General features: G+C 40.3%; 48 protein-coding genes and 4 pseudogenes (1 of these 52 cut by a window edge). 34 read left to right on the top strand and 18 right to left on the bottom strand.

All coding sequences use genetic code 11. From position 1 onward, the window contains the following. Positions 1–348 precede the first annotated feature (348 nt). The 9 genes from CDG76_RS32915 (at position 349) to CDG76_RS32880 (ending at position 8,394) form a co-directional block, all read left to right on the top strand. Positions 349–648, top strand: a complete 300-nt coding sequence (locus CDG76_RS32915) for a hypothetical protein (RefSeq protein WP_094353043.1) — start codon at positions 349–351, stop codon at positions 646–648. A 216-nt stretch (positions 649–864) separates the two neighbouring features. Continuing rightward, positions 865–1,470, top strand: coding sequence for a transcriptional repressor LexA (gene lexA, locus CDG76_RS32910; protein WP_094353042.1), 606 nt, complete (start codon positions 865–867; stop codon positions 1,468–1,470). Between the two features lie 124 nt (positions 1,471–1,594). Then, on the top strand, positions 1,595–3,076 hold the full coding sequence (locus CDG76_RS32905; RefSeq protein WP_094353041.1) for a DNA phosphorothioation system restriction enzyme: 1,482 nt from the start codon (positions 1,595–1,597) through the stop codon (positions 3,074–3,076). 309 nt (positions 3,077–3,385) lie between these two features. Then, positions 3,386–3,559 carry a hypothetical protein gene (locus CDG76_RS37930; protein WP_190241056.1) on the top strand — a complete coding sequence of 58 codons (174 nt, stop codon included), beginning with the start codon at positions 3,386–3,388 and terminating at the stop codon, positions 3,557–3,559. Next, on the top strand, positions 3,556–5,628 hold the full coding sequence (locus CDG76_RS32900; RefSeq protein WP_094353040.1) for an AAA family ATPase: 2,073 nt from the start codon (positions 3,556–3,558) through the stop codon (positions 5,626–5,628). Before CDG76_RS37930 ends, CDG76_RS32900 begins: the two co-directional genes overlap by 4 nt. 11 nt (positions 5,629–5,639) lie before the next feature. Next, a complete protein-coding gene (locus CDG76_RS32895; protein ID WP_094353039.1) occupies positions 5,640–6,209 on the top strand; it encodes a Uma2 family endonuclease in 570 nt (189 codons plus the stop codon). 93 nt (positions 6,210–6,302) lie between these two features. Next, positions 6,303–6,854: a Uma2 family endonuclease gene (locus CDG76_RS32890; RefSeq protein ID WP_094353038.1), complete on the top strand. Its 552-nt coding sequence runs from the start codon at positions 6,303–6,305 to the stop codon at positions 6,852–6,854. 93 nt (positions 6,855–6,947) lie between these two features. After that, positions 6,948–7,418 (top strand): DNA phosphorothioation-associated protein 4, encoded by a 471-nt coding sequence (locus tag CDG76_RS32885; RefSeq protein WP_094353037.1) that lies wholly within the window; start codon positions 6,948–6,950, stop codon positions 7,416–7,418. Between the two features lie 31 nt (positions 7,419–7,449). Further along, positions 7,450–8,394: an HNH endonuclease gene (locus CDG76_RS32880; RefSeq protein ID WP_094353036.1), complete on the top strand. Its 945-nt coding sequence runs from the start codon at positions 7,450–7,452 to the stop codon at positions 8,392–8,394. Here the strand turns inward: CDG76_RS32880 and CDG76_RS32875 are convergent, their stop codons facing one another. Then, the gene (locus tag CDG76_RS32875) at positions 8,395–9,993 is read right to left on the bottom strand and encodes a DGQHR domain-containing protein (RefSeq protein ID WP_094353035.1); all 1,599 of its coding nucleotides are present in this window, start codon (positions 9,991–9,993) and stop codon (positions 8,395–8,397) included. 172 nt (positions 9,994–10,165) lie between these two features. On the opposite strand from CDG76_RS32875, the gene dndC reads away from it, so the two are divergent. The 9 genes from dndC (at position 10,166) to CDG76_RS32830 (ending at position 19,205) form a co-directional block, all read left to right on the top strand. After that, positions 10,166–11,815 carry a DNA phosphorothioation system sulfurtransferase DndC gene (gene dndC, locus CDG76_RS32870; protein ID WP_094353034.1) on the top strand — a complete coding sequence of 550 codons (1,650 nt, stop codon included), beginning with the start codon at positions 10,166–10,168 and terminating at the stop codon, positions 11,813–11,815. 74 nt (positions 11,816–11,889) lie between these two features. After that, positions 11,890–12,510: a Uma2 family endonuclease gene (locus tag CDG76_RS32865; protein ID WP_094353033.1), complete on the top strand. Its 621-nt coding sequence runs from the start codon at positions 11,890–11,892 to the stop codon at positions 12,508–12,510. Positions 12,511–12,703: 193 nt separating this feature from the next. Then, positions 12,704–14,692, top strand: coding sequence for a DNA sulfur modification protein DndD (gene dndD / locus CDG76_RS32860; protein WP_094353032.1), 1,989 nt, complete (start codon positions 12,704–12,706; stop codon positions 14,690–14,692). A 65-nt stretch (positions 14,693–14,757) separates the two neighbouring features. Continuing rightward, entirely contained in the window at positions 14,758–15,009 is a 252-nt protein-coding gene (locus tag CDG76_RS32855; protein ID WP_094353031.1) for a hypothetical protein, read from the top strand. Continuing rightward, on the top strand, positions 15,006–15,353 hold the full coding sequence (locus tag CDG76_RS32850; RefSeq protein WP_094353030.1) for a type II toxin-antitoxin system PemK/MazF family toxin: 348 nt from the start codon (positions 15,006–15,008) through the stop codon (positions 15,351–15,353). Before CDG76_RS32855 ends, CDG76_RS32850 begins: the two co-directional genes overlap by 4 nt. Before the next feature lie 30 nt (positions 15,354–15,383). Next, a complete protein-coding gene (gene dndE, locus CDG76_RS32845; RefSeq protein WP_094353029.1) occupies positions 15,384–15,770 on the top strand; it encodes a DNA sulfur modification protein DndE in 387 nt (128 codons plus the stop codon). A gap of 30 nt (positions 15,771–15,800) precedes the next feature. Then, positions 15,801–17,258, top strand: a complete 1,458-nt coding sequence (locus CDG76_RS32840; RefSeq protein ID WP_094353028.1) for a DNA phosphorothioation-associated putative methyltransferase — start codon at positions 15,801–15,803, stop codon at positions 17,256–17,258. Positions 17,259–17,505: 247 nt separating this feature from the next. Then, a complete protein-coding gene (locus CDG76_RS32835) occupies positions 17,506–18,798 on the top strand; it encodes an AmpG family muropeptide MFS transporter (RefSeq protein WP_190241055.1) in 1,293 nt (430 codons plus the stop codon). Continuing rightward, positions 18,783–19,205: an ABC transporter permease gene (locus CDG76_RS32830; protein ID WP_094353027.1), complete on the top strand. Its 423-nt coding sequence runs from the start codon at positions 18,783–18,785 to the stop codon at positions 19,203–19,205. The genes CDG76_RS32835 and CDG76_RS32830 overlap by 16 nt, the downstream gene beginning before the upstream one ends. A gap of 176 nt (positions 19,206–19,381) precedes the next feature. Here the strand turns inward: CDG76_RS32830 and CDG76_RS32825 are convergent. Then, a pseudogene (locus tag CDG76_RS32825) lies at positions 19,382–19,567 on the bottom strand (GNAT family N-acetyltransferase); the annotation flags it as partial. A gap of 22 nt (positions 19,568–19,589) precedes the next feature. Continuing rightward, positions 19,590–19,778, bottom strand: coding sequence for a hypothetical protein (locus tag CDG76_RS32820; RefSeq protein WP_094353026.1), 189 nt, complete (start codon positions 19,776–19,778; stop codon positions 19,590–19,592). A 69-nt stretch (positions 19,779–19,847) separates the two neighbouring features. On the opposite strand from CDG76_RS32820, the gene CDG76_RS32815 reads away from it, so the two are divergent. Beyond that, positions 19,848–20,222 carry a GNAT family N-acetyltransferase gene (locus CDG76_RS32815; RefSeq protein WP_442946404.1) on the top strand — a complete coding sequence of 125 codons (375 nt, stop codon included), beginning with the start codon at positions 19,848–19,850 and terminating at the stop codon, positions 20,220–20,222. A 174-nt stretch (positions 20,223–20,396) separates the two neighbouring features. Beyond that, a complete protein-coding gene (locus CDG76_RS32810) occupies positions 20,397–21,155 on the top strand; it encodes a HEAT repeat domain-containing protein (protein WP_094353025.1) in 759 nt (252 codons plus the stop codon). Positions 21,156–21,240: 85 nt separating this feature from the next. Here the strand turns inward: CDG76_RS32810 and CDG76_RS32805 are convergent, their stop codons facing one another. The 5 genes and pseudogenes from CDG76_RS32805 to CDG76_RS32785 all read right to left on the bottom strand — a co-directional run. Next, positions 21,241–21,648 carry a phosphomannose isomerase type II C-terminal cupin domain gene (locus CDG76_RS32805; RefSeq protein ID WP_094353024.1) on the bottom strand — a complete coding sequence of 136 codons (408 nt, stop codon included), beginning with the start codon at positions 21,646–21,648 and terminating at the stop codon, positions 21,241–21,243. A 174-nt stretch (positions 21,649–21,822) separates the two neighbouring features. After that, on the bottom strand, positions 21,823–23,166 hold the full coding sequence (locus CDG76_RS32800) for a PQQ-dependent sugar dehydrogenase (RefSeq protein ID WP_094353023.1): 1,344 nt from the start codon (positions 23,164–23,166) through the stop codon (positions 21,823–21,825). A gap of 95 nt (positions 23,167–23,261) precedes the next feature. Beyond that, complete coding sequence (locus CDG76_RS32795) at positions 23,262–24,473, bottom strand: EAL domain-containing response regulator (protein ID WP_094353022.1); 1,212 nt, start codon at positions 24,471–24,473, stop codon at positions 23,262–23,264. Between the two features lie 95 nt (positions 24,474–24,568). Continuing rightward, positions 24,569–25,468, bottom strand: a complete 900-nt coding sequence (locus CDG76_RS32790) for a HAMP domain-containing histidine kinase (protein WP_094353021.1) — start codon at positions 25,466–25,468, stop codon at positions 24,569–24,571. Positions 25,469–25,906: 438 nt separating this feature from the next. After that, positions 25,907–27,841, bottom strand: a pseudogene (locus CDG76_RS32785) (glycoside hydrolase family 10 protein); the annotation flags it as partial. Between the two features lie 50 nt (positions 27,842–27,891). On the opposite strand from CDG76_RS32785, the gene CDG76_RS32780 reads away from it, so the two are divergent. The 6 genes from CDG76_RS32780 to CDG76_RS32755 all read left to right on the top strand — a co-directional run bounded on the left by CDG76_RS32780 (position 27,892) and on the right by CDG76_RS32755 (position 40,588). Continuing rightward, the gene (locus CDG76_RS32780; RefSeq protein ID WP_094353020.1) at positions 27,892–29,787 is read left to right on the top strand and encodes a CheR family methyltransferase; all 1,896 of its coding nucleotides are present in this window, start codon (positions 27,892–27,894) and stop codon (positions 29,785–29,787) included. A gap of 249 nt (positions 29,788–30,036) precedes the next feature. Beyond that, positions 30,037–32,115: a PAS domain-containing hybrid sensor histidine kinase/response regulator gene (locus CDG76_RS32775; protein ID WP_094353019.1), complete on the top strand. Its 2,079-nt coding sequence runs from the start codon at positions 30,037–30,039 to the stop codon at positions 32,113–32,115. A gap of 54 nt (positions 32,116–32,169) precedes the next feature. Beyond that, a complete protein-coding gene (locus tag CDG76_RS32770) occupies positions 32,170–32,766 on the top strand; it encodes a tRNA-(ms[2]io[6]A)-hydroxylase (RefSeq protein ID WP_094353018.1) in 597 nt (198 codons plus the stop codon). Between the two features lie 18 nt (positions 32,767–32,784). Further along, positions 32,785–33,189 (top strand): VOC family protein, encoded by a 405-nt coding sequence (locus CDG76_RS32765; protein WP_094353017.1) that lies wholly within the window; start codon positions 32,785–32,787, stop codon positions 33,187–33,189. A gap of 140 nt (positions 33,190–33,329) precedes the next feature. Further along, positions 33,330–34,541: a precorrin-6y C5,15-methyltransferase (decarboxylating) subunit CbiE gene (gene cbiE / locus CDG76_RS32760; protein WP_094353016.1), complete on the top strand. Its 1,212-nt coding sequence runs from the start codon at positions 33,330–33,332 to the stop codon at positions 34,539–34,541. A gap of 428 nt (positions 34,542–34,969) precedes the next feature. After that, a complete protein-coding gene (locus CDG76_RS32755) occupies positions 34,970–40,588 on the top strand; it encodes a trifunctional serine/threonine-protein kinase/ATP-binding protein/sensor histidine kinase (RefSeq protein WP_094353015.1) in 5,619 nt (1,872 codons plus the stop codon). Positions 40,589–40,733: 145 nt separating this feature from the next. Here CDG76_RS32755 and CDG76_RS32750 read toward each other — a convergent pair whose 3' ends face one another. From CDG76_RS32750 to CDG76_RS32740, 3 genes are all read right to left on the bottom strand, one after another. Continuing rightward, positions 40,734–42,272 carry a flavin-containing monooxygenase gene (locus CDG76_RS32750; RefSeq protein ID WP_094353014.1) on the bottom strand — a complete coding sequence of 513 codons (1,539 nt, stop codon included), beginning with the start codon at positions 42,270–42,272 and terminating at the stop codon, positions 40,734–40,736. A 117-nt stretch (positions 42,273–42,389) separates the two neighbouring features. Continuing rightward, on the bottom strand, positions 42,390–44,054 hold the full coding sequence (locus tag CDG76_RS32745; protein ID WP_094353013.1) for a tryptophan halogenase family protein: 1,665 nt from the start codon (positions 44,052–44,054) through the stop codon (positions 42,390–42,392). Between the two features lie 67 nt (positions 44,055–44,121). After that, the gene (locus CDG76_RS32740) at positions 44,122–44,835 is read right to left on the bottom strand and encodes a hypothetical protein (RefSeq protein ID WP_094353012.1); all 714 of its coding nucleotides are present in this window, start codon (positions 44,833–44,835) and stop codon (positions 44,122–44,124) included. A 396-nt stretch (positions 44,836–45,231) separates the two neighbouring features. Here CDG76_RS32740 and CDG76_RS37925 point away from each other — a divergent pair, with 396 nt between their 5' ends. Continuing rightward, positions 45,232–45,402, top strand: coding sequence for a hypothetical protein (locus CDG76_RS37925; RefSeq protein ID WP_190241054.1), 171 nt, complete (start codon positions 45,232–45,234; stop codon positions 45,400–45,402). A 120-nt stretch (positions 45,403–45,522) separates the two neighbouring features. Here the strand turns inward: CDG76_RS37925 and CDG76_RS39795 are convergent. Further along, positions 45,523–45,702 (bottom strand): annotated as a pseudogene (locus CDG76_RS39795) (hypothetical protein); the annotation flags it as partial. A gap of 112 nt (positions 45,703–45,814) precedes the next feature. Between CDG76_RS39795 and CDG76_RS32735 the strand changes: the two are divergent. Continuing rightward, positions 45,815–46,312 carry a hypothetical protein gene (locus tag CDG76_RS32735; RefSeq protein ID WP_190241053.1) on the top strand — a complete coding sequence of 166 codons (498 nt, stop codon included), beginning with the start codon at positions 45,815–45,817 and terminating at the stop codon, positions 46,310–46,312. 8 nt (positions 46,313–46,320) lie between these two features. On the opposite strand, the gene CDG76_RS32730 is transcribed toward CDG76_RS32735, so the two are convergent. The 4 genes and pseudogenes from CDG76_RS32730 to CDG76_RS32715 all read right to left on the bottom strand — a co-directional run bounded on the left by CDG76_RS32730 (position 46,321) and on the right by CDG76_RS32715 (position 48,974). Continuing rightward, complete coding sequence (locus CDG76_RS32730; RefSeq protein ID WP_333783396.1) at positions 46,321–46,632, bottom strand: transposase; 312 nt, start codon at positions 46,630–46,632, stop codon at positions 46,321–46,323. A 145-nt stretch (positions 46,633–46,777) separates the two neighbouring features. Next, positions 46,778–47,269: pseudogene (locus CDG76_RS32725) on the bottom strand (IS5 family transposase); the annotation flags it as partial. A gap of 200 nt (positions 47,270–47,469) precedes the next feature. Beyond that, positions 47,470–48,435, bottom strand: a complete 966-nt coding sequence (locus CDG76_RS32720) for an acyl-CoA desaturase (protein WP_094353010.1) — start codon at positions 48,433–48,435, stop codon at positions 47,470–47,472. A gap of 242 nt (positions 48,436–48,677) precedes the next feature. After that, positions 48,678–48,974 (bottom strand): FAD-dependent oxidoreductase, encoded by a 297-nt coding sequence (locus CDG76_RS32715; protein ID WP_223265490.1) that lies wholly within the window; start codon positions 48,972–48,974, stop codon positions 48,678–48,680. A gap of 403 nt (positions 48,975–49,377) precedes the next feature. Between CDG76_RS32715 and CDG76_RS38820 the strand changes: the two genes are divergently transcribed. From CDG76_RS38820 to CDG76_RS32705, 3 genes are read left to right on the top strand one after another with little or no spacing between them, the layout of a single operon-like run. Further along, entirely contained in the window at positions 49,378–49,743 is a 366-nt protein-coding gene (locus CDG76_RS38820; protein ID WP_223265489.1) for a hypothetical protein, read from the top strand. After that, positions 49,706–50,278 carry an ATP-binding cassette domain-containing protein gene (locus CDG76_RS38815; protein ID WP_223265488.1) on the top strand — a complete coding sequence of 191 codons (573 nt, stop codon included), beginning with the start codon at positions 49,706–49,708 and terminating at the stop codon, positions 50,276–50,278. Before CDG76_RS38820 ends, CDG76_RS38815 begins: the two co-directional genes overlap by 38 nt. 31 nt (positions 50,279–50,309) lie before the next feature. After that, positions 50,310–51,617, top strand: a complete 1,308-nt coding sequence (locus tag CDG76_RS32705) for a recombinase family protein (RefSeq protein ID WP_094353009.1) — start codon at positions 50,310–50,312, stop codon at positions 51,615–51,617. Between the two features lie 163 nt (positions 51,618–51,780). Here the strand turns inward: CDG76_RS32705 and CDG76_RS32700 are convergent, their stop codons facing one another. Beyond that, positions 51,781–52,950 carry a hypothetical protein gene (locus CDG76_RS32700; protein ID WP_094353008.1) on the bottom strand — a complete coding sequence of 390 codons (1,170 nt, stop codon included), beginning with the start codon at positions 52,948–52,950 and terminating at the stop codon, positions 51,781–51,783. A gap of 606 nt (positions 52,951–53,556) precedes the next feature. Here CDG76_RS32700 and CDG76_RS32695 point away from each other — a divergent pair. Next, the gene (locus CDG76_RS32695) at positions 53,557–55,176 is read left to right on the top strand and encodes an ArnT family glycosyltransferase (protein ID WP_094353007.1); all 1,620 of its coding nucleotides are present in this window, start codon (positions 53,557–53,559) and stop codon (positions 55,174–55,176) included. Positions 55,177–55,287: 111 nt separating this feature from the next. Beyond that, a complete protein-coding gene (locus CDG76_RS38810; protein WP_143854211.1) occupies positions 55,288–55,542 on the top strand; it encodes a hypothetical protein in 255 nt (84 codons plus the stop codon). A gap of 196 nt (positions 55,543–55,738) precedes the next feature. Here CDG76_RS38810 and CDG76_RS32690 read toward each other — a convergent pair whose 3' ends face one another. Next, a complete protein-coding gene (locus CDG76_RS32690) occupies positions 55,739–56,125 on the bottom strand; it encodes a hypothetical protein (protein WP_094353006.1) in 387 nt (128 codons plus the stop codon). Between the two features lie 479 nt (positions 56,126–56,604). Between CDG76_RS32690 and CDG76_RS32685 the strand changes: the two genes are divergently transcribed. After that, positions 56,605–57,671, top strand: the 5' portion of a protein-coding gene (locus CDG76_RS32685; protein WP_094353005.1) for a chloride channel protein. 838 nt of this gene lie beyond the right edge of the window; only the first 1,067 of its 1,905 coding nucleotides appear in the window; it begins with the start codon at positions 56,605–56,607; the stop codon falls past the right edge of the window.

The following is a 57,671-nucleotide window of genomic DNA, read 5'->3' as shown; positions in this document are numbered from 1 at the left end:
AAAGGCAAAAGAGTAAAACTAAATAACAAAAAACCTTGCTAAACTTACCTATAGTTCGGCATTTTAGGTAAGTTTATGTGGAAGGTTGCAGAATTTGGAGGATTAGTTGGCGTTTCTTCCTCGACTTTAAGGCGTTGGGAGACAGAAGGGAAACTAACGCGCCTAATGGACGCTGGGTAATCAAAGGATTTACACAGAATTGCATTTAGCGCTTGCCCGGAATCTCAAATCCGGTAAATTCCGAACAAGAATAATTAAGGAAAAAGTAAAGTTAATTGCTCAAGGTGTTGATCCTTGCCTAAAGTCGGATATATTTCTTCAAATAAACAGCTTTAAAAAAGTTTAGATATGTTTGCCATCAAGCGAGAGTTAAAACTAAATAAGGTAGAAACCTCTTTGATGCGTGGCAATGCTGGCTTTAAGTGTTGGGTGTATAACTTTGGGTTAAATTTACTGACTACATCTTGGAGCTTTGAAGGCGTAAAGTTGTCTGATTCCAAACGCCTTGATGCCATCAAAAAAGTATTTACTCAAATAACAATGGAAAAGGCTGAATATGCATGGATGAAGTTATATCCCTCCACAGTGTATCAGTCAGCTTTCATCGACTTGAGGGATGCCCCTCTTGACACAATACGGTTGGCTTAACCGAAATTTACGCCCCTGGACAAGAAGTAGCCGACTACCTTGATTGAAGGGGGAAGAAATCTCTATCCTTGGCTTTGGCTAAGTTTGGGTAAGTATTTTGAAGCAGAAGAAAATAATTTTGCTTTTGCCTTTCATATTTTTACTTTTCTCTTGTTATAGGGAGTTTTTTGTAGTACTAATGTTCTAGAGACATTAATAATTACTTCCCGCAAATTTATGGAACGTCTAACAGAAGCCCAACAAGAACTTTACGAATGGTTAGCAGAATACATCAGAACGCACCAGCATTCGCCTTCTATTCGGCAAATGATGCAAGCGATGAACCTGAAGTCACCAGCACCAATTCAAAGTCGTTTAGAACATTTACGCACAAAAGGATATATTGAATGGACTGAAGGCCAAGCGCGAACGATTCGGATTTTGCGTCCTGTGAAGCAAGGTATACCAATTTTGGGCACGATCGCTGCTGGTGGTTTAATAGAACCGTTTACTGATGCTGTAGATCATTTAGACTTTTCTAATTTCGATTTACCTCCCCAAACCTATGCTTTGCGGGTAGCTGGCGATAGCATGATTGAAGATTTAATTACTGATGGCGATGTGGTATTTCTACGTCCAGTAGCAGAACCAAATCATTTAAAAAATGGCACCATCGTCGCCGCTAGAGTAGATGGATTTGGTACAACATTAAAACGTTTTTATCGCCAAGGCGATCGCGTTACTCTCAAACCAGCAAATCCTAAGTACAATCCCATTGAAGTCAGTGCTATGCAAGTACAGGTGCAAGGTTCTCTCATTGGTGTTTGGCGCGGTTACAACTGAGTAATGGGGACTGGGGACTGGGGACTGGGGACTGGGAACTGGGGACTGGGGACTGGGAAAGATAAATACCAATGCCCAGTAACTATTTATTAGGGTTCATGACCACCTTTGTGCTTAACATTTTATGTACCTGACGCAAAATTCAGTGCAGCAACTGCCCACTTTCCGGTTGAAATTACCAATTGCAAGGGAAAGTAAGGGCAGTTATTACACTCCGCAACCATTACCAGGATGCCCAAGAATGCCTGTGTCTCTGCAATTGCGGCAATATCAGCGACAAGCGATCGCTAGCTGGTTTACCAACAATGGCAGAGGGACGCTGAAAATGGCTACTGGTAGTGGTAAAACGATTACTGCATTAGCGATCGCTTGTGAATTATATCAGCAAATTAATTTACAAGTTCTGGTGGTGGTATGTCCCTACCGCCATCTCGTCACCCAATGGGCGCGAGAATGTGAAAAATTTAATTTGCAACCAATTTTAGCTTTTGAGAATTTACGCACTTGGCAAAGTCAACTTTCTACGCAAATTTATAATCTGCGTTCTGGTTCTCAACGGTTTGTCACGGTGATTACTACAAACTCTACTTTAATTGGAGATGGTTTTCAGTCTCAACTCAAATATTTTCCCGCCAAAACTTTAATTATTGGGGATGAGGCGCATAATTTAGGCGCACCCAAGTTAGAAGAAAGTTTACCGCGCAGTGTTGGGTTGAGGCTAGCTTTATCTGCCACACCGGAGAGATATTTTGATGATTTTGGTACGCAATCTTTATTTGATTATTTTGGCCCAGTTCTCCAGCCAGAGTTTACTTTGAGGGATGCGATCGCTCAAGGTGCTTTGGTACATTATCTGTATTATCCGGTGTTGGTGGAGTTAACTGAAGCAGAAAGTATTGCCTATTTAAAGTTAACTAAAAGAATTGGGCGATCGCTACTATATAGAGATCGACAAAATGGCGATGCAGGAAGCTTGGAAGACAATGAAGATTTAAAGCCGTTGTTAATGCAAAGAGCAAGATTAATTGGTGCGGCGGAAAATAAATTAACTGCCTTGCGGGATTTAATGGCAACTCGCCGCGAAACTAGTCACACTCTTTTTTATTGCAGTGATGGTTCCCAAGATGCGGGACAACGTTCATCGCTACGCCAACTTAAAGCTGTTGCTAAAATTCTGGGGGTGGATTTAGGGTACAAGGTAAGCACCTATACAGCTCAAACAACTTTACAAGAAAGGGAAATATTACGTCATCAATTTGAAAGTGGGGAATTGCAGGGTTTAGTAGCAATTCGTTGTTTAGATGAAGGTGTCGATATTCCGGCAATTAAAACTGCGGTGATTTTATCAAGTTCTGGTAATCCTCGCCAGTTTATTCAGCGACGGGGGCGAGTTTTACGTCCTCATCCAGCTAAGGAACGCGCCACTATATTTGACATGATTGTTTTACCACCAGATTTAGATAGAGAAACTATAGAAGTTGAGCGCAATCTGTTAAAAAAGGAATTGCGTCGCTTTGTAGAGTTCGCTGATTTAGCTGATAACGCAGGGGAAGCAAGAATGAAGTTACTTGATTTACAAAAGCGCTATGGTTTATTAGATATTTGATCAGCAATTGTAAAATTTTTCGAGTTTTGAAAAAAGAAGCATTAAGTATGAAATAATAAAATTATGAGTTAGATCATAATGGGATGTAAGTGGCTTTAAAAATTTCACTTACATCCCATTATGATCTAGATTACTAATACTAATAATAACAGAAGAGAATTCAATAATAAAGTCTTTTTTCAAAGAAAATTATAAATTTGAAAAAATAGTTTTGGCAAAATTAAAGATAACGCTAACAGTGGCTTTACGGAGGTAAATGCAGTACTAGAGAAAGTTAAAATATAGAAAAACTATATTTCTACACTGAAGATGTCACAAGAGGCGAATCTCGATGATGTGCAAGAGCCAATAAACAGCGCTCCGCCGGAAGTACGGCAAATTATTGAGCGGGTATGGAAGCTGGAAAAAGGCAGGCTAGATAAAAAGATTAACAGCCATATAAATGATAATATTTTGGACATTATTAAGGAAGAGGTGCGATGAAGCTGACTTCAATCAAGCTATGCAACTTTCGCTCCTTTTATGGTACAACGCCAGAGATGCTCTTAGCTGGGGGAGAGGCTCAGAATACGACGATTATTCATGGGAATAATGGCTCTGGAAAAACCAGTTTACTAAATGCCTTTACGTGGGTATTGTATGATAAATTTAGTGCGGCATTTGCATCGATAGAGCAGTTGGTGAATAAGCGTGCGATCGCAGAAGCTCAAAAAGGTCAAGCTGTAGAATGTTGGGTAGAGATTGGCTGGGAACATGAAGGTAAACGTTATCGAGTTAAACGCGCCTGTCGAGGTTATAAAAACGAAGGTGATTTTGACGCTGGTAAAACTCAATTAACGATGTGGGTTGGTGCGGATGATGGTAAATGGAATATACCAACTCAGCAACCAGACGATATCATTAATCAAATTTTACCCGCTACTTTACATCAATATTTTTTCTTTGACGGCGAACGAATTGAAGAAATAGTCCGTTCTGATAAAAAAGCTGAAATTGCGGAAGCTACAAAAATTTTCTTAGGTGTAGAAGTAATCAATCGTTCCATCAGACATTTGGGAGATGCTAAAAAAACTCTAGAAAATGATTTAAAAGCTATTGGTGATTCTGAAACCAAACAACTATTACGACAGCAAGAAAAGATAGAACGCGAACGCGAACGCATTACCAAACGGCAAACTGAAATTAAAGAAGAGTTAGAATATCAACAAACTTTTAAAAAAGAGACAAGCAACCGTTTGCGAGAACTGAGTGCTGCTAAGGAATTACAAGAAAGATGGCAGGATTTAGAATCGCAGAAAGCGGCGAATCAAGAAGAATATAAAAAAACGAAGGAAGCGCTGAAAAAAGTTATTTCCGCGCGAGGCTATACAGTTTTACTCTCAGAAACTACATCCCAGTTTCGAGGAATTATCAATGATTTGAAGGCGCGAGGCGAGTTAACATCAGGAATTTCGCGGGAATTTGTCAGTGATTTACTCAATTCTCAGCGCTGTATTTGTGGCGCAGAATTACACGCGGGTAATCATTCTCATACTCATGTGAGTACGTGGTTAAATAAAGCAGGTTCCTCGGCGGTAGAAGAAACTGCAATTCGGATGATAGCTCAAGTAGACGAAATTGATAAGCAAGCTATAGGATTTTGGGAAGAGGTTGATAGAGAACAAGCTAGAATTAATCAGTTAAGGCAAAGTATATCTCAAATTGAAGGCGACTTAGACAATATTCAAGAACGGTTGCGAAAAGATGCTAATGAAGAAATTAGCAGTTTGCAAAAACGGTTAGATGAAATTGAAAGTAAAATTGATGAGTTAAATCGAGAACAGGGTGCAAATCAGCAGCAAATTGCTCAACTCACAACTGAAATTGAAGGTTTGAACAAACAAATCGCTAAACAAAAGCTGAATGAGGATAAGCAAACTTTAGCACAGCGCCGAATTAACGCTACTCAAGATGCAATCGAACGGTTAACGGAAGTTAGAAATCGTCAAGAACAACAATTTCGCCTGCAACTACAAAAGCGAGTGCAAGAGATATTCATGGAGATTTCTGTGACTCCATACATTCCTAAAATTAGCGATAAATATGAACTGACATTAGTAGAAAATACTACAGGGATAGAAGCACCAGTTGCAGCATCCACGGGCGAGAATCAAATTCTCAGTTTATCCTTTATTGCCAGCATTATTGACAAAGTGAGGGAATGGAGTGAGAAACGAAAAATGATGATGATTCCCGACAGTAGCACTTTCCCAATTGTGATGGATTCACCTTTCGGTAGTTTGGATGAGAATTCGCGGCGACACATTGCGAAGACAATTCCTCAATTAGCGAATCAGTTGATAGTTTTAGTAACTAAGACTCAGTGGCGGGGTGAAGTTGAAGCAGAGATGACAGAGAGAATTGGTAGAGAATATGTGCTGACGTATTATTCTTCTAAGCCGGATTGCGAACAAGATTATATTGAGTTGGCTGGTGAAAGATATCCTTTGGTGAAACAAAGCCCGAATGAGTTTGAATATACTGAAATTATTGCGGTTGAACGTAATTTTTAAAGGATAAAGTTATGGTTGCGAGTCCAGATGGAAATTATATGACTCCCCAGGAATACCTGGAATGGGAAGAACACCAAGATATTAAATACGAATATATCAGTGGTGAAGTCTTTGCTATGACTGGGGGTACAATTCCTCATACTAGTATTGCCTTAAACTTAGCTTCGGCATTAAAAAGTCACCTCCGGGGAAGTTCTTGTCGGGCTTTTATGGCAGATGCAAAAGTAGGAGTGACTGAGAACGGCCCGTTTCACTACCCGGATGTTGTGGTTAGTTGTGATGAAAGAGATAGACAAGCTATTAAATTTATTCAGTATCCTTGTCTAATTGTCGAAGTTCTCTCCCCTAGTACAGAAGCTTACGACAGAGGCAAAAAATTTATGCAGTATCGACGTATTCAGACTTTACAAGAATATGTCCTAATTGATGCTGAAAAAATCAGTTTAGATTGCTTTCGTATAAATGATAAAGGGATTTGGGAGTTACATCCTTATGAAGAGGGGGATGAAGTTCATTTAACTAGCGTTAATTTTCACTTTCCTATTTCTTTGGTTTATGAGGATGTTCAATTTTCAATATAAGTTTTGGAGAAACGAACCGCAGAGGCGCAAAGGAAGTAGAGGGAAGAGAAGATGTAAAATTGAGATTATACCTAACTAGTTATAAAATGTTTTATGAGTATTAAAACTGAAGCAACTATTGAAGATTTGTACCACTTACCTGACAATTGTAAAGCAGAGATTGTCAATGAAAAATTGGTGCTGATGTCTCCAACAGGATTTTTACCAGGACGTGCAGGGGGTGAAATTTATGCAAGTCTACGGGATTATGAACGTCTGACAAAAAGTGGTTACACTTTGCCTGATAATGTCGGTTTTATTGTCAATCTCCCTAATCGTCGTTCTTTAAGTCCTGATGCTGCGTTTTATACTGGCAAACCTACAGGTGGGAAGTTTCTTAATGGTGCGCCTGTGTTTGCTGTTGAGGTGCGAAGTGAAAATGATTACGGTGATAAGGCTGAGAAAGATATGGCTAGTAAACGCCGTGATTATTTTGCGGCTGGTACGTTGGTAGTTTGGGATGTAGATGTACTCAAAGAGGAAGTTATTAGAGTATATCGTGCTAGTAATCCTGAAGAACCGCAAGTGTATCGACGTGGTGAGGTGGCTGAGGCTGAACCCGCAGTGCCAGGGTGGACTATGTTAGTGGATAATTTGTTTGTTTAGCGATCGCCCGCATACTAGTATAAAATAATGCGCTAATAATTACTATCACTTCCAACTTTCGGTTAAAATAGCAACAATGTAGATATTAAAACAATGGCTGCAAATAGAATCAGGGTTGCTAAAGATAAGGCTGAGTTAGTGAAATCTCTAGTCGCATCAAAAGACACAACTGGGCCTTTTCAAACTTATGTAGAAGTTATGGTGTTTGCAGCAGCATTGGGCGTTAAATATAAAAAGCGTGTTCCTTTGGGGGAAACTACAAAAAGAGAACCATCTCCAATTCCACAAGAAAATTTTGCTTCATTGGGTTATGACCTAATCATTAAATTATTAGGAATCACTGAAACTAAAGATATCAACATACTCTCATCTAGAGAAGAACAAGATGAAGATAAACGTACTCAAATATTTGAAGAATATGCTAATGCAGGACTAGAAATTTTACAAAACGAGTTGCGGGGTTCTGTTGACTACTCAGAGCGACTTCTATTAGTTCTGATTTCTGAAAGAGGAACAAAAGAACATCTAGAAGAAGAATTTGATCTCAGTAAATTCTTAACTTGATTTTTTCACTCGCTTAATTAAGTTATTAAATATGAAAAATATAGCATATTATTGTAAACGCTTTGCTGAATTAAATGTAAGTAGTAGCCGGAAGCGTGGTAATGCTCAATATAAACCAATATTACTTTTATCTGTAATTGATTTAATTGCACGAGGTGTCATTACTACTAATGGCATTCTGGTTTCAGACGAATTAGTTCAAACATTTGAGAGGTATTGGAATGTAATTGGTTCTCCGTCTTACAAAGGTGGTTTACACTATCCTTTCTTCCATTTGCAAAATGAGGGTTTTTGGTACTTAAAATTTAAGCCTGAATTTAATGGGTTACAGCCGAAAACAATTAACAAGCTAAAGGAGGCTGTTGAATACGCATATCTAGACAGTGAATTATTTAACTTTTTGCAAGATGAGTTTTGCAGAAAAGAACTAATTGATGCACTTGTGGCAGCTTTCTTTTCTGATAATAATGAAAATGATTTAGAAGCTATTTTACAAATAAATCAAACTTTTCAAGATGACGGTGTAGATATAGAAAAATTAATTAAAACAGGAAATGTAGAGACTAATCCAAGGTGGGGCTTGAAACGAGCAGTTATTAGAAATGCTTTCTTTAGGACAGCAATTATATATATTTATAATTACAGATGTGCCTTTTGTGGACTGAAAGTAACTAAAAAAGTAAATCAAAATATTGTGGATGGCGCACACATCAAGCCATTTTCACAGTTTTATGATAGTAGGATTCATAATGGAATAGCACTTTGCAAAAACCATCATTGGGCATTTGATAAGGGTTGGTTTGCTGTAGATGAGCAATACAAAATTATAGTTAGCAATAATTTGGAAGAAGTATCTCCTCATGCTAAACCTATGAAAGATTTTGATGGTGAAACAATACTTCTACCAAATATAGAGCAACACTTTCCAGAAGTGGAAGCACTGCAATGGCATCGCCAAAATATATTTCAAGCATAATTACAGGATAGGTGGAAGTCCTACCGCTTTCCGTTCAACAAACTTACCATCAAAACCTATAGTTTTATCTTCCACAGTTCTAGCATCCGCCAAAGCCTTACGAAGTTCAGCACGTTCCATCTGTTCCTGAATTCCACCCAGGATGTAAATTAATAACTTCGCCGCCAAATCTCGTCCAGCAACCTGCACTCGCTTTTTATTTGGGTCATACAAAACCCCATACCAGAGAGATTGGGGATATTCCATACCACTAAAACCACCTTGCTGGTCAAACTTCCGCAGTTTCTTAAAAATATCTGCCAGGGAAAAACCTTTTTTAAAAACCAAAATTCCCAAAGCTTGCGCTAATGCAACTTGAGCAACTGGACGGAAAAGCATATTTCCTTCGCCTCCATCTTTCTCAAAGCTGAAGCGCCGTAAAGCTGGTGTATCCTCGTGTTCTAAAATCTTATAACTAGAAAGACTAGCCAAAGAATCAAATAGCTTTTTAAATTCCTCAATTCCCTGCTCAAGTTCTTCATCCTCTGGACGCATGGGAATTAGACCTTTTTCCAAGGGTTTCCAGTGAGGGAACTTTTGAGCCAAATACCGCTCAGACATATCTTGCAGAGCTTGCAAAGTTGTCAAAACTGTAGAATTGGAGGCTACTGTTGCACTATTCCAATTAACACGGGGATTGCGCTCTTGTCGTTGTTCTAATAATGGATGTGTAACTGCAATTTTTCTAGCAACGATCGCAAAACCATCATCTTCATTCAACTGTGTTAGTTGCCCTTTAGTCAAGGGTGCAGCCATCAGGTTGACATGAACAAAAATCGATCTCACCCTCCGCCTCGCCTGGGTACGAGTTTCCCCAGCCGCTACCGCACAGATGAACTCAATACCAATTTTCTCCTTGGGTAAATTTTGCAAGTAAGCAAGGTCTACTTGGTATTTTTCTATCAAATCATTGACTGTAATAAAACTGTCATCAGCACCTTTATCTTTTTTATAGCGCTGGAGTTTGCGAGTTTTAATTAACTCCATCAACCCCTGTACACCCATTAATCGGTGTTGACCATCTAGTGCATAAATAGTCACATCATCCTCAGAAATATTTAGCAGACCTACTTTAGCGTCTTTATCTAAGGGTATAAAATCAGTAGTAGACTTGGTGGCGCGTCCTTCGCTATCCCACTCAGCAGCTTTGGGATTATCCACCCACGGTTGATTAATTACTACTAGCACTGGCGGAAACTTGTGATTTTGTCGAGCCGCCAAATACTGCACTAGCGGCGCTTGACGTGACCAATCAAGGGGACGCTGCTGAATTTCATCAATGCTATCCGCGTCAATCTCGACATTATCAGTTTCAGGATTATACTTTTTTTGAAACAGAGGTAAGCCAGAGGCGAAGTGAACCCGACCTGCAAACCATTCCAACGTAACAGAACTAACATAAGCCTCAGTACCACCCATCTCAGTTTTTTGAACGAGAATCTGATCTTTTCTCCCTAAAAACTTCTCTAGGAGTAAAGCTAGTACCTGTTTTTCCTTGTTTTCCCGTTCCAAATATTCTCTAGCAATGTCAGCAGTGGGGTCAGATGCACTATCTTTCATGTTAAATTTTAAAAACAGAATAGGATTATGTCGTTTAATTATCCAAAAATTTGGATATTAGTAGTAAAGTTTTTAAAAACTTTTCTTCAACCCACGGAGGTGGGTTTTGTCTGTATAGCCGCGAATTCTATTCGCCGGGATATTACGCCAGCGTTTCCAGAGAGAAGGAGAAATGACTACAGCACAACAAGCAGAAAATAAAAACCAGCAAACACGTACTGTAGCAGAGTTAGTGGACTATATCCAAGCTCTCACCACCGAAATTCAAGAATTGTATTGTTTAGATGAGATACCTTGGGTGGTGGGCTATTCGGGCGGCAAAGATAGTACTGCTACCTTACAGCTTATCTGGAATGCGATCGCAGCACTACCAGTTGAAAAGCGAAAAAAGACTATTCATGTTATTACAACTGACACACTAGTAGAAAACCCTGTAGTCTCTGTTTGGGTACGCAAATCCTTAGAAAGGATGAAGGTTGCTGCTCAAGAACAGAAAATGCCCATTGAGCCACATTTATTACACCCAGAAATCAAAGAGACATTCTGGGTAAGCTTGATTGGTAAAGGTTATCCAACGCCACGAGGAAAATTTCGCTGGTGTACAGACCGTCTGAAAATTCATCCTTCTAACCACTTTATCCGTGATGTAGTTAGAGTAAATGGGGAAGTTATTCTTATTTTAGGTACTCGCAAAGCTGAAAGTATTAAACGTGCTATCTCAATGGAAAAACATCAGGCAGGTAGCCTAAAAGATCGTCTTATTTCTGATTCAAGCTCACCGACATCTCTGCTTTACCATAGTGCAAGCTTGCCTAATTCTTTAATTTATAGCCCCATCGAAGATTGGCGTACTGATGAAGTTTGGATTTACTTAAATCAGTGGCAAAACCCTTGGGGATATAGCAACAAAGACTTATTCACCATGTATCGAGGTGCAACAGCAGATAATGAATGTCCTCTAGTTGTTGATACTTCTACTGCTAGCTGTGGTGATTCTCGATTTGGGTGCTGGGTTTGCACAATTGTTAGTAAAGATAAATCAATGGAGGCAATGATTCAAAATGATGAAGAAAAAGAATGGATGCAGCCTCTATTAGATATTCGTAATGAATTAGATAATAGAGATGACCGCAATAAAAGAGACTTCCGTCGTATCTGGGGAGAAGTCCAACTTTTTGAGCGTCATATCGATGGTGAAACCTCTATTGAACCAATTCACGGCCCCTATACCAAATATTGGCGAGAACATTGGCTCAGACGATTATTAGAAGCACAAATAAAAACCCGTCGTACAGCGCCAGAAAATATGCGCGATATCACCCTCATTACTCTCGAAGAAATGAGCGAAATTCGCCGCATTTGGCTAGAAGACAAACACGAATTTGATGATAGCTTACCCCGGATTTATCAAGAAGTGACTGGCGAAGAATTTCAAGATCCCCGTCCTGGTGCAGACTATAGCCTACTAGGTCGTGATGAATGGATAGTATTAGAAGAAATTTGTGAAGGTGACGCGATGCACTTGGAACTCATGGCGAAATTGTTAGATACAGAACGCCAGTATCGCAAAAAGACTCGTCGTGTGGGGATATACGAAACCCTAGAAAAATGTTTTAATACGAGTTCCCGTTCTCCAGAAGATGCGATTAAAAATGCTCGTTTGAAACGCGAATTAAGCGAAGCAGTTAGTCAAGGTGATGTTGCAAAAGTCAAGCAGATGACTTTGGGCGATGTTGCAGCAGTTAATGAGGTAGATGAAGGTGAAAGTGATGAAGAGGTAACTTGGGCAAGTATGAAATTTAAAAAGGAAAACTCAGAATAATAGAAGACGGGAGTCAACCAAACTACTTAAAGAACGCTTGACAAAGTTGGGTTATCTTAAAAAAGCGAGGTTCTATGATTCAAGCCATACACAAATTAGTAACTTTTGAAGATTTTGCAGCTTGGCGGCCTGAGGGTGGGAGATACGAATTATATGATGGCGTGATTGTTGAAATGGCACAACCAGTGGGAGATCATGAGGATGTTGTTGGTTTTTTTGCGCTAAATATATCTATCGAAATTGGGCGACAAAAACTTCCTTACTTCATTCCAAAAACTGTATTAGTCAAGCCATTTGAAAGTGAATCAGCTTATTCACCAGACATCTTAATAATCAATCGACCAAATTTAGTGAATGAGCCTTTATGGAAAAAAGAATCAACTGTATCTCAAGCTACATCTATTCCCTTAGCTATTGAAGTTGTTAGTACTAATTGGCGAGATGATTACTACAAAAAATTAGCTGATTATGAAGCTATAGGTATTCCCGAATATTGGATTATAGATTATGCGGCTATAGGTGCTAGGAAGTTTATTGGCAATCCTAAGCTGCCTACTATATCCATTTATCAATTAATTGATGGTGAATACCAAGTTACTCAATTTAAAGGCGATACCCATATTGTCTCGCCTACTTTCCCAGAATTGAATTTAACCGCCGAACAGATTTTTCAAGCTGGAGGTGTGCAAATCTAGCCACGCTTACCAACACCGAGACAGATACAATCGCATTTCTTAACAGTTAGTGATGGTATTATCTATATTTCATAGACAATATTTTTTCTCAATGCGTCAGACAAAATCATCTAATTAATTTTATCTGATTCTTTTCATCACAAACTTTCTGCTTCTGCGATCGCTGTCGAACTCATGTTAATCTTAAAAATCAATGATATTTCTTGAACTCGTTCTACAAAACTTTGGCCCCTACAGTGGTAAACAGGTAATCAATCTTAACCCAAAAACTGATGATGAAAACTCACGTCCAATTATCCTTTTAGGTGGTATGAATGGCGGCGGAAAAACTACGCTTATGGATGCCATTCGTCTTGCTCTTTATGGCACTCGTGCCCAATGTTCTACCCGTGGTAATTTAAGTTATAGCGATTTTCTCAACCAATGTGTTAACAACAAAATAGATCCAGTTGCAGATACCCGTATTGAATTACTTTTTGAACATATTGAAAACGATAAACCAATAAAATACCGTGTTGTCCGTAGTTGGACAAAAAATCCTAAAGACGGTAAGGATACATTAGGTATTCTAGGCGACAGTGATACATGGCCTGATGCTTTAGTTAATATCTGGGATGAGTATATTGAAAATCTCCTGCCATTAGGTATTTCTAACTTATTTCTCTTTGATGGTGAACAGGTTAAAGAACTCGCTGAACAGGAAACACCACCACCAGTTGTAGTAGATGCGATTCGCGGACTTTTAGGGCTAGAGTTAGCAGATCGTTTAGCAGTTGATTTAGATATTTTAGTTAACCGTAAGCTGAAAGAAGTTGGTAATAGTAAGGATTTAGCAAATCTAGAGGAAATTGAAACTAGATTAACCCAACAGCAAGAAGATTATCAAACAACAGAAGAGAAATTAGAAACTCTTAAAAATCAGGTAGAAGAATTAGAACAAAAGCAGCAAGAAGCCTTTGATAAATTTATTTCTGAAGGTGGAAAGATTGCAGCCGAACGCAATCAATTAGAACTACAACAGAATACAAAAACTGCGGAAATCGAACAAGTACGTCAGTCGATGTGTGAATTGGCGGCTGATGTTTTACCTCTAGCATTAATTCCCAATTTGCTTACTCAGGCGCAAGCAGAGGGAGAAAAGGAATTTCGCCATCAACAGGTACAAATTTCTAAAGATTTGTTAATTGAGAGAGATCAGCGTTTACTCGCTTGGCTAAATCAAGTAGAAATTTCTCCGATACAAGTTGAAAAAATCCAATCATTTTTAATCCAAGATGTAGATAATTTATATGTAAAGACTATCCAGACAGAAGCACCTTGGCTATTAGCTGATGATGAAACTTTAAGTCAGCTTGATAATCTTATATATCACTTACAAAATTCTAAACTTTCTGCAAAAGAGAAATTAGCTATTCTCAAAAATAAAGAAGAAGAAATTCACACTCTGGAAAGACAAGTGCAAACAGCAGCAGCACCAGAAGATTATACAAAGCTGCGTCAAGCACTAGAATCGGCACAAAATCAAGTTGTTGAAGCTAAAACAAATTACGAAACAATCCGCCGCCGTTTAGCTGAATTAGAAACTATTATTGCCAAATCAAAGAGAGAATTAAGTGATTATACTGTAGAAAATATTAAACATAAAAATAGCGAACATATTATTACGTCAGCAGCGAAAGTTCAAAATACACTCAAGATTTTTCGTGAAAAATTAACTCTGCGAAAACTCAATAAATTAGAGGAAGAAGTTAAAAATTGCTTCCTTTATCTGCTCCACAAATCAGACTTAGTGCATCGCATCACTATTGATACTAAGACTTTCAGCCTTTTGCTTTATGATTTAAATGGTAAACCTGTTCCTAAACATCGTTTATCAGCAGGTGAAAAACAACTACTAGCGATCGCATTCCTCTGGGGTTTAGCCAAAGTCTCTGGACACCGCCTACCTGTAGCAATCGATACGCCACTAGGTAGACTAGACTCCTCTCACCGCAGTAACTTAGTTGAACGTTACTTTCCATCCGCCAGCCATCAAGTAATTTTGTTATCTACGGATACTGAGATTGGTAAAAAAGAAGTAGAAACACTGCGAGAAAACGAAGCGATCGCACGCGAATATCTCCTTAAATACGACTCCTCCACCCGCCAAACAACAGTGGTAGAAAATCAATATTTTTGGTAGTAAATATCGTCTAAAAAAGATATTTACAATATATATCACGAGCTTTGGAAAGTAGATAAGCAATTATGAACTCGCCCCACGTATTAAAAATAGAGAATGACCTACGTGTTCTGTCATTAGAAGAATTAGAATGGTTATTAGAACGGATCGCAAAACAAGTGCAAGAAAGAAAGCAAATAGTAAATAAATTCACTGATGTTAAATATATGAATGAACAACTAGTTGCAATGGCTAGTGATTTAGATATACAAACAGAAATTACCACTATTAATAATGAATTTAGTATTACAGAAATGGATGGTTTAGAAAAGCTGTGAGCATTGAGAGAGGACAAATTTATTTTGTCAATCTTAATCCAGTGGTGGGTCGAGAACAGGCAGGAACAAGACCAATTTTAGTTTTATCTATAGACGCTATCAATCAATTACCTTTGGTTGTGACTGTAATTGTAGGTACGAAAGGAACAAATATTAAGCGTGATTATCCAACTAATATCCGAGTCTCGCCAGGCGACAGTGGATTGCTTATAGAAACAGTGTTCTTATGTTTTCAAATTCGTTCTTTAGATCCAAATTGCTTTCCTGCTGATCCATCTGGCAAGATTTCTGACTCCAAAATGCTTGAAGTTGAAACTGCGGTTCGCTACTGTTTGGGTTTATGAACGAAAATTACCTCAATTTTTAGGAAGATAATGGAATCACCTATTGAAAGAATAAAACTATCCCAAACAGCCAAAGACCAACTTACCAAACTTAAGCGCAGCACAAAAATCGACCAATGGAATATCCTATGCCGTTGGGCATTTTGTCGTTCCCTCGCAGAATCAACCACACCCTCCCCCGTTCCAATCCCCCAAGATAGCAACGTCGAAATGAGTTGGCGCGTCTTTGGCGGCGAAATGTCTGATATTCTCCTCCTCGCCCTGAAGCAACGCTGTCATAATGATGGTTATCCCACCGACAAAGAAACCCTTGCTATCCAATTCCGGTTACATTTGCATCGCGGTATTGGTTACTTAGCAGGCGATCCAAATATCAAGAAAATTGAAGATTTAATTGAACTGGCGGTTAAAAATTGAAAGGATATTAGTTAACTGACAACTAATATTATGCCTGAAGCGCTAGAAATCGAGCGTCATAGAGCTGCGATCGCTCGCATTGATATATCTCGCCCTGTACGATTGGCTATAGAAGGCTCAATCCTCAATCAACACACCACTTTTTTTGACTATGGTTGCGGCTACGGTGGTGATGTCCAACGAGTAAAAAACTTAGGCTACACCAGTGCAGGTTGGGACCCTTACTACTATCCTGATGTACCACGCACCCCCGCCGATGTGGTCAACTTGGGTTATGTCCTCAACGTCATTGAAGACTCAGAGGAACGCCGTCAAAGCCTAATCCAAGCTTGGGAACTCACCGGGAAAGTTTTAATTGTCGCGGCTCAAATCCTGATTAACGCTCCTAGTAAAACCCAACTTGCTTACAATGATGGAATTGTGACGCGCCGCAATACTTTTCAGAAATATTACGAACAACAAGAACTCAAAACTTATATTGATGAAGTCCTAAATGTCGATGCAGTACCGATCGCACTAGGTGTATACTTTGTTTTTCGAGATGAAGCCCAAAAAGAAAGCTACAAAGCTATCCGCTTCTTTTCTGCGACTTCTACACCGCGAGTCCGTATACCCATCAAGCGGTTTGAAGACTATCAAGAACAGCTGCAACCACTCATGGCTTTCTTTACCAAGCGCGGTAGATTACCTGTGAAAGGCGAATTGGAAAATGAACAGGAATTACTCAGCGAATTTGGTAACTTCCGCCGTGCTTTCGGTGTAGTTTTACAAGCTACCGATGAGGCTGAATGGGATGCGATCGCCTATCGTCGTTCTCTAGATATCCAAGTTTATCTCGCCCTCACCCACTTTGATAAACGCCCTGCATGGCAAAAGTTAGCACCAGAAATGCGTCACGATATCAAAGCCTTTTTTAGTAGCTATGAGGAAGCTTGTCAAGTAGCCGATCAAAAGCTTTTCAGCTTAGGTAAACCTGGGGTGATTCAAACTGCTTGCGAAAAAAGCAAAATTGGTAAACATACGCGCGGTGCGCTTTACGTCCATGTTTCCGCATTAGCAGCACTTGACCCCGTACTACGAATTTGTGAAGGTTGCGCTAGCCGTACTATTGGGCGTATCAATGAAGCGACATTAATCAAATATCACACTGATAAGCCGCAAATATCCTATCTGTCTTACCCTGAATTCGATACCGATCCCCATCCGCCGTTAAAAGCCAGCATCGGTATTGATTTAAAAACCCTCTTCGTCACTCACCGAGACTACGAAACTAGGGCAAATCCGCCGATTTTGCACCGTAAGGAAACATTTGTTACCAGCAACTACCCAGGCTACGAAGAATTTGCTAAACTCACCCAACAAGAACAGCAATTAGGATTGCTCAATAGCAAAAGCGACATCGGTACTCGTGAAGGTTGGGAAAAATGCCTTGCTGCACACAGAGTAGAAATCAGGGGGCATCAGGTTTACCCAATTGAAGAAAGTTAAGAAAACGCTGACGCTATAAGGTTATCCTGAATTTGTATTTAACCCAAGTAAATCTTGGTAGTTTGTCATGTTTGCGAGAAATCACACAGCAGCTTTGGCAAGTTTCAATCCCCGATCGGGATTATATAAGGAACTCCTGCTGCTCCAATAATTCAAACCTTTATAGGTACTAGTTACATGATATACTTTTGCATTTCCTCGTTGTATTTTATTGATATTTCCTCAAAAGAGGCAAAAAGTTGAAACAATGAGGAAAATTAAATCACTACTGGGAGTTTTCGGTAGTCGCAAGATGGCGGCTTTATTATTTTTAGGTTTTTCATCGGGTTTACCGTTACTGTTAATTGGTAATACATTAAAGGCTTGGATGACCGTAGAGAAGGTAGATTTAGCCGCTATTGGTTGGTTTAGCCTTGCGAGTTTGCCTTATTCCTTAAAATTTTTGTGGTCGCCGTTGGTAGACAGGTTCACCTTACCAATTTTGGGACGACGACGGGGTTGGTTAATTTTGACGCAGATTGCTTTGATTGTAGCGATCGCATTCATGGCTTTCCAACAACCCAAACAAGCATTACAACTACTAGCAATCAACGCTATAGTCATCGCTTTTATCAGTGCAACTCAAGATATTGCCGTTGATGCCTACCGTACCGACGTTTTAGAAAAACTAGAAATGGGGGCTGGTGCAGCAGTTTTTATCTTAGGCTATCGAATTGCCCTATTAGTCGCAGGTGCTTTAGCTTTGATACTTGCTGACAAACTGCCTTGGTCATCGGTTTACTTGTTTATGGCAGGGACAATGGTAATTGGTATTCTTGCCACCTTGTTCGCACCAGAACCCAAGGAAATTAGCCCTCCAGGTTCTCTGGCTGATGCTGTAATATTGCCCTTTCGAGAATTTTTTCAGCGTCAAGGGATTATTAAAGCTATTCTAATGCTGGCATTCATTACCCTATACAAGCTAGGTGATGCTTTGTTGAGCAATATGACCACGCCTTTTTTACTGCAAACTGGTTTTACCAAAACCGACATTGGGGCAATTCAAGTGGGGATGGGATTAATTGCGACGATTGTTGGTGCTTTAGCAGGTGGTTCAATTTTGAGTGCTATTGGCATCAATAGATCGCTTTGGGTTTTTGGTATTCTACAAGCAGTAAGTAATTTAGCTTACTTTTTTCTAGCATACATCGGTAAAAACTACCAAGCTATGGTACTTGCCATCAACGTAGAACAATTTTGTGGTGGATTGGGGACAGCAGCCTTTGTTGCCTTTTTGATGAGTCTTTGTAACCAGCGGTTTTCCGCAACCCAATATGCTTTATTATCCAGCTTAATGGCTGTTAGCCGCGATATTCTGGCGGCCCCTGGAGGCGCGATCGCTCAAAGCACGGGTTGGCCTGTATTTTTCTTAATTACCATCGCCGCCGCCGTACCAGGACTACTCCTATTACCAGTATTTGCCCCCTGGAACCCTCAGCCAGTGGCAGTATCCAGACCAGGACTTGAGGACGAAGAAGAGGATATATGGGGAATCAAGTAGTTATTGCTGTCGGCACATTCATCCTCTTACTTACTGGTTTATTACTGGGGTATGTTCTCTCGCAGTTAGTTTTGGGATTTCTAGCATTTAACCTCCTAACTTTTTTCGGAACACTCAGCCTAATTTTAATTTTTGGTACACTTTATTACGTTTTATTTTGGCAATTGCGGAGAGAGCAATCCCGACCATCAACTCCATCAACCATCAATCAAGGGATACCAACCCAGGTAGAGGAGGGTTCATCTGATAGCTATCTCAAAAACAGGCTAATTGCTAAATTATCTGGTGACACTGCCGCAGCCGAACGGTTAATTGAACAGGCAAAGGAAACTTATCCTGGGATGCCGGAGAATTGGTATTGCGAAAGAGTACTCGATGACTTGGAGAGCGATCGCCAGAGGGAGTAGGGGAGTGGGGGAGGCGATGGTAATTAAGAAAAATACAGGCCCACCCGTGCTTTGAGCGATCGCGCCTCCANTTCCTAATAAGAGGATATATGGGGAATCAAGTAGTTATTGCTGTCGGCACATTCATCCTCTTACTTACTGGTTTATTACTGGGGTAACTCTTCTCTCCCCCCGCTCTCTTCTTCGATCCACCACAAGGGTGTATCGCTAGAAAAGTATTGCTTAACTGTTTGCTCTAAATGAGAAAAATCCTCATTGGGAAAGATATCCTGGTAAGTTCGCTGCATGAATTTAAGCAACAGCGATCGCTCCAAAAGTGAGCCACGGCGAATAATATATCCAGGTAATAATTGCTCAGACACTTAAATACGTTTATTGATTTAGCTAGCTCGCGTTATGTGCTGCTGGTGGTAAATCACTTGGAGTAGATTGAGAACTTACCCCCACCTCTTCAATGGGTGCGGGTGCTGCCATATCGGAGGGTAAAAAGATGCGGGCGCTGACTGCCACTAGGGCAAAGAAAAATACTAATACTGCAAGCAGTGGGGCGATGTATTGACGAAAAATAGCCATATTTTAATTGCAAGAAGCTAGGAACTTTTATGAGAACCTCGCTGAAGATTTGTGAAGTATTCTTGATTTATTTTAGCAATTTTCTGTGCATGGGAATTGGGAATTGGGAATGGGGAATGGGGCATTGGGCAATACTTCTCTCCCCCTGCCTCCCCTGCTTCCCCTGCCCCAGTAGCCTGCCTCTGGGTGGGCAACGCCATAGATCAAGTACATGGGAACCGTCATGCTCACATCTTTATCCTCTACGTTGTACCAGAACATCGGCGACGGGGTATTGGTACAGCCTTGATGCGATATGTGGAAAATTGGGCTATTCAAAGAGGCGATCGCCAAATTGGCCTGCAAGTTTTTCAATCAAACAAACCGGCATTGAATCTTTATAATCAGTTAGGTTATCAAACCCAATCCCTATGGATGGTAAAATTCCTGAGTGCAGAAAAATAAACTCAAGAATAGCGATAACATACTGTTGCGTCTGAGTTATGGAGGTTCTCGTTTGGATAAAACTCAACGAGGAAGAAAGGAAAATGTATAAGAACCCAACTAATATATATAAAGCTTTAACTTATTGGCGCGGGGGATTATGTGTTAATCCCTTTTCGGGATTGAAATCAAATTATGTATGACGAAGACGATCTAAGCCTACTCGATATTGAGGAGGAGCTAGAAAGCCCCTTAGATAAAATAGAGCCGCTAACTGCCGAATCAGTTGTGGCAAAGCCCGATCCAGAAGTGATGCTAGCCTTGCTGGAAAATCCCCAGCCCCAGGAAAGAATGTTAGCAGCGCGTGCTTTTTGTGATATAGAAGATGCCCGTGCTACCCCCCATCTGATTCGCCTGTTAACTGATACCTGTCCCTTAGTGCGGGTAAGTGCAGCTTATGGCATCGGACGCAATCCCAGTTTAGAAGCAGTGAGTCCGTTAATTGCTCAACTAAACAGTGATTGGAATGGCTATGTGCGTAAAGGTGTAGTTTGGGCTTTAGGAAACTGTCGCGATCGCCGTTCTTTAGCACCCCTAGCAAACGCCCTCAGAACCGACATTTCCGCAGTGCGTTTGTGGGCTGCTAGTGCCTTAGCACAGATGGCAGAAGTAGGTTATGAAGCAGTTATCGGGGCAACACCACCTTTAATTGAAGCCTTAGTCCAAGATCCCGTAGCAGCAGTGCGAAGTAACAGTGCTTGGGCAATTGGTCAACTGTGCCGCGAACTACCTTCTAATGTAGTTTATGCCACAGCGATCGATGCCCTAATTCAAGCCTTTGCCGAAGATCAAGATTTGGGAGTCCGCGAAGACGCCAAAGCCTCACTATTAGGAGTGGGCGATCCCCGTGGCTTACAGCTGATTGAAACCCTAGAACAAGAAGGGTGGTTTTGATTGGGCATTGGCAAAGAGGAGGCAGGAGGCAGGAGTTGTTTAATTTTGAATTTTGAATTGATTTCTCCCTCATACCCCACAAACCTTACTGTCCTTCAGCTACAGGTTTGACCAAGTTTAAGTCATAAGGGCGCTCAGTATCATCCTCACCCAAATATTCACCATTTTGAATTTCCAGAATAACTAGCGGAATATGCCCAGGATTATCTACCTTATGTAGTGTTGCAGCCGGGACATAAGTTGATTCGTTTCGATTCAGTAATATTTCTGCATCGCCACAAGTCACCTTTGCCACACCGGAAACTACAACCCAATGTTCATTGCGGTGATAATGAATTTGTGGTTTAATTCCATGCCTGGGCTTGATTTCAACACGACTAATTCTATAGGTTTCTCCCTCCTCGATTACCTCTACCTCACCCCAATATCGTGTACCTGAATGTGGAGACAATTCGTTGATATTTAACTGAGTATTATTTTCATTGGCAGTCATAATTTATTTCTCAACCAGATAAGTATTAGTATTTATCAGTAATTTACCGTAAACGAGATAAACCTGGGTAGGGAGATGCAGTCACAACGTCTCTATTGATGACAACTGCTCTAACTTTACTTTAGGCAACAGATCCTATCCGTAAATTTCTAAATGTTTGAAGGCGTGAATTGTTCACTCCCCCGTATACTGAATCCGATAAATCCGATTATTGGCTTCTTCTGTTAGTAGTAGACTACCATCTGGCAACACGAGTAAACCTACAGGCCGTCCCCACGTGCTGGGTACAGAAGGATTTAGTAAAAATCCTGTGAGAAAGTCTTCGTAGTAGCCAAGCGATCGCCCTTTAGCATCGAAGGGAACAAATACAATTTTATAACCAGTGCCGCGATCGCGATTCCAAGAACCACGAAAAGCCGCAAAAGCACCGTTCCGGTATTTTTTGGGAAAAGTTTTACCATCATAAAACTGCAAACCTAATGCTGCGGAGTGCGCCTGGAACAGCACATCTGGCGTTTGAGTACGGGCTGCTAAATCAGGACGTTTACTTTTGTCATCAGTCTTTTGCCGCGGATCGAGGTTATTTGGTGTTAGATAAGCATAGGGCCAGCCGTAAAATGCCCCCTGTTTAACGCGTGTCAAATAGTCTGGAACCAAGTCATCACCAATTCCATCCCGTTCGTTAACAGTGGCATAAAGTTCCTTAGTTACAGGATGAAAGTCTAAACCAACAGGGTTACGCAAGCCGGAAGCGAAAGTTTGCTGCTGGGAACCATCTAAATTCATCACCTGTATCGAAGCCCGTGGTAAGGGTTCCTCATCTACATTGGTTCCTGATCCAACTGAAATATATAATTTATTGCGATCGGGTGAGACAACGACATTGCGCGTCCAATGATTGTTATAACCTTGAGCGGGCAAATCGGCAATTTTTTCTCCTTTACCTGTAATCTGGTTTTGACCTTGAGTATAGGGAAAACGCACCACAGCATCTGTGTTTCCCAGAAAAAAAGAATTACCTGCAAAAGCCATTCCAAAGGGTCTATTGAGTCCGTTGTCACTACTAGCAAATGTTTCTCGAACGTCGGCTATACCATCGCCATTGCTGTCACGCAACAAACGAATCCGATTTTGCCCGGTTTCAGTCACTAAGACATCACCACTGGGGGTTAAAGCTAGCCAGCGTGGGGCATCTAAACCTTCGGCAAAGACGTTTACTGTAAAGCCTTGTGGTACGCGCAGCACCGGATTTTGCGGAATAGGCACAACCTCAGGCCGCTTCGAGGCGCTTTCTGTTGCGAAGGGTGCTGGTAAATTCTTCAGATTGATGCGGATGGGTGTAGGTGAAAGTGCTTCAGTACGGACAATATTTTTTGGCTGTGTAGGATTCGGTGTCAGTTGGGCAGAAGGTACAGATTTTTGAGGTGTAGGATTATCTGAGTTAGCGCGAGTCTGGTTACAGGCTGCTGCCAAAATCATTAAAAAAACTGGCAGCAAAAAACGCGCAGGAACTTTCATGGTGGTAGACACTATACACAATGTTCCTACTCTAGACTTTAGGCTTAATAATTGTCGCCAGTCAAAAGTTTGATTTTCTTAGTTAGTCAACTTATTTACACATACAAACATTTGTTAGTGAACAAAAAATTTTCAAATTCTGCTGCTGGTAAGGGAGGACTAAATAGAAAACCTTGCATAGAGTTACATTTGTGTTGGCGTAAAAAACCTAGTTCTGCTTCCGTCTCTACACCTTCAGCTATTACATCTAGATTGAGATTATGAGCCATTTGAATTAATGCCTTAGCGATGGCTGACTTTTGCGAATCGTTAGCAACATTATGGATAAAATAACGGTCTATTTTTAATGTATTGATTGGTAAGTTTTTCAGATAAATCAAAGAAGAGTAACCCGTACCAAAATCATCGATCGCAATTTTTACACCTAAAGATTGCAATTTGCTCATAGTAGCGATCGCACTATTTACATCTTGCATAATCATACTTTCAGTGAGTTCTATTTCTAGGTCATGTGGCTCTAGATTATTCACAGATATAAAATTGACTACATTATGAATTAAATCTGGCTGATTAAACTCAATTACTGACAGATTTACAGCAACAATCAATGAATGAATTCCAGCATCACGCCAGCTTTTAATTTGTTGACATACCCTTTTTAATACCCATTTTCCAATCGGAACAATTAAACCTGTAGACTCTGCTAACGGAATAAATTCTGTTGGGTAAATCATTCCCAAGTCTGGACTTTGCCAGCGCAATAAACTTTCAGCACCTAGTATTTTTCCAGATGCGATATCGACTATTGGTTGATAATAAATTTCAAATTCTTGAAAATTATGTTGTTTTATAGCTCGGTGTAAGCTAATTTCTAACAACTGCATTTTTGGAGACAAGTTGTTAGTTAGAGTTTGAGGAGATAAATACCTTTTTAAAGTAGCGTATTTTTCCAGCCTGTTCATGATGGCACTTAATAACTCAGCCCGAGTAAATGGCTTAGTTATATAGTCATCTGCGCCCATATCCATACCTTGACGGAAGTCAGATTTGGAAGATTTTGCAGTGAGAAAGATGAAGGGAATTGTTGCAGTTGATGGCTCTTGATGTAATGCTGCTAGCACACCGTAACCGTCAATTTCTGGCATCATCATATCACAAAGAATTAAATCAGGAGCTTCGGAGATAGCCAAATGTACCCCGATTCTGCCATTAGCCGCAGCAATAGTTTCAAATCCCTCAGCTTCTAGCAAATCTAAAATGTTTTCACGTACTGCTTCTTCATCTTCTATTATTAAGATTTTGGGCATAAATTACCTCATATTTATATTTTGTTATTTAATCGCAGCATACAGAAATATTTATTACAAATGTCATTATATTTATAATAAATATAATGACATTTTTAGATATCTACACACTTTTTTAAAAATGGTATTTTTAATACACTAACTAGTATATTAACACCATTTACAGTATGATAAAATGATTCAAGAAGATACACTATACATCCTTGGAAAATCCCAATCTGCAAATCTTTAACTTCAAATGCAGTTTGTCTATCTTGAATAAGATTAAACTTGAAAATGCCATCAGAGGATAAATATTTAATCGCATTTGAAAACAAGTTAGTCAAAATGTGTGCCAACAGTTTTTCATTGATGCAGCAGGTGACAAATTTATATTGACTGGTGAAAAAAATCAAGCGCCGATAGCCCAGATTCATCTGTATTTGTTCTGGCGATTGTTGGCTATGTTCAACTAAATTGAAGGATGTTGGTCTACACTCTAATTTTCCTACTTCTAACTGGCCGATAATCAACACATCATTCAACATTTCAGTCATGATTATGTGATATTTGGGCGTATTGGTCTGCATTATCCTATTAGACTTACGGTACAAGTCCAAATCTTCCTCATAAACTTCAATGAAGTGAGTGTATTTGCCTGTCGTAGCTTTACGTACTATAGCGCGTGCTAGTAACCATTGAGACTTGAGTAATTGTCTCTCAATGAAAATCTGATGTTCTACCTCAAAGGAACCAATACTAGTATTACCTCTAGTTTTTTCTGTTTTTTGTGCTATTGCTTGACAGATACAGATACTTTCAGGAGTAATATTGTCAGTAATATTACTTTGTTTACTTGCAAATAGAAGTAGTTTTAACTGCTGCTGGCACAACCGTGATAGCACTGAGATTATTTCCGAAAATTCTGACATATTCAATGTCATGACTAAGGTATGCATAACTTCAAAAGTATTGGCTGTTTTCAAGCTAGTTCCAGAAGCTACAAACAGTACCATATCATGCTTGGTGAAGTACCCTACTATCTGCGAAGATGAAAAAACAAGATACTTTTACCCCGTGCTACATCAGTGCGTAAGCGTAGCCCGTTGTAGAAATAGTATCTACTCTAATAGTGATGTTTTTAACACAACCATCAGGAGCAAACAGTCAATTCTTAACTCTAAGCTTTGTAGCCTGATGAGCTGAGGTAAAGCTTGCATAGATTTTCACGATAGCTATCATCAAATAATAGTTATCTAAAGCTGCTTATCTAAGTATTTTCCAATATTTTGATGCTATACAAGTAGTAATATTTGGGATAAAAACACTACAAAAAGTGTGTTAAGAAGTACAAACTAGCTTATATCCAGCTAGTTGGGTATTGAGTATTGGGCAAAACAGTTTTGAGTGCTGAGTTAGGAGTTTTCTTTTGTCCCCTTGTCTCCCCTGCCTGTTCACAAAGAACGCAACTGCACCCGCCGTTCGCCATAACGTAATAGCCTTTCTATAGTTACGAGTCGATTTTCCCAAACTTTGACTTGATAGGAATTCGACTTAATTTCTTGGCTCATCAATACCCGAAATTGAGACTGGAAACGACTTAGAGAGGCTCTCGCAACGACTAACTTACTAGCAGAAGGGGAAGCGGCAAGCTGATTTAAAGCACTGCGTAAAACTTCTGCCTGGTTGTTAAAATCTGAAAGTTTCTGAGATGACCTTTGTCGTTGGTCATTTTGGAAAACAAATTTCCATTCCCGTTGTAGCGCGGTGTAACGGATGGCGGCAGTTTGAAAAGGCTGGCGGTGAGGAATCGGTTCACTTGTTGTGGATTGAATCCTACCTTGGGTGCTACTAAAGATTTTTTGGAGATCGTTGCTAAAATTTTCTGCGGCAAATAGTGCATAACCACTAACTGGCAAGTCCCTTACCAACTGGAGTTGATCGAATGCTCCGATTGTTGGCAAAGAAAGCAAGCGAATTCCCGGCACCAACAAGGTAGCTCCCAATTGTTTAGAGGCAATCCAGGGTTGGGCCAGTCGTTGAAATCGAGAAGTATCCAGAGCATAAGTCATGGGAACGATTAAATCTACATCCCCCCGCCTTGCCCAAGTTTCCCAATTTTGTTGAATTTTCTGAATCCGTTCTAGTTCAGGCATTGGAAATACTGCAACCGACAAAATCAAATTCGGTTGCTTTTGTCGCAACTGCTGTGATACTTGGGCGACAAAGCTATCAACTTGCTCGGTGCGAAATTTTGTCCATTTTTGCCACAAGTCTGCTTGGCTAGGAGAAATATTCACTGGATCTACACCAGTAAGTTGCTGAAATTGCGCTCTTGCAGCTTTCCCATAGCCGTAAGTTCGACCTGCTGATGGGTCTTGGAAAGGGTAGCGAATGTAGTCTAGCTGTAGACCATCCACCTTATATTTAGTAACAATTTCCTCATACAGCTTGAGCAAGTATTGCCGCACTTCGGGGTTGGCTGGATCGAAGAATGGTTTGCTCTGACCAACGGGAATCATGTTGCCCAGGTTATCGTAGTTTGCCCAATCGGGATGAGCCGCCAGTACTGGCCCTGGATAATTAGGATTAAGGTTGAGAATTTCATTATGGCGTTGATTGCCAGCAGCAAAAGTCCAAACCCAAGCGTGTAATTCCATGTCTCGCTCATGGGCTAGTTTCACCGCTTCTTCCAGTGGGTTCCACCCACGAATTAATGGGTTTTGCTCTTTTGCGACTTGGCTGGGATAAATTGTATAGCCAGCGTTAACAGTTTCAAAAAAGACGGTATTAATCCCGGCTTGGGCGAGGCGATCAAAAATCTGTGCCAGTCCCGCCTTACTACCAGCACGAACAATCGTTCCCCGATCTAACCAAACTGCGCGAATTTCTGGTTGAGCTAGTTTCCGATCGACAGGAAACTGTTGCCACAAACTTGTTTTAGCGGCCAGCCATTGCTGACGAGCCAAAGCGTAGTTTTTTTGAGCAATTAATTGGGGTAAATTTTTGGCAATTAGCCTTGCTTGTGCTAATGCTTGGTCTTTACTTATGGCTAGCGCCCCCAGTTTGGTTGAGGCCAATTGTGTTGGCTGTTCTTTGACAGACTGGGGGGTATTCAAATCCCTAGAAAACTGCTTCTCCTCAGATATTGTTTCGCCAACATTAGCCGCATCAGCTAACACCGCTAAATTAGCGCTTTCCACCCGACCAATCAGATTTTCTAGCTCTTGTTGGAGAGCGATCGCTTGCCTGTTATCAATCGGCTCATTGGAGTTAGGTGCAACATCCAAACGCACCGCTTGTTCTAATTGGTCAATAGCCTCCTGAGAACTTGGGGGTTTGACTATAGGCAGGGGTCTAGTTATGGGAGCAACCGCAGTTTTAGCAGGAATGAATGAGGGAGACGAACTACCCCTCTGCTCCCCTGCCCCCTTGCCCTATGACTTCCGCAGAAAAAGATCCTAAATTTGAAAATCTACTGGTTTATCTCAGACAAAGCCGGGGATTTGATTTTACAGGCTATAAGCGCTTGACTTTGATACGTCGGGTACTCAAGCGGATGCAGTCATTAACCATAGAAAATTTTGAAGAATATCAAGACTATCTAGAAGTTTATCCAGAAGAATTCAATTATCTTTTCAACACTATTCTAATTAACGTCACTGCTTTTTTTCGAGATTCATCAGCTTGGGAATATATAGCAGAGCAAATATTGCCTAATCTGATTAAGAATAAAAGAACTTCCGATCCAATCCGCATCTGGAGCGCTGGCTGTGCTTCTGGGGAAGAAGCTTATACCTTGGCAATGTTGATGGCTCAAATATTGGAAGCAGAGGAATTTCGCGAACGAGTGAAAATCTACGCCACAGATGTAGATGAAGATGCTCTCAATCAGGCTAGGCAAGCTGTGTATTCAGCAAAAGATGTCCAAGCTGTGCCAGATGAACTACGGCAGAAATACTTTGAGATTATCGGAAACCGCTATGTCTTCCGTCAAGACTTGCGCCGTTCAGTGATTTTTGGTCGCCACGATTTGCTTCAGGATGCGCCCATTTCGCGCTTAGATTTATTAGTCAGCCGCAATACATTAATGTATTTCAATTCTGAAACTCAAGGGCGAATTCTGGCGCGGTTCCATTTTGCACTAAATGATCATGGCTATCTGTTTTTGGGAAAAGCAGAGATGCTATTGATGCATTCTAATTTGTTTACGCCACTGGACTTGAAAAACCGAATATTTACTAAAGTATCGATGGTGAATTTACGCGATCGCCTCTTAGTTATGGCAAATTCAGTAGATGACGAATCTAGCAGCCGTTTGTCTCGAAACCTCCGGCTGCGAGATATGGGTTTTGACACAGCCCCAATCGCCCAAATAATCATTGATATCAATGGCACTCTGGTAATGGTGAACGAGCAGGCGCGAACTTTGTTCGCCCTTTCCCCCAAAGATTTAGCTCGTCCCTTCCAGGATCTAGAACTTTCCTATCGGCCAGTTGAATTGCGATCGCTAATCGAACGGGCTTATACCGAACGCCGCCCTGTCAGCCTAACAAATGTAGAGCGCTATTTGTCTAACACAGAAACCCAATATCTAGATGTACAAATTACGCCTTTACAAGAAACAGACACCAATTTTTTAGGAGTCAGTATTTCCTTTCATGATGTCACCCGTTATATTCAACTCCAAGATGCCCTGCAACGTTCACAAGAAGAATTAGAAACTACCAACGAAGAACTCCAATCTACCAATGAAGAATTAGAAACTACTAACGAAGAACTCCAATCTACCAATGAAGAATTAGAAACTACTAACGAAGAACTCCAATCCACTAATGAAGAGTTGGAGACGATGAATGAAGAACTCCAATCTTCTAATGAAGAATTACAGACAATTAATTACGAACTGACCGATCGCACCACAGAACTGAATCGCACAAATATTTTCCTTGCCTCTGTTCTCAAAAGTTTCCAAACGGGAATAGTAGTAATTGACAATAGCTTTAATATCTCTATTTGGAATTATATGGTCGAAGATTTATGGGGCTTGCGAACTGATGAAGTTGTAGGAAAGTCTCTCTTCAGCCTAGATATTGGGCTACCCGTCGAGCAGTTGCGATCGCCTATTCGCGAATCCCTATCCGGTAAAAAGCAGTTTCAAGAAATGATCCTCGATGCTACCAATCGTCGGGGTAGGCAAATAAAATGTTACCTGGCAATTACTCCGTTGCTTGGCATTGAAATGCAAGGAGCAGTTTTGATGATGGTAGATGTAGAGAAAGTCAATAGTATGATTTCTACTCAAGAGATGGAAGAACGGCGGCAGCAGGAATAACAATTAAAAATTAAAAATTAAAAATTAAAAATTAAAGACAGGAATTTAAACTCTGACTGTAGCAAGATCCCCCAGGGTAACTGATGCTATATATAAAGATAGACATCTTAAACCCTTTAATTTACGATAAAAATGCTTAACTAAAGTGTATTGAATTAAACTCTTGCTCGCTCTGGTCGCTTTACTGAAGCAGAGGTCAGTTTTCCTTCTGCGTTTCTTGATAAAAGCAATCATAGGAGAAGACTGCAAATGACCAAAGATAATTTTAAACAAGCCATTGTCGAGGCGCATCAGCGACTGGAAAATCTTTCACAGCTTGCAAGTCTGGCAGTAGAGAAATCTATAGGGCATGATTCCCCTAGAGAGCTTTTACAACAAGCAATGACCGAAATCTCTATTTCTCTGGAAGAGTTACAGCAACAAAATGAGGAATTGATCGCTACACGCCATTTGGTAGAAGCAGAACGCCAACGTTATTACAATTTATTTAACTTTGCCCCAGATGGTTACTTGCTTACAGATGCTACTGGAATTATTCAGGAAGCTAACTATGCTGCGGCTAAGTTATTGAATGTGCGTCAGTCTTACCTAATTGGTAAACCAATGGCTGTGTTTGTGCATCAGACAGAACGGCAGAAATTTCGTCAAATCATGCTGCAATTGCAACAGCAGGGGCAAATCCGCAGAGAAGAGTTACGATTTTTTCATGGACAAGGAATTACAGACTTTCCGGCAGAACTAACTGCGATCGCTGTGGGAGATAGTCAAGGTAAAACCGGAAACTTGCGCTGGCTATTCAGAGATATTAGCGATCGCCACCAGCAAGAACAGAAAATTCGCGAACAAGCTGCCCTATTAGACATCACAACAGACGCAATTATTGTAGAGGATTTGGATAACCAAATCTTATTCTGGAACCAAGGCGCAGAGAAGATGTACGGCTGGCAAGTTCAGGAAGCTCAAGGAAAAAACGCCTGGGAAATTTTATTTAAAGAAACCTCACCTCTACTTTCAACAGCTCAGAAAACTGTGATTGAGCATGGAACATGGCAGGGAGAGTTACATAAATTCACAAAAGATGGTAAAGAAATAATCATTGCCAGCCGCTGGACGTTGATGCTCGATGCTGTAGGCTTACCTAAATCAATCCTAATTATTGACACCGATATCACCGAGAAAAAACAACTCGAAACTCAGCTATTGCGTAGTCAACGTTTAGAAAGCTTGGGCATTCTTGCTAGCGGTATTGCTCATGACCTCAACAATCTTCTCACCCCAATCTTGGGAGTTGCTCAACTGCTGCCCCTAAAATATCCCCATCTTGATGCCTTGTCACTGCAAATGTTGAAGATCCTAGAAATCAATGCCAAACGGGGCGGTGATTTGGTAGGGCAAATTTTGGCATTTGCCGGTGGTTCTGAAAGAGAACACACAATCGTGCTGGTATCGCAACTGATCGAAGACATCAAGCGGATAGCTCAACAGACATTCCCCAAATTCATCGACATCAACACAGACATAGCACCAAATGTCGGGGTTGTTCTCGGAGACAGCACCGAACTGCATCAGGTGTTGATGAACTTGGTAGTCAATGCTCGTGATGCCATGCCCAATGGCGGTAAACTCTGTATTTCTGCTACCAAGCTATTCATCGATGAAAACTATGCCAGGATGCACATAGCCGCAACAGTTAATTCCTACGTGAAGATTACAGTTGCTGATACTGGAGTTGGCATTAACTCAGAAATTATCGATCAGATTTTTGATCCCTTTTTCACCACCAAAGAAGTGGGTAAGGGTACTGGACTGGGTTTATCTATATTGATGGGCATCGTCAATAGCCACGGCGGTTTTGTGGAGGTAGCCAGTCAGGTAGGAATTGGGACTAAATTCCAAGTATACCTGCCAAGCAAGGAGGGCAGAATTTCTCAAGTAACAGATGAGATAGAATTGCCAAAAGGTCAGGGAGAATTAATTTTAGTTGTCGATGATGAAGTAGCCATCACTGAGATCGCCAAAACCACACTGGAGTTCTGTAACTACAAAGTATTGACTGCCCAAAATGGGATTGAAGCGCTTAACCTTTACAGCCAGCATAAAAATGAAATTAGGCTAGTGCTGATGGATATGATGATGCCGATAATGGGTGGGGAAACAGCCATCAGCACCATGAAAGTCATCAACCCACAAGTGCAAATTATTGCCATGAGTGGATTAGCTAGGTCTGAAGCATTACTAGAAACTACGGGTGTTGATATCCAAGGCTTTTTAGCGAAACCCTTCACCACTAATCAATTATTGAACAAAGTTCAAAAGATATTCCGTTAAAATCAATTTGCTAGGATACTCAACCAAATTTAAATTCTGGAGTTTTTTGACTCTGTGCTTACTCAGTTAACGACTATCAACGCCCTGAAACAGCCCACTAGTTCTGCTTGGGTTGAACAAGCGATCGCTAATTTAGATATCATCTTACTCGACCACTCCCACTGCGAACGCAAAGCAGCAGGCGTAGCCTTGAACATGATGTTTCGCTACCCTTCCAACACTAAAATGGTACGGGAGTTAACTGCGATCGCCCGTGAAGAACTAGAACATTTTGAGCTAGTCAACCAATGGTTAGAACGCCGGAATATTCCCCTAGCTCCCCTACCACCGCCTCCCTACGGTGCGGGTTTAAAAGCTCAAGTACGTCTCAAAGAACCTGAGCGATTTCTGGATTCCTTACTAGTCACTGGTTTAATTGAAGCTCGCTCTCACGAACGCTTGGGACTATTAGCTGCTCACTGTCCAGAGCCAGAGTTAGCAAAATTTTATCGTGGGCTAATGGCATCCGAAGCGCGTCACTACGGTATATATTGGGTTTTAGCTGCTACTTATTTCGACAAAGAAATTGTCATGCAACGGCTTGATGAATTAGCAATTGTCGAAAGCGAGTTGCTGGCGACTTTGCACCCAGAACCTAGAATTCACAGTTAGTAGACTAACCCAACAGATATGAAGCTTCAGCTAACACACCTGAGACTGCTTGTCTCCAACTACAAAGATTCTTTTCTGTTCTACCGGGATCTGCTGAAATTTGATGTCGATTGGGGCGATGAAGATAGCGGATATGCTGAGTTTAATACCGGATATCTCAAGCTGGGTTTACTCAAACAAGAATTAATGGCTGAAGTAGTCCCCAGAATTGAACAGCCTTCATACATTGTCAATCGAGATAAAGTTGTTCTGATTTTGGCAGTCGATAACGTGGATGAGGTCTATGAGCAAGTAAAGGATCAAAATGCGCTCGTTGTGACTCAACCACAAGATCGCCCAAGCTGGGGAATCCGCACAGCTCATTTGCGCGATCCTGATGGCAATCTGATCGAAATCTACAACAATCTCGGAATTATCAGCTAAAATTTACTGCCAACAACGTTATAGCGGTTCTCAGTTGAGTGAGGTACAAGAACCCCACCCCCAACCCCCTCCCCGCTCTTCGAGAGAGGGGACTATGATGTACCTTGTATGATTAGTAAACGCTATAATCATGAATTAGCATGATACAGAAATGGCTTTCTATTGTTGGTATTGGGGAAGATGGATTGCAGGGGTTAAGCGCGATCGCTCATTCTCTAGTCGATCGAGCTAAAGTAATTGTGGGAGGCGATCGCCATTTAGCAATGCTTCCTACAGACGATCGACGTGAGAAACTAGTCTGGTCATCCCCCATTAGCACTTCTGTAGAGGAAATCATCCAGCGTCGGGGGCAGTCAATCTGTGTACTCGCAAGCGGCGATCCGATGTGTTACGGCATTGGTGTCACCTTAATGCGGCGAATTCCCGTCTCTGAAATGACGATTATCCCCGCACCTTCAGCCTTCAGCCTCGCCTGTGCCAGGGTGGGATGGTCTTTAACTGAGGTGGAAACCTTGAGTTTGAATGGTCGTCCATCCTCCATACTCCAGTCTTATATCTATCCAAAAGCGCGGCTGTTGATTTTGAGTGAGGGTAAAGACACACCCGCCCTCGTTGCTCAAATTTTGACAAATCGCGGCTATGGTGGCAGCAAAATCACCGTATTGGAGCGTATGGGCGGCGCTCATGAAAGAATTGTAGAAGGTACGGCTGCATCTTGGAATGAAACTGAAGTTGCAGTGTTGAATGCGATCGCAGTTGATTGTATTGCTGATACTGGGGTTATCCCATTACCAAGATTGCCAGGATTACCAGATAACGCCTACCACCATGATGGACAATTAACGAAGCGTGAAGTTAGGGCAATTACCCTAGCAGCTTTGGCTCCCACACCGGGAGAATTATTGTGGGATGTGGGTGCGGGTTGCGGCTCAATTTCAATTGAATGGATGCGGAGTAATGCGCGATGTCGAGCGATCGCGATCGAACAAAATTCTTCTAGACTACTATATATTGCTGATAACGCCGCCACTCTCGGTACTCCAAATCTGCAAATCATTGAAGGGAAAGCGCCCCATACCCTGAAAGACTTGCCAGCACCAGATGCCATTTTTATTGGTGGTGGGGTTACAGCAACGGGACTTTTTGATATTTGCTGGGAAGCACTGCGGCCGGGTGGACGTTTAGTGGCCAATGTTGTAACAGTAGAGGGTGAGCAAACTTTATTTCAATGGTATGAACGAGTCGGTGGCGATTTAACTCGTATTGCCATCCAGCGAACGGAACCTATTGGTAAATTTTTAGGTTGGCGAGCAATGGCGGCTGTGACGCAATGGGTAGTAGTGAAGTCTTAAAAATCGAATAAAGTTATGAGTGCGATCGCTTTTGTAATTTGGTGATAACTTACGTAAATTCTCGTTTTTTTATACACAGCATAGTTTATGAAATGTATCTTGCTGTCAAGACTATGAACAATTGTGAGTATATTCTCTACCTCTAGATACAGCAAAATGAATATCTGTCTGCGGTTAAGATATCTAAGACTTATTTCAAATCACAGCATTTTTCAATTTTCAATTTTTGAAGAAACTAAACATAAATAGCCGCTCATTACCCGTTAATACACTGGTATTCTTATACTCGGTTACGTACAATCTGCTACTAATCGGTTATTAATAACCCTACTTTTTAACACCTTACAAAATTCCATTACTCACTGATAGTAGCTACTATGCTCTGGGTATACTAAACCATAGAAACAAAATTATCCTAACTAAATGCAATGCTAGTAGAATCAGATAAAGTATTTCCTATACTTGGCTATCGCATTATTAAGCAATTATATTCAGGTAAGAAAACCTTAGTTTATCGAGCTATCAGAGAAAGAGATCGGCAATCAGTTATTTTAAAATTGATGCGGAATGAAGATCCTAACTTTGCTGAAATTAATCAGTTTCACAATCAATACACTATTACCCAAAACCTTGAAATTCCAGGCATAATCAAACCAATAAACTTAGAAAAATATCACAATAGATATGTGATAGTAATGGAAGATTTTGGTGGTGTTGCCCTTAATCTCTGGCAGCAAGAAGAGCAGAAAAAAGGAAATTATTCTGTTTCATTGAGTGAGTTTCTCGGTATTGCCATTGAAATTAGTGCAACTTTAGAACAGCTACATCGCCATCGCATCATTCACAAAGATATCAAACCTGCTAACATTTTGATTCATCCGATAACAGGTAAGACTAGAATCATCGATTTTAGTATTGCTACTCTATTACCAAAAGAAATTCAATTTCTCACAAATCCCAACGTACTAGAAGGTACTCTAGCTTATATTTCCCCTGAACAAACAGGACGCATGAATCGAGGTATAGACTACCGTACCGACTTTTATTCTTTGGGTGTTACCTTCTTTGAATTACTAACAGGGCAGTTACCCTTCAGTACAACTGACCCGATGGAGTTAGTCTACTCTCACATTGCCAAAGAACCGCCACAAGCCAGCCATATTAACTCCAATATTCCCACAATTTTATCTGATATTATCAGCAAGCTGATGGCAAAAAATGCCGAAGACCGATATCAGAGCGCTCATGGACTCAGGTATGACTTGGAGAGATGTCAAAAGCAATGGCAAGAGAAAGAAAATATTACAGCCTTTGAATTAGGAATTCGGGATATCTCAAATCATTTTGCCATTCCTGAAAAACTTTATGGTCGTCAAAGAGAGATTGAAATTCTCCTCACTACTTTTGACCGAGTGACAAAGGGAAACACGGAAATGATTTTAGTCTCTGGTTACTCAGGGATTGGTAAAACTGCTGTGGTTAATGAAGTCCACAAACCCATTGCTAGACAGCGTAGTTACTTCATCAAAGGAAAATTTGACCAATTCCAACGTGATATCCCGTTGTCAGGATTGGTGCAAGCTTTGCGAGATTTAATTAGTCAAATACTTTCCGAAACAGACGCCCAAATTCAACAGTGGAAAACCAAAATTTTATCGGCATTGAGTACGCAATCTCAGGTAATCATTAATGTAATTCCTGAACTTGAAATAATTATTGGCAAACAACCCCCATCTGCTGAACTTGCTGGTAGCGCTGCTCAAAATCGCTTCAATTTATTGTTCCAGAGATTTATCCAAGTGTTCTCTACTAAAGATCATCCTCTGGTCATCTTTCTAGATGATTTGCAATGGGCAGATACGGCTTCCTTGAAGTTTATTCAATTATTAATGGATGTAAATTCTTCTTCCCTTGCTAAAGATAAAGAGAATATATATGAAAATAAAGGTAGTTTGCTACTAATTAGTGCCTATAGGGATAATGAAGTTTCAAATCTACATCCGCTACATTTGACACTACAAGAAATTGCCAAAGCAGGAGCAGTAATTAATACAATTAAACTCTCACATTTAAATCAGATTGATTTAAATCAGATGATTGCTGATACACTACGTTGTCCAGAAACCATTGCTGTACCTCTGACTCAAATGGTGTTTTTCAAAACGAAAGGAAACCCCTTCTTTACATCTCAATTTCTCAAACTATTATATGATGACGGACTAATTGAATTAGATTTTGATGCAGGTCATTGGAAGTACGATATTACCAAAATTCAAACATTATCTCTTACAGATGATGTCGTAGAGTTTATGGGCATACAAATAGGAAAGTTGCCCCAAAATGTACAAAATGTATTAAAAATCTCTGCTTGTATTGGTAATGAGTTTGACTTAAAAACATTGTCACTTGTTAATGAAAAATCTTTAATAGATACTGCATCTGACTTATGGCAAGCATTACTTGAAGGACTTATTATACCTCAAAAAGATGGTTATAATTTTACACCAGAAAATGATAGACAACTATTAAGCTTTTCAACTAGAGAATCGGAAAATTTATCACTTACTAATGCCCAACTACCAAAATATAAATTCGTACATGATAGAGTTCAGCAAGCAGCTTATTCTCTAATTCCCAAAGACCAAATAAAGCAAATACACTTAAAAATTGGGCTGCTTCTCTTGAAAAACACTCCAGTTGCCGAACGGGAAGAAAATATTTTTGAGCTTGTCAATCATTTCAATATTGCAGCAGAATTTATTACCCATCAAGCAAAACGTAATGAGTTAGCTGAAATGAGTCTGATGGCTGGGCGTAAAGCTTTAGTATCAACAGCTTATTCATCGGCACTTAAGTATTTAACTGCTGGAATTGAGCTACTAGCAGATGATAGTTGGGATGCTAAATACGATCTCACCTTAGCTTTATATAATACGGCAACAGAAGCGGCATATCTCAGTGGTGACTTTGAATATACAGAAAAATGTGTCCAGGTTGTGTTGCTAAAAGCGAAAACTCCACTAGATCAAGTGAAAGCTTATGAAGTTAAAATACAGTCTTATGGCGCACAAGGAAAAGAACTAGAAGCTGTCGATATTGCAAAAACCTTTTTGAAAATTTTGGGAGTAGAGTTCCCTACAAATCCCAGCCAATCAGATATTCAGTTAGCAATAGAGACAACATCTGCAAAGTTGGCTAATAGATCCATTCAAGACTTAATTGAACTGCCGGAAATTACAGAAGCGCAACCACTGATAGTTATGCGTATTCTATCTAGTTCAATTGGTCTTGCTTATACAGTTGCACCGGAATTATTACTGTTTCTTATTCTGAAACAGATCAATTTATCGATCAAATTTGGTAATTCTCCTTTGTCTGCTTTTGCGTATGTGACGTATGGAATAATGTTGTGTGGGGTAATAGGAGATATTGATTCTGGATATAAATTTGGCAAACTAGCTGAGAGTTTGTTGCCTAATTTCCAAACAAAAGAAGTAACTGGCAAGGTTATGGAAACATTTAATCACCTTGTTAGACATTGGAAAGAGCATCTAAAGCAAACATTGAAACCCTTACTTGAGTCTTATACGATTAATCTCGAAGTAGGAGATATGGAATTTGCAGCTTATGCTCTTTATGGTTACTCCCAACATGCATACTTTACCGGACAAGAACTAATAAAACTTGAACAAGATATAGAAGTATATAGCAAGACTATTAAGCAAATAAAGCAAGAAAGAGTATTTTATTGGAATGAAATATTTCGGCAAACAATCTTGAATCTGCTAGGAGATGTTCAAAATCCGCAGAGTTTAATTGGTACAGCTTATGATGAAGAGAAAATGCTACCACTTCATCTCAAAGCTAAAGATGGAGTCGCACTGTTTTTTCTATATTTCTGCAAACTTCAAGTATGTTATCTGCTGGGTGATTACTCTCAAGCTCTTAAAAATACTGTCATGGCAGAAAAGTACTTATATGCTGGTGTAGGCATGTTTGTTACTGCTCAATTTTATTTCTATGATTCATTGACGCATCTAGCAGTCTATTCTGATTTCGATGAATTTGAACAAAAAGAAATCCTGCATAGAGTGACAGAAAATCAGAAAAAAATGCAAAATTGGGGAGATCAGGCTCCCATGAACCACTTGCATAAATTTTATTTAGTAGAGGCAGAACGGCATCGAGTTATTGGTCAATATCTTGAAGCGATAGATAATTATGAAAAAGCTATTTCTTTTGCCAAAGAAAATGATTACATCAACGAAGAAGCTCTTGCTTGCGAATTAGCGGCTATATTTTATCTCAAATGGGGTAAACAAAGAATTGCCCAATTCTATCTCACTGATGCTTACTATTGCTATGTTCGCTGGGGAGCATTAGCTAAAGTTTATGACTTGCAAAACCGCTATTCTGAATTACTTCTTCCTATGATTCAGCAAGAAGAAACTAGCTATTCTTGCAGTGAAAAAAATCTACCTGAACTGAGTCTACACCTATCTACACTTAGCAATAAATCTACTCTGATTACGAATGAAACTGTGATTGGCTCCAACACTAGTATTTCAGATATGTTAGATTTGGGAGCTGTGATTAAAGCTTCTCAAGCAGTGTCTGGAGAGATTGAACTGGAGGCACTCCTTTCTACTTTAATGGAAGTTGTCATGGAGAATGCAGGAGCTTCTAAATGTGTGCTGATATTGAGTGAAGCTAATAACTTAGACTTAAGTGTTGCCGCAATTAGTACTGGTTCTACTTTTAGAGATACTCACACAGAGTTTTTATCTATTCCTTTCGAGTCTACCGATCTTGTTCCTATTTCTTTGATTAATTATGTCAAACGAACCCAAGAGATATTAGTAATTGATGACATTAAAAATAAAGCTTACTTTGCGGTAGATAATTATATTAAACGTGAGGAACCCAAAAGCATATTATGTATTCCAATGCTTAATCAAGGTAAGTTGCTGGGGCTGATTTATCTAGAAAATAATTTAACTACAGGAGCATTTACACGCGATCGCCTAGAAGTTCTCAAGCTCTTAACTATCCAAGCTGCAATCTCTTTAGAAAATGCCATTCTCTACAATAATTTGGCTGAAGCGAATGAGAAATTGGAGGATTACAGTCATATATTAGAGGAAAGGGTGGTAGTAAGAACAGCAGAACTTAACGAAAAAAATCAGCATTTGCAAGAAGCCCTAGAAGAATTACAAAGTACCCAAAGTAAATTAATCCAAAGCGAAAAAATGTCTTCATTAGGGCAAATGGTGGCGGGAATTGCCCATGAAATTAATAACCCTATCAATTTTATTCATGGTAATATTACTCACGCAAGTGACTATGTTCAACAATTGCTAGATTTGATTAATATCTATCAGCAACAATATCCCCATCCCTCAGCAATAGTAGAGCAAAAAATAGAGGAAATGGATGTAGAATTCCTGACAGAAGACCTCCCAAGGGTTCTCGACTCGATGAAGGTGGGAAGTTCCCGTATCCGAAATATTATTCTGAGCTTACGTAACTTCTCTCGTCTAGATGAATCGGAAATGAAGCCTGTCAATATCCATGAAGGCATCGATAGTACCCTAATGATTTTGCAACACCGACTCAAGGAAAAGAGCGATTGCCCGGAAATTCAAGTCTTTAAAGAATACGCGCAACTGCCGGATGTTCTTTGCTATGCTGGTCAACTCAACCAAGTGTTTATGAATATTTTAAGTAATGCGATCGATGCTTTAGAGGACTACAAGAATAAAGAAGATTCTCCCAGCAAAAATCCTCAAATTCGTATTTGTACTGAATTAGGAGAAGTAAACACGTTGAAGATTCGGATTGCTGATAACGGTTATGGTATGACTGCACAGGTGATGCAGAAAATATTTGATCCATTTTTTACCACTAAGGCGGTAGGAAGTGGTACGGGGTTGGGGTTATCAATTAGCTATCAAGTGGTAGTGGACAAACACAAGGGTCAGTTAAGCTGTGAATCAACTCTGGGAGAGGGGACTGAGTTTGTGATTGAGATTCCACTGCAACAATAAGACAAGCTAACGATACTGGAAAATTTACGTGAGTCTCTGTTGGAGACTCACGTAAATTTAGCATAGGGTTTGGTTGAGAACTTCACCGAACCATATTCGGGAGATATCAACGAACGCTTGTCACCTCTACATTTGCCGCGATGGGCTATGCCCCGCCGGAGGCGATCGCAAAATCATTGAGAGATGGATGTTGTTTTTGTTTTGCTTGTAATTCCTCACGCAAATGCTTGTAAGCAGATGGATCTATTGGCATCAAAAACTCCCCAACAAAGTTCCCTGCTTGACGGCGGCTACTCAAACCCATATCCTGAAGCAACTCATCAATGTAATGGAATGTAAAAGGAGTTACACAGGCTCCACTGACGAAAGCATAAGGTCTATCTTTCTTCCTCCATTCCAACTCTGTTGTTACATCCTCTAGCATCTGTTGCGGGGATGGTAAAGGTAAATTTCCTTTGGCATACTCTGATAACCACCTAGCACCAATTTCTGCTGATAACTGGGCACAGAAAGTATAGTTATAACCAACAAAACCCATCTGTGGAACATGAGGGTGAATCAGATGGCGGTAAAGATGGATAGTGCCTTCCTCATCAAATACGTGTCTGCGGTACTTCTCTTCTAAAAAGGGGATATCCTGAAGAAAACCTGTGCCAAAGACAACAACATCTGCCTGTATTCGTTCGCCGTTATCCAATTCGACGCCACTAGCAAAAAACTTGTTGATTTTTGTCTTCACAGCACGAATTTTACCCGCACGTATATGCTCAAAAAAGCCTTTAGGTACCAAGGCGATACTACAACCAATTAATTTGTTCATCGGTTGTTTGGGCACCATCCCACAAGCATCAAGGGGAAACTGTAAGCGTAGAAGAGTCTCATTTAGCCGCCAGAATGCCCACACTAGTGGCTTGCCAAAACTATGCAGCCACTTTTCCCATCCTTGAAGTTTATGATAGGGCATCCAAGTTTCTGCAAACCGAGTCAGGAAGACATACTTGATGTTCAACAGACCGAGAAAGAAGTTGGGAACTTTCCACAGCGCTTGACGGAACACAAGGGTACATTCCTTGGCCTTGCTAGCTGCCAGATTTGCTAAATCGGTGGCTGATTTGCCAAAACCGACAACAACCACTCGTTTGCCTTCAATTACAGAGCCATCATTAAAGTTGTTAGTATGTATTACCTGACCTCCGGCGGCAATGAACTCTTCCATCCCTGGCAAGTTAGGAATGTAGGGAATATCATAAGTGCCATTGCACACAATCACAAAGTCGAACTCGTAATTTTGTTTTCCGATCTCCTTACCATCTTCTTGAAAGCTAACACTAACTACCCATCCAGGGGTATTTCCTGATTTGCGCTCCACTTTGGTGACATTTGCACCGAACTGAATTTTTTCTGTGACACCAAAGTGTTGGGCATAGGATTCAAGGTAAGCGCATATTTGCTCTCCTGAAGGCCATTCTGGATAAGAGGCAGGCATAGGAAAATCTGAGAAAGCATAGGTGTCTCTGGGATTTTGAATTGACAGTCCTGGGTAAGCCCTCGACCTTTCCCACACACCACCAAGTCCCTGCCGTTTCTCGAACAATGTCACTTCGTAACCTTCCTCAAGAAACGTCTTTGCTGAGACTAATCCGCTGACTCCAGCCCCAATCACGCATACTTGTTTCACCATCATCTTGGATTCTCCTCAATTATTATCGGAATTACGGAAAAGTACACTGAGTAAGGGCAATTCATGAATTGCCCTAAGAAGAAAATCAAAGCTTTGACTATTATTTGCGTAAGTCCTATATTAAATTGGCACAGGAATTTGATATGCGCTATCGTTAACTGATGAAGTCGGAAAATGATTGTCGCTGAGGTATTCTGACTGTTCTTGAGACTTGATTACATAAGTTAAGTATTCATATTGAGACGGTAGATTTGTACTTAGGTAATTGGCTTTTTCCTTAATTGTCTTAAATTTAGCTAGCGCCTTCTCGTCGTCAAGATGCTCCAGCAGAGGTAAACTCCCTTCAGGCTTATGATTGAGTCCAAGTAACATTACCGAATAAGAGTATGTCTCGAAGCCATGAAAATATGGATTGATGTTCTTTTTATTTGGTAATCTGCTTCTCCACAACTTTAACTTTTCTTGCAGTTCCGCAGGAACTTTAATTTCTTGCTTAGTTGCTTGCCAAAACTTTGTATCTGCTCGATCGCTGGCACGGTAATGGAGTACCAAAAAGTCCCGAACACCATCTAGACAGTTAGCGATCGCTCTATTATAGTTGCGGATCAACTCTTCATTGAACGACTTCCCTGGAAAGTGATTGACTAACTCTTCAATCCCATGCTGAATAAAAAATATCCCAGTAGATTCCAATGGTTCAACAAAGCCACTGGAAAGCCCTATTGCTACACAGTTTTTCACCCATGAGTTTCTGTTACGTCCAATCCTCATCTGGATATGAGAGGCTTTGCAATTATCAGCGACATTTCCTAAATGCTGGCGAAATTCTTGTTCTGCTTCATCCGCAGAGATGAAGGCGCTGGAATAAACGTACCCTGTACCATTTCTGCCATACAAAGGTATATTCCAGACCCAACCTGATGAGAGAGCAGTTGCAGTTGTGTAAGGGTTGATGCCGTTTTTCTGAATATCGGTTGGTATCTGCATAGCGATCGCGCGATCGCACAGTAGCGACTCTGAATAAGAAATGAATGGCTCACCAAGAGCTTGGTTAATCAAAAGACCACGGAAACCAGTACAGTCAATGAAAAGGTCTCCACTGAGAATGCCATGCTCTTTGGTGTTGAGACTGTCTATGCTTCCATCCTCAGTTAAATTTACATTTACCACATCATCAACAATTTGTTTCACGCCCCTCTGTCTTGAATAGTCTTTCAAGAACCTAGCAATTAGATTCGCATCAAAATGGTAGGCGTAAGGATACTGACCTTCAGCATCAGCAAGTGTTATGAGATTTTTTTCTGAAAAATGTTTCTCTGAGAATAAATGTTCAACTCTATCATCAAAGATTTTGCCATTAAGATATCTCGGAGACCTTTGATGATCGCACAGCGTCGGTGCCATGAAGCAGGAGTAATCAAATGGCTCATTGGCACTCTTAAGTTTCAACCACCATTCAGAGATACTGAATCCATCAATAAAATCAAATCTTTCAAAAGGGTGGTAAAAGTGTCTTCTATCTGAATTCCAATCAACAAATTTAATCCCCATCTTATAAGTAGCATTGCATTTTGGCATCCATTCATACTCTTGTAATCCCAGAAAATCAAAAAATGACTTGATGCTACTAAAAGTTGCTTCGCCAACTCCAATTTTTGTAATATTAGAAGACTCTACCAGAGTAATCTGAATATTTTTTTTCAAGGCTTTGCTCAAATAAGCTGCTGTCATCCAACCTGCTGAACCACCACCAACAATTACAACATTTTGTACATGCTGTGACATAGTAAATTTTCTCCTTCCGGCTTTAATTAGGTGTTAATTGTCAATTTTAGAAAGCTGGATCGTTAATTTATACAGCTTTCAATTGTTGCTCAATTTTATGGTTTTTGGCATATACCAGAAGACCATTTGTAAATTGGGTAAAAACTGTAAATAAGTTCTCAACCAGTTCAAAAGCTTCTTGTTGGGCTGCTTCTGATAGTTGAATATCTTGTAACAATTGATCTATTCCAGATGAACCTGTCATGTGACCAGTTTCAACATCCAAATGGAAATCTGCAAAATATCGGCATGGTTTTTGGGTAATTGCTTTAATTTCTTTGCCAATTTCTGCTGCTATAGAAAACATTATATTGCCCGTTGCTTCGGTAACTTCAATGACTATTATTTTTTGAATAGGAGTAGCTTGCAAAGTATATCGATAGAGTTGATAGCTCAACCAGCGAGCATTCTGAGTTTCTTCACTCCAAAGAAATTTCAATGCATCACTAAATTGCAAGGTTTTATCAAATTCTAGGTTCTTCAAATCTTCCAGAAACCACAGCCAATGATGGTCATCTTCATAAGTATGCTTGTTAATTAATGTCTGAATTGGATCGTTTGTTGGTTCTACCCGCAAAAAATACTTATTCAGTTCCCCAAAATTCATAACAAAATGAGCAGCACATGGTGCCCAAGCTAACCTTTGTCTGGGATTTATACTTTTATCTTGCATAAAATTAAACAAAGGCAATTGAGCAAATTCTTGTTTTTTTTGTTCAATCAATGCTAATATTTGTTGCATTTTTAATTGTGCCGATTTTCAATGTTTAATATTCAAGCAGAAGTAACTTTCCGACTTTATTGTGAGAAGGCAATCTACCCAAGCTTTGGTTGTTCAATTCCCAAAGTTTTTTGATAGTCATTAGCTCAAAGCCCACTAATTGAATAGCAAATAATGTCTAACTTGTTATATTGCAATACAGTTTAGTTAAGAGTGTGTAGATAATTGGTCTTTGAAGAAATGATAAATCTCGCTCGCATCTACACAGGGTGTTAGGTGTATTCTGTTATATCGTATTGAGGCTAAGGCTAAATTGTAACCAGCTAATTTACTGTTATTGTTTTTACTTTAACTTCAACATACTTATGTAATAAACGTAGCTTTTACTTAAGTACGCTTGTTAAGAAATGGTCTTATGTGAGCGTTTCCTGCGCTCAGAAAAACAAAATCGGTCAGTTAACTTATATCTTGCACCAGGCGGCTGGAAGTCGCGGCTACACAGGCAAAACCCGCCTGCGCGGGTTGAAACACATTGATTTTGCGTTAGTCCGCGCAGGCGGACTTGGTTTGTATAGCCGCGATTTCTAATCGCTAGGGCTAGGTGCAAGATGTGAGTTAAGCGTTCTACTCTAGCTAAGATTGGAAAGCAGACTCGTATATACTTGGAAAGATTTTGAGATTTGTTATAGCTAAATATAGTATCAATAATTACTCATCATACTCCAGTACCACTGTAGACTCAGCAGTACGGCCAAATTCTTCTGGTGCATATTGCAAATGTACTTGAGTACCAGACCAAGAAAATGTACCAGGCTTAACAGAACGGACTAAGTAATGGAGGCTATAAACTTCTGATTCTAGGTGGTCGGCATAGGCGATAATGCGATCGCCTTCTCTCGGTAGCCATAGTGCTTAGGCGTAGCCCGCACTTCTCTACGAGTTGAATTGAGATCACAACGTCTGTCTGGGAATTTTGCTATTATTTGCTACTTTAAAATATATGCAAATAATTGAAATTTCTCCATTCCAAGCATTTCGCCGGAGTGTAGCAACAGTGATACAGGTAGTTCCAAAGGAGCTACGCTATGTAACAATCCTGACATTACTGGGTGGTGCAGGCCCAGCGATCGCCATTTGGCTCAACAAAACGATCATTGATGAAATTACTCGCTTATTGAGTACGGGGACAACGCAGAATGCCATCGCCCTGATACTTTCGCAACCGCTGCTACTGTACAGTATTGCAGGTTCACTGCTGGTAAATTTGGTCAGTGATGCGATCGCTAACATCAATGCCTTTGTGTATACTTCTCTGCGTGTAGGCGTAGCCCGCCGCAGGCATCGCATTTTCGGCTTTGTCCAAGGACAAGTAATTGAAAAGGTTGCCACTTTTGAAGATATTGCTCTGTTTGAAACACCCGATTTGCTCAATTTGGTGCAGTTGACCGAAAAGGGAGTGCAACGACTTCCAGAGCTTTGTCTTAGAGGGTGTTTATAAAATAATTCTTAAGCAGTTGAACGACTCTGATTACGGGCTAATCGACGTAACATTAGATGCGTCATAGCGGCGTAGATCATGGTTTCACTAGTTTGAGGATGATATTCGTAGTCTTTACTGAGACGACGATAGCGACCTAACCATGCAAGTGTACGTTCCACAACCCAACGTCGAGGCAACACTTTAAAGCCTGAAGTGTCATCAGAGCGTTTAACAATCTCCATTGCACAGCCAATAAAATACCTAACCCAATCAACTAGTTTTCCAGCATATCCGGCCGAAGCCCAAATTAGGGACTTCCAACTAAAAAAATATCCCATCGCTTTGGCGAGCAGGGGAAGCAGGGGGCGCAGGGGAAGCAGTGGAGGAAGAATCTAACGATCAATAGTCGCTCCCAAAATTGAATAATTTAATTTCTGGAAGTCCCTTAAATGCAGCTTAGGGAATGAGTATTGAATTTCTATCTAGTACTAGTTTTGCTCCGTCACAGTCTTGAATTGAAGCGGCATGTACAACAACCATTAAAAGCAAACCCATCGTATCGACAAGGATATGGCGTTTGCGACCATTAATCTTTTTTCCTGCATCATAGCCCTTGACTCCTCCTTTTTCAGTTGTTTTAACTGTTTGAGAGTCTATAATTCCTGCGGATGGTTCTACGTCTCGTTCTTCGAGTTGCCTGAGTTGCGTTCGCACAATTGAATGAATTTTTTGCCATACCCCTTTACGCTCCCAGCGTCGAAAATACGAGTATACAGTTTGCCATGCCGGGAAATCGTGAGGCATCATTCGCCAGGAGGAACCTGCACGCAATATGTAAAAGATTGCATTTACTACTTCCCGCATATCTACTTCCCGCTTTTTTCCACGTTTTCGCTTACGTTCTGCTGGAATCATTGATTTGATCAAATCCCATTCGACATCAGAAACGTCTGTGGGATAAGGTTTTCGACTCATTGCTCCTGATTCAAATACTATGACTGTCTCTTCTAAAATACCTGTCTTAGGGAATGACTATGGTGCTCTTTATTTTTTATTTATAAACACCCTCTTAGTTTCGCTCAAAAAGATTAAAACACCGAGGTACTGGCACACGAAATCGTCCCCCTATTTTCGTTATTCTTAGCACTGCATAGCCTTAACTTAACAGTATTGCCTTATACAGAAGTAATCTGTTTAGCCTGTATCATGCCTGGTGTTGGACTTTTAACATCCCAAGCCATACCTGTTACTTCAAGAGACCGGATAACCCAGTAACCTAGATCAAGTTGCCACCATTTCATACCAAACTTTGCCGAGTTGGGGAAAGCATGATGGTTGTTATGCCACCCTTCTCCAAGAGTTACAATGGCAAGCCAAATAATATTTCCGCTTTGATCAGCGTTTTCAAAACGATAGCGACCAAAGACGTGGGTAATGGAATTGATGCACCAAGTCGTGTGGTGAGATAAGAAGATTCGGACAATTCCTCCCCACATAAACCCTTGGAATGCTCCAATACTACTTCCTGTAAGAATCCCTTCTATAGCCGTAGGAATAGCAAGACCTAGTATTATCCAAATTAGGTAAAGCTGATTAATTTTGACAATGGTAGGGTTGTGAACCAAGTCTTTGGCAAAAATTAATGGATTCACAATCAAGCTCTCAAACAGCCAGCCAATATGGGCATAGTATAGTCCGCGTAATTGATTATAAATTCCGTTTCCATGAAGACGAGGTGAATGAGGATCGTTGGGCTGATCGCTGTACTGATGATGGCATCTATGAGTAGCTACCCAAAAAATTACAGGTCCTTGAGCAGCCATAGAGCCAAGAATGGCTAGAGTGATCTCTATCACTTTGTTTGACTTGAAAGCTCTGTGTGCAAAGTATCGATGAAAGCCTACAGTAATTCCAAGCCCCGTTAAAATGTACATACTAACCAACAACGATAATTCGATCAAACCAATCCCTAATAGCGGCAATAATCCAATGGCGAGAACTGAGCCAAGAAAAGGGATTAATACAGTAGTCCTAGCTATATACCTTTGTTGATTTTGTAACTCTTTATTCGCCAAGGTTATTCGGCTTTTAGGAGTTAAAGCTGTAGAAAACTCAAGTTCTTTTGTGGTATTTGGTTGCATATGTATCTGGTAAGCTACTTACTTCTAAACAAACGTAGTTGTCATTAATCACAAGGGGATTAGGATCTGGCTTCATTACTCGAGTTAGGGAAGTAGCCTTGAAGTGGACTATGTTGATAAGTATTTCAAGTGAAGGCAGAAAAGAAAAAACCCGAACTACAAGCTAGTGGTCTGTTAATTTTCTATTTGTGGATAAAGATGCTTGAGACGGATACGGGCATCCGCTGTTGTGAACTGCCAATCTACGGATTTTTGCGAATGATTACGATGCCCGTATCCGGTTGAATGTACCAAGCCGATTGGTGAAGCGAGGTAACTTTGGCTGTAGTATGACCGCTAACCCCAGTAGATATTTGTTGCGATTCAATTACCGCAACGGTTTTACCTGCACGTTTAAGTAGTCTTGCAGCAGTGATTCCCGCAATACCTGCGCCGACAATTGCAACATCTACAGATAGATTATTGCTAAGTGGTGGAAAATTAGCTGTGGGTGTCGAGTCAATCCAGTAAGAAATGTGCTTTTCTGATAAATTAGGCATATTTTTCCCTTGATAGTGTTCGAGAGATGCAATACATTGATAACAGAATTATTCTTCAAAACAAGATTTAAAGAGTTAGTTTTACTTGCTACTTAACTTTTAAGGAATGAACCACAATTTTCCTCAATTACGATTTATACAAATATTTTTCATGTTTATCTTTAAAATAGACGTTTTAAATAGAAAACAAAAGTATCTTACGGATAAGTTTTATTGATAAATTAGAAAATATATATTAACCTTAAGGCATAGAGCAGCATTGTTATAATTTTTAGAGTGAACATGTTGAATTTCATGAATACTCAATAAAGGTGATATTTTATTTGTGGGTCGATTAGCCCGTAATCAGACTCGTTCAACTGCTTAAGAATTATTTTATAAACACCCTCTTAGGCTGGTGACGATGTTAGAGGGAATTTTTATCTTCATTCCAGCCATACTGCTTTCGGTGTCCCTTGCTTGGTGGATACCGCTAATTTTGTTTAGCTGCGTTACCCCCGTGATATATGTGCAGGTGAAATACCGTAAGCAAGCTTGGGGAGTAGAAAGAACCCAAGCGAGTGTTCTTCGGGAAATGAATTTATATAAAACGATTTTAACCGGGGAAACATACGCCAAAGAAATACGCTTGTTTAGCTTGCAACCCTTACTAATAGAACGCTGGCACGGACTTTACCGTACCATTTTTAGAGCAATGGAACAAATCCGCCGTCGGGGGACAACAGCAGTTATTGGTTGGCCCATTAAAAGATTTGCGATCGCGTATTGATGTAGTGATGCAAGATTACGCTCGTTTTCCAACTACTGTGCGGGAGAATGTTGCTTTTGGGGATTTACTTAAAATACAGGATGATGACGCGATTATGGAAGCGATGCCTGCGGCGGGCTACGCCTACGCTGAGGCTGGTTTGACGAGAGTAATTTCAAATCTCGATCAAGGTTTGGAAACTCTCTTAGGCAAACAGCTAGAAGGAGGTATCGATCTATCAGGAGGACAATGGCAAAGATTAGCGATTGCTCGTGCTTTGCTGCGACTCTCTCCAGCCGAACTAGTTATCCTTGACGAACCGACAGCAAACCTCGATCCGAAAACAGAACATGAGATTTACAATATTTTGCGTAACCTAGCGAAGGGGAGAATAGCCGTTGTAGTCAGCCATCGCCTCGCTTTGGCAAAACTAGCAGATCGAGTAGTAGTACTAGAACACGGTCAAATTATCGAAGTAGGCACTCATGACGAACTCATGGCACTAGGCGGACAGTATCACTTGATGTTTTGTCGTCAAGCTAGTAGTTATAACTGATACTATTTCTTTGTGATGCTGCACTAAACCTTTGAAAATAATTGCTTACTCTTACACCGATCCGCTATTAGAATCTTCTCCCGATCGAGCCGATTGGGGATGGGAGGTGGATCGGGTTTATGAAGATTTAGGCAAGTCAGACTCTTCTTTGCGATCGCAATTACAACAATTATTCACAGATTGCCAAACTGAACCAGCAAATTATCTCCTGATTCGTCGGTTGGAAGAATTAGGAGATACTGTAGAAGAAATTAGCGATCGCCTCAATCAACTTGAAGTCATGGGAATATCAGTAATCGCCACTGAACAGCCCTACACTTCCGAAAATTACCCTCTGGGCGCTGACTTGCTGAATTTGCTACACGCAATCCAACGTCAGCAACGTAGCCGTCGCATCCGCCAAGGACACGCCCGTAATCGTCTTGAGGTTGCACCGCCACCCGGTAAAGTTCCCTACGGCTATCGCAGAGGTAAGGGAAAATATACCATTGACCGCAGTACTTCACCAGTTGTCAAAGATTTTTTTGAACACTTTTTACTTTATGGTTCCCTGCGGGGTTCAGTACGTTACTTGGCGAAAAAATACGGCAAGAAAATCTCTGTCACCACAGGAAGACGCTGGCTGACTAATCCAGTCTATCGCGGCAATACAGCTTACCAAAATGGTGAAATTATCTCCAATACCCATATTCCGATAATTTCTAAGGAAGAAGCAGCCCAAGTTGACCGACTTTTACGCCGTAACAGCCGTTTACCATCCCGAACTGCTAGCGCACCGCGTTCTCTAGCTGGGTTGGTTGTCTGTGCTGAGTGTCAGTCGCATCTGACAGTTACCCGTGTCACCCAACGCAACCAAGATAAAGAGTATCTTTATTTACGTTCTACTAGCTGTCCCCAAAGCCCTAAGTGTAAAGCTATTCCCTATCAAGAGGTGTTGGAACATACCATTGAAACCGTTTGCCGTGATTTACCTCTGGCGGTAGCAGGAATGAATTTTCCTCAGTTGGATGCATTCAAGAATAGTTTAGGGCAAGCGATCGCTCGTCAGCAAGAAATACTTGCTCAGTTACCCGCTTTAATTGAAACTGGAATTTTAGATGCCGAAACAGCAAAGTTAAGGGCTTACAAACTCCGCACAGAAATTTCTGCACTCGAAGCAAAGTTGGCGATTCTCCCTCCAGTTAACTTGCGTTCTGTTGCTCAAGCTGTTTCTATACCACAATTTTGGTTAGATTTGTCGGAAACAGAACGAAGATTTTACTTTCGAGAATTTATTAGGCAAATTGAGATTGTTTGTCAGAATAAAGAATTAAAACTCCAAGTTATTTTTATTTTTTGATTGATAGCATGTCCGCTTGATTACTTATCAAACCCGAAGAACCCCACCCCGCCAAAGCTACGCTTTGTCTCCCCTCCCCGCAAGCGGGGAGGGGATTAAGGGGTGGGGTGCAATGACTGTGGGAATCATAACTAATTATGCTGACATGATATTAATTTAAACGCTATTTCTGAGACGGTTGATCCTTAGTATACGCAACAGGTTTTGGCCCTGCATTCCGCACATTGATAATTTTATTCAGGATATCAAACCAAAAAGACGCACCCATAGCAATAGCAAAACCACTGACTATCCAACCGCAAATTAATTTAAAAACCTGTGAAATTCTGATGTAAACTCTATTCGATTTCGTTGTATCTAATAACTCAAACTGTTGATTAATATTTTGCCAGCCAATGGGTATAGAAGCATTTCCTAATAGCTTTTCAATCTCCTTTCTGGCTGCTTCATCATTGATATAATCGATTCGTTGACTTGCACTTTGAGTAATAGTAGAGCGGATAACCGAATCCTCTGATAGTCTTTTAACCAAGTGAAATGTATCAGTATTGGTTAAAAAGGCAACTAATATTCCAATTAAAATAGCAACTCCTTTGGCATTTCGCTTATAAACACCGCTTGCTCGATCCATTGAGCGATCAAACCATGTTTCTACTTCATTTTTAAATTGATTCACTTCCTCTGTGAGATCGCCAATCTTTATCCTGCTACGTTGAGCAATTACACTAAGGCTCTTGATTAAACTATCAGGGACTTCATCAGGTAACTCCTTATTAACAAAATCTATAAATTTCTGGTCAATATCTCCATAAATTTCTTGAATTTTTGTGTAACTTGCACTAGTGGGATTATTAATACCTTTTTTAAGTTCTTTATAAGAGGCTAATATCATCTGTAAGTTAGTTTTTGCTTCTTCACTAGGATGTTTAACATGATTAATTAGCTCAGGAATTTTTAAAGTATCTAATAAAGTACTTGAAAATGTTTCAGAAGGAAGATAGGAAGGGCCGCTTTGTTTTTCTAGTACTAGTTTGCCAGGGTTTTTAGTAATTTCCTGGAAATGCCTTTCTAATTTACCCTTGGCTTGGTGATTCAATGTATTAATCAAAGGATCGTTATAAAGTTTCTGTACTAGATGGATTGCATTAATAATATCTGATTTTTCAGTTTCACTACCACCGGATAAAAGTAATTCAATTGAAGTTCTTAAATGTTTTGCTCTCCATTGTAATAATGTGGCAATTAATTCCTGAATTTCCGAAGCTAGCAAGCTCAAAATCAAGTAAATAAAAACCAAGCCAAGAGTAATATCTACAACTACAGGTAAATTCATTGACAGTCTCCAATAATTTTTAGCTATTTATTGTTATCAAAAGCGCTTAAAAAATTGTATATCATAGATATCTAAATTCAAGAGTTGCTTAATTAAAATTAAAAAACTAAAATCAGTTTATTTAGACAGGTTTATTAAGGACTATTTTCGATTAATAATTATTGAATTTAATTTATTAAAAAATAAATGATTATGTTTTTCGTAAAACTACTACTTAAGCATTTGATAGGCAATTTGTTTAAGTATTCAGTATATTATTTACTTAGTGTAGCAATCAGTTACAAAATTTCTGGACTTAGCCAGATAAAAAGTAAATAGATAAAATTTAAACTAAGCGTCACCTTAAAAAGAAAATACAAGTTTATTTACGGACTATCTAACAGGTAATAAATAATTGGTTGTATTATTTTTATCATTTATTAGCTGAAATGTGATTTAAATAACCAATATAAATTTTTCAAAAAATAGCGCTAATTATAAAAAATTGAGTTAATCTTGGAAACTAGCAATTGTTAAGAACATACGTTGTTACTGGGTGGCAACATGGGAGATTCGCTAGATGTCTCTATGTAATCAAACCAGCAAGTAAAATGATTACCAGAGAATATGCAAGAAGGAAGCTTTATTTGGAGTCATCTGGAAAAACAGCATCGCACGGTTGGCAAATGGATTGATTGGGTATGGCTAATAGTATTGCTGTTGGCAGCAGTATTACTGTTTAGCATCAATCTGGGAGGGTTGCCGCTGCGAGATTGGGATGAAGGTACTGTGGCACAGGTTGCTCGTGAAATTTGGCACGCCCCAGCAGGTTCAATGCGTTGGCTTTATCCAACGTTAGGAGGGGAACCATATCATGACAAGCCGCCTTTGATGCATTTGCTAATAGCTTGGGCTTATTCTCTAGGAGGCGAAAATGAGTTGACAACGCGCCTACCTGGAGCAATTTTAACAGCAACATCTGTACCTTTACTGTATTGCATTGCTCGAGAGATATTTCGCCAACGTTGGGCTGCTATTTATAGCGCCTTGATTTACCTAACAATGCTACCCGTGGTACGTCATGGGCGGTTAGCAATGTTAGATGGGGCAATGGTAAGTTTTTTGATGGTGATGATGTTGTGCGTTTTGCGATCGCGCCGAGATTTACGCTATTGTCTTGGTGTTGGCATTAGCTTTGGGTTTATTTGTTTAACTCAAGGACTGCTAGGTGTATTACTCGGTGCGATCGCACTTGTATTTCTGTTTTGGGATACGCCACGACTGCTCACTTGTTACTATCTCTGGATCGCAATCTTAATTGGCATTCTACCTGTAGCTGGTTGGTATAGTGCCCAACTAATTCACTATGGTTATACTTTCGCCCAAATTGGTATTGCCAACCCATCAGTAGGTCGAATTGGCTCAGTTGTAGAAGGAAATTCTGAACCACCTTGGTACTATGTAATTGAACTTCTCAAATACACATGGCCGTGGTTATTATTCTTACCACAAACTGTCCGCTTAACCTGGGAAAATCGCAACCTTAGCTGGGCAAAACTAGTAATGGCGTGGAGTGGGGTTTATCTGCTGGTAATTTCCTTCATGATTACCAAAGTTCCCTGGTATCTATTCCCGATTTACCCTAGTTTAGCTTTAGCTTTTGGTATCCAATTATCAGAAACGGAAAATTCGCCTTTACTCTCATCTTATCCCCGTGCTTGGGTTGCTGGTTTGGCAATACTTGCTATAGCTGCTTCTGCTGGTAGTATTTATTTCAGTTCGGGTACAACACCAAAAACAGATTTACAACTGATTTTTGCCGCAGTAGCTTTAACTATGACCTTAGCAGCCATATTGGCAGAACGAGGTGACGGACAATTTCTGAAGATTTTGTTTTGGGGAAGTTATATTTCGCTGCTGCTGTTAATGAAATCTAACTACTGGGTTTGGGAATTATCTGAAGCCTATCCAGTTAAACCAGTCGCCGCTATGATTGTCCGGGCAAATCCAACTACGAGGAAAATTTATACATCCTTTCCTTACCATCGTCCCTCGTTAGATTATTATAGCGATCGCACCATCATTCCCGCTTCTGTTGGTGAACTGGAATATTATTGGCACTACAATGGCCAACCCTACTTTCTGCTTAATGTATCTGATTTCAACAATCTTGAACTAGAGTCGATGAAGCTAATTGACCAAGCTGAAGGTTGGAAGTTAGTCACAAAAGATATTAATCGGCTGTAAATACGGGGCATTGGGCATGGTTATTTTCCTTGTCCCCTTGTCCCCTTGTCAGGAAAAATCAAATGATTGCCCAAAAAGTAATATAGGTCTGTATTTTGGAGAATAACATTAGTGCCATACAACAAGAGCTATTTCCGCTGTGTGTCATTTGTGTGTCATGTGTGTGTCATATTGTATCCTCGATTAAAGGTGCGTTGGAAATTGGTGCGGCAATTAATTCACTTGCTCGGTATTGAAATCCGCTCTCGTTTGCAACCAGAACAGGCCGCTTATTTTCTAGCTTACTTATTCACCCCAAGTATTGGCAGACAGTCGATTTTAGATGCTGTAGTGTCCCGATTTTCAAATCGATATGATGATAATTAGATAAGCATAAATAAACAACAGTTTGTAGTTAGCACTTTAGTGCTGAAAGTACTTACCTAATCAGCGATCGCTCTTTAAGCGGGCATAATATCAAACCGCGTCCTATTTGGGGTAATAAGACACGGTTTTATCAGAGTATTTAGTTATAATATTACAAAAATCAAAGTAGAACTTGATTTATACCAAAGTAATCCATTTACTGAGATTTGTTTCCTGGGCCATTAACTTTCTCTGTTGTGGGAATAATTTGGTTATCATAGCTTGTCTTTTCTTGGGTCAAAGCGATCGCACCAAAGAAAATCGCACTTCCTACAGCCAAGGCTACCATCGGACGCTTGAGTAGGACAAAATCTCTGAGAATCCTCGCTAAAGGTCGGCTTTGACGACGTAGCGACGAAGACATCATCAATTGTCTCCAAGTAAACGGATCGCGGACATAATGACCACTTTGGCAAACTACTAGCCTTTCCTGGCAATAGGGACAGCAAAACAAGCCCATGCGTGTTTTAACTGGTTTAGGCGTAGCATTTCTTTGGCAAATTGGGCAAGTAACATAATGATTATCAAAAGTGTGTATATTCATTTACCTCATCCGCCTAGTCCACTTACTCGCTCTATAACAATAGCTATATTGAATTGGGGTCAATCAATGTACGATCTGACATCAGGCATCAATCATACATACATTCTATTACTACCAAGGATGCCTCAATAGTCGCAACACGAGTATAGCTAGATTTAAACAAGGATGACTCATGCTTAATGTTTACGGGTACTTCCACCCAGCCAAAAAACTTTGTTGTCTCTAGAAAAAATAGTGTTGGTGCTCACTCGCACCCCACTAGCCTCAGCTACACCCAACTTAGGCATCGCTGACCCTTAAATAATAATTGTCTCTCATTTAACCATTCTCCCCACACAAATTTTGCACAATGACATTTTTAGCTAAAGCTTTGTGAGTTAAGCAAATAAAGTCTACTTGTCCGGTTGCTAAATAATGGCTCACAATGATAAGTAACAGATAAAAATTTAAATTTTTTCTTACATTTACCCCGCCTCTCAATGACTCTCTTGCCTCCCACTCAACTGAGGAAGGTAACGGAACAACCTGCCTTTCCTACACCTTCCACTCGTTTAGCTCACCTAATTAATCGTTTTCAACCATCCCCAGAAACAGTTGTGCTGTTTTTAGCCATGCTCATTGGCGGTGGTACTGGTATGGGTGTAGTCACCTTTCACTATTTAATCCAGTTGGTTCACCAGCTGATGCTGGAAAATTTAATGGGTCAAATTGGCGCTTGGGGTGCTTGGACTTTAGCCTGCGTTCCCACCCTTGGCGGATTAATTGTTGGCTTGATGCGCTGGCGCACTCAAGACTTTGGCCCTGGACTTTCATCTCTCATCGCCGCCTCTCAGGGAACAGAGATTAGGCGACCACTACGACCAGTTAGCAAAATGCTGGCCGCATCTGTTTCTTTAGGGAGCGGTGCTTCTTTGGGGCCAGAGGGGCCGAGTGTCGAAATTGGCGCAAATTTTGGGATGTTGTTCTCTGTGATCCTGAATGTATCTCAAGAACGACAACGTTTGCTATTGGGTGCTGGCGCGGCGGCGGGACTAGCGGCGGGATTTAATGCTCCCATCGCTGGAGTATTTTTTGCTCTAGAGGTGGTAATGGGAGCGACATCTTTCGCTACTTCTGCTGTCAGTGTGGTGCTGTTAGCTGCGGTGGTAGCAGCATTAATTGCCCAAATTGGTTTGGGGGCACAACCTGCTTTTGATTTACCTGTTTACCAAGTTCGTAGTCCTTTGGAATTACCCCTTTATCTTGGCTTGGGTTTAGGGGCCAGCCTAGTTTCTCTGGCTTATACTCAATCAATTTGTCTAGCAAAAGCTTGCTTTGCTGGGAAGGTTCCAGGTTTTGCCTTTTTGGGACAAATTCCTGAGCCGATTCATCCAATTATTGGCGGTGCAATTATTGGCGCAGTTGCTTTGCAGTTCCCGCAAATTCTAGGTGTCGGTTACGAAACTGTAGAAGCAATGCTTCAAGATGTGGAGTTTCCACTCTACTTATTGGTGGTGTTGTTGGTGGTGAAATTATTGATGACTGCAATTAGTGCAGGTAGTGGTTT

The organism is Nostoc sp. 'Peltigera membranacea cyanobiont' 210A (assembly GCF_002246015.1).
Classification (GTDB): domain Bacteria; phylum Cyanobacteriota; class Cyanobacteriia; order Cyanobacteriales; family Nostocaceae; genus Nostoc.
The sequence above is the reverse complement of the archived record's forward strand: the minus strand, read 5'-3'. Positions and strand labels throughout refer to the sequence as shown.

Coding starts and splice junctions, on each gene's coding strand:
- CDG76_RS32915 (WP_094353043.1), top strand. CDS start 349: ATGTTTGCCATCAAGCGAGAGTTAAAACTAAATAAGGTAGAAACCTCT.
- lexA (WP_094353042.1), top strand. CDS start 865: ATGGAACGTCTAACAGAAGCCCAACAAGAACTTTACGAATGGTTAGCA.
- CDG76_RS32905 (WP_094353041.1), top strand. CDS start 1,595: ATGTACCTGACGCAAAATTCAGTGCAGCAACTGCCCACTTTCCGGTTG.
- CDG76_RS37930 (WP_190241056.1), top strand. CDS start 3,386: ATGTCACAAGAGGCGAATCTCGATGATGTGCAAGAGCCAATAAACAGC.
- CDG76_RS32900 (WP_094353040.1), top strand. CDS start 3,556: ATGAAGCTGACTTCAATCAAGCTATGCAACTTTCGCTCCTTTTATGGT.
- CDG76_RS32895 (WP_094353039.1), top strand. CDS start 5,640: ATGGTTGCGAGTCCAGATGGAAATTATATGACTCCCCAGGAATACCTG.
- CDG76_RS32890 (WP_094353038.1), top strand. CDS start 6,303: ATGAGTATTAAAACTGAAGCAACTATTGAAGATTTGTACCACTTACCT.
- CDG76_RS32885 (WP_094353037.1), top strand. CDS start 6,948: ATGGCTGCAAATAGAATCAGGGTTGCTAAAGATAAGGCTGAGTTAGTG.
- CDG76_RS32880 (WP_094353036.1), top strand. CDS start 7,450: ATGAAAAATATAGCATATTATTGTAAACGCTTTGCTGAATTAAATGTA.
- CDG76_RS32875 (WP_094353035.1), bottom strand. CDS start 9,993: ATGAAAGATAGTGCATCTGACCCCACTGCTGACATTGCTAGAGAATAT.
- dndC (WP_094353034.1), top strand. CDS start 10,166: ATGACTACAGCACAACAAGCAGAAAATAAAAACCAGCAAACACGTACT.
- CDG76_RS32865 (WP_094353033.1), top strand. CDS start 11,890: ATGATTCAAGCCATACACAAATTAGTAACTTTTGAAGATTTTGCAGCT.
- dndD (WP_094353032.1), top strand. CDS start 12,704: ATGATATTTCTTGAACTCGTTCTACAAAACTTTGGCCCCTACAGTGGT.
- CDG76_RS32855 (WP_094353031.1), top strand. CDS start 14,758: ATGAACTCGCCCCACGTATTAAAAATAGAGAATGACCTACGTGTTCTG.
- dndE (WP_094353029.1), top strand. CDS start 15,384: ATGGAATCACCTATTGAAAGAATAAAACTATCCCAAACAGCCAAAGAC.
- CDG76_RS32840 (WP_094353028.1), top strand. CDS start 15,801: ATGCCTGAAGCGCTAGAAATCGAGCGTCATAGAGCTGCGATCGCTCGC.
- CDG76_RS32835 (WP_190241055.1), top strand. CDS start 17,506: ATGAGGAAAATTAAATCACTACTGGGAGTTTTCGGTAGTCGCAAGATG.
- CDG76_RS32830 (WP_094353027.1), top strand. CDS start 18,783: ATGGGGAATCAAGTAGTTATTGCTGTCGGCACATTCATCCTCTTACTT.
- CDG76_RS32820 (WP_094353026.1), bottom strand. CDS start 19,778: ATGGCTATTTTTCGTCAATACATCGCCCCACTGCTTGCAGTATTAGTA.
- CDG76_RS32810 (WP_094353025.1), top strand. CDS start 20,397: ATGTATGACGAAGACGATCTAAGCCTACTCGATATTGAGGAGGAGCTA.
- CDG76_RS32805 (WP_094353024.1), bottom strand. CDS start 21,648: ATGACTGCCAATGAAAATAATACTCAGTTAAATATCAACGAATTGTCT.
- CDG76_RS32800 (WP_094353023.1), bottom strand. CDS start 23,166: ATGAAAGTTCCTGCGCGTTTTTTGCTGCCAGTTTTTTTAATGATTTTG.
- CDG76_RS32795 (WP_094353022.1), bottom strand. CDS start 24,473: ATGCCCAAAATCTTAATAATAGAAGATGAAGAAGCAGTACGTGAAAAC.
- CDG76_RS32790 (WP_094353021.1), bottom strand. CDS start 25,468: ATGGTACTGTTTGTAGCTTCTGGAACTAGCTTGAAAACAGCCAATACT.
- CDG76_RS32780 (WP_094353020.1), top strand. CDS start 27,892: ATGACTTCCGCAGAAAAAGATCCTAAATTTGAAAATCTACTGGTTTAT.
- CDG76_RS32775 (WP_094353019.1), top strand. CDS start 30,037: ATGACCAAAGATAATTTTAAACAAGCCATTGTCGAGGCGCATCAGCGA.
- CDG76_RS32765 (WP_094353017.1), top strand. CDS start 32,785: ATGAAGCTTCAGCTAACACACCTGAGACTGCTTGTCTCCAACTACAAA.
- cbiE (WP_094353016.1), top strand. CDS start 33,330: ATGATACAGAAATGGCTTTCTATTGTTGGTATTGGGGAAGATGGATTG.
- CDG76_RS32755 (WP_094353015.1), top strand. CDS start 34,970: ATGCTAGTAGAATCAGATAAAGTATTTCCTATACTTGGCTATCGCATT.
- CDG76_RS32750 (WP_094353014.1), bottom strand. CDS start 42,272: ATGATGGTGAAACAAGTATGCGTGATTGGGGCTGGAGTCAGCGGATTA.
- CDG76_RS32745 (WP_094353013.1), bottom strand. CDS start 44,054: ATGTCACAGCATGTACAAAATGTTGTAATTGTTGGTGGTGGTTCAGCA.
- CDG76_RS32740 (WP_094353012.1), bottom strand. CDS start 44,835: ATGCAACAAATATTAGCATTGATTGAACAAAAAAAACAAGAATTTGCT.
- CDG76_RS32735 (WP_190241053.1), top strand. CDS start 45,815: ATGCAAATAATTGAAATTTCTCCATTCCAAGCATTTCGCCGGAGTGTA.
- CDG76_RS32730 (WP_333783396.1), bottom strand. CDS start 46,632: ATGGGATATTTTTTTAGTTGGAAGTCCCTAATTTGGGCTTCGGCCGGA.
- CDG76_RS32720 (WP_094353010.1), bottom strand. CDS start 48,435: ATGCAACCAAATACCACAAAAGAACTTGAGTTTTCTACAGCTTTAACT.
- CDG76_RS32715 (WP_223265490.1), bottom strand. CDS start 48,974: ATGCCTAATTTATCAGAAAAGCACATTTCTTACTGGATTGACTCGACA.
- CDG76_RS38820 (WP_223265489.1), top strand. CDS start 49,378: ATGTTAGAGGGAATTTTTATCTTCATTCCAGCCATACTGCTTTCGGTG.
- CDG76_RS32700 (WP_094353008.1), bottom strand. CDS start 52,950: ATGAATTTACCTGTAGTTGTAGATATTACTCTTGGCTTGGTTTTTATT.
- CDG76_RS32695 (WP_094353007.1), top strand. CDS start 53,557: ATGCAAGAAGGAAGCTTTATTTGGAGTCATCTGGAAAAACAGCATCGC.
- CDG76_RS32690 (WP_094353006.1), bottom strand. CDS start 56,125: ATGAATATACACACTTTTGATAATCATTATGTTACTTGCCCAATTTGC.